This window comes from Bradyrhizobium sp. ERR14, assembly GCF_014198235.1.
Classification (GTDB): domain Bacteria; phylum Pseudomonadota; class Alphaproteobacteria; order Rhizobiales; family Xanthobacteraceae; genus Bradyrhizobium.
This window is the reverse complement of the sequence record NZ_JACIHD010000008.1, coordinates 55,039-111,614: the sequence shown is the minus strand read 5'-3', so window position 1 is coordinate 111,614 and position 56,576 is coordinate 55,039. Positions and strand designations below refer to the sequence as shown.

At 64.0% G+C, this 56,576-nt stretch carries 54 protein-coding genes and 2 pseudogenes (1 of these 56 running past the window's edge); 36 read left to right on the top strand and 20 right to left on the bottom strand.

Annotation, left to right across the window (positions count from 1 at the left end; genetic code table 11):
* Positions 1–21 precede the first annotated feature (21 nt).
* The 7 genes from GGD62_RS22895 (at position 22) to GGD62_RS22865 (ending at position 7,596) form a co-directional block, all read left to right on the top strand.
* Positions 22–1,164 (top strand): Mrp/NBP35 family ATP-binding protein, encoded by a 1,143-nt coding sequence (locus tag GGD62_RS22895; RefSeq protein WP_183710333.1) that lies wholly within the window; start codon positions 22–24, stop codon positions 1,162–1,164.
* 220 nt (positions 1,165–1,384) lie between these two features.
* Positions 1,385–2,473, top strand: coding sequence for a TRAP transporter substrate-binding protein (locus GGD62_RS22890; protein ID WP_018319976.1), 1,089 nt, complete (start codon positions 1,385–1,387; stop codon positions 2,471–2,473).
* Between the two features lie 168 nt (positions 2,474–2,641).
* Positions 2,642–3,730, top strand: a complete 1,089-nt coding sequence (locus tag GGD62_RS22885) for a TRAP transporter substrate-binding protein (protein WP_183710332.1) — start codon at positions 2,642–2,644, stop codon at positions 3,728–3,730.
* Positions 3,731–3,915: 185 nt separating this feature from the next.
* A complete protein-coding gene (locus tag GGD62_RS22880) occupies positions 3,916–4,266 on the top strand; it encodes a hypothetical protein (RefSeq protein ID WP_183710331.1) in 351 nt (116 codons plus the stop codon).
* A 477-nt stretch (positions 4,267–4,743) separates the two neighbouring features.
* Positions 4,744–5,307 carry a MarR family winged helix-turn-helix transcriptional regulator gene (locus tag GGD62_RS22875; protein WP_183710329.1) on the top strand — a complete coding sequence of 188 codons (564 nt, stop codon included), beginning with the start codon at positions 4,744–4,746 and terminating at the stop codon, positions 5,305–5,307.
* A 194-nt stretch (positions 5,308–5,501) separates the two neighbouring features.
* Positions 5,502–6,176, top strand: coding sequence for a response regulator transcription factor (locus GGD62_RS22870; RefSeq protein WP_018319980.1), 675 nt, complete (start codon positions 5,502–5,504; stop codon positions 6,174–6,176).
* A gap of 1 nt (position 6,177) precedes the next feature.
* The gene (locus GGD62_RS22865) at positions 6,178–7,596 is read left to right on the top strand and encodes an ATP-binding protein (protein ID WP_183710327.1); all 1,419 of its coding nucleotides are present in this window, start codon (positions 6,178–6,180) and stop codon (positions 7,594–7,596) included.
* 205 nt (positions 7,597–7,801) lie between these two features.
* Here the strand turns inward: GGD62_RS22865 and GGD62_RS41685 are convergent.
* The 5 genes and pseudogenes from GGD62_RS41685 to GGD62_RS22840 form a co-directional block, all read right to left on the bottom strand.
* A pseudogene (locus GGD62_RS41685) lies at positions 7,802–9,086 on the bottom strand (M20/M25/M40 family metallo-hydrolase).
* A 123-nt stretch (positions 9,087–9,209) separates the two neighbouring features.
* Complete coding sequence (locus tag GGD62_RS22855) at positions 9,210–10,865, bottom strand: TRAP transporter large permease subunit (protein ID WP_183256560.1); 1,656 nt, start codon at positions 10,863–10,865, stop codon at positions 9,210–9,212.
* A gap of 26 nt (positions 10,866–10,891) precedes the next feature.
* Positions 10,892–11,473 (bottom strand): TRAP transporter small permease subunit, encoded by a 582-nt coding sequence (locus GGD62_RS22850; protein ID WP_092252375.1) that lies wholly within the window; start codon positions 11,471–11,473, stop codon positions 10,892–10,894.
* A gap of 171 nt (positions 11,474–11,644) precedes the next feature.
* Complete coding sequence (gene moaA, locus GGD62_RS22845; protein WP_018319985.1) at positions 11,645–12,664, bottom strand: GTP 3',8-cyclase MoaA; 1,020 nt, start codon at positions 12,662–12,664, stop codon at positions 11,645–11,647.
* Between the two features lie 350 nt (positions 12,665–13,014).
* On the bottom strand, positions 13,015–13,689 hold the full coding sequence (locus tag GGD62_RS22840) for an HAD family hydrolase (protein ID WP_091953975.1): 675 nt from the start codon (positions 13,687–13,689) through the stop codon (positions 13,015–13,017).
* A 169-nt stretch (positions 13,690–13,858) separates the two neighbouring features.
* Here GGD62_RS22840 and rpiA point away from each other — a divergent pair, with 169 nt between their 5' ends.
* The 3 genes from rpiA to gor are packed head-to-tail and all read left to right on the top strand — an operon-like array spanning position 13,859 to position 16,552.
* Positions 13,859–14,572 (top strand): ribose-5-phosphate isomerase RpiA, encoded by a 714-nt coding sequence (rpiA, locus tag GGD62_RS22835; RefSeq protein ID WP_092253038.1) that lies wholly within the window; start codon positions 13,859–13,861, stop codon positions 14,570–14,572.
* Between the two features lie 2 nt (positions 14,573–14,574).
* Positions 14,575–15,117 (top strand): DUF2059 domain-containing protein, encoded by a 543-nt coding sequence (locus tag GGD62_RS22830; RefSeq protein WP_018319988.1) that lies wholly within the window; start codon positions 14,575–14,577, stop codon positions 15,115–15,117.
* Positions 15,118–15,163: 46 nt separating this feature from the next.
* Entirely contained in the window at positions 15,164–16,552 is a 1,389-nt protein-coding gene (gene gor / locus GGD62_RS22825) for a glutathione-disulfide reductase (RefSeq protein ID WP_183710325.1), read from the top strand.
* Between the two features lie 8 nt (positions 16,553–16,560).
* On the opposite strand, the gene GGD62_RS22820 is transcribed toward gor, so the two are convergent.
* Complete coding sequence (locus GGD62_RS22820; protein ID WP_183710323.1) at positions 16,561–17,700, bottom strand: hypothetical protein; 1,140 nt, start codon at positions 17,698–17,700, stop codon at positions 16,561–16,563.
* A gap of 377 nt (positions 17,701–18,077) precedes the next feature.
* Here GGD62_RS22820 and GGD62_RS22815 point away from each other — a divergent pair, with 377 nt between their 5' ends.
* A complete protein-coding gene (locus GGD62_RS22815; protein WP_246800223.1) occupies positions 18,078–18,386 on the top strand; it encodes a hypothetical protein in 309 nt (102 codons plus the stop codon).
* 13 nt (positions 18,387–18,399) lie between these two features.
* Here the strand turns inward: GGD62_RS22815 and GGD62_RS22810 are convergent, their stop codons facing one another.
* From GGD62_RS22810 to GGD62_RS22800, 3 genes are all read right to left on the bottom strand, one after another.
* Positions 18,400–18,585: a hypothetical protein gene (locus GGD62_RS22810; protein ID WP_018319991.1), complete on the bottom strand. Its 186-nt coding sequence runs from the start codon at positions 18,583–18,585 to the stop codon at positions 18,400–18,402.
* A 63-nt stretch (positions 18,586–18,648) separates the two neighbouring features.
* Complete coding sequence (locus GGD62_RS22805) at positions 18,649–19,878, bottom strand: carboxylate-amine ligase (RefSeq protein ID WP_183710321.1); 1,230 nt, start codon at positions 19,876–19,878, stop codon at positions 18,649–18,651.
* Between the two features lie 19 nt (positions 19,879–19,897).
* Complete coding sequence (locus tag GGD62_RS22800; RefSeq protein ID WP_183710507.1) at positions 19,898–20,725, bottom strand: class II glutamine amidotransferase; 828 nt, start codon at positions 20,723–20,725, stop codon at positions 19,898–19,900.
* Between the two features lie 498 nt (positions 20,726–21,223).
* Here GGD62_RS22800 and GGD62_RS22795 point away from each other — a divergent pair, with 498 nt between their 5' ends.
* The 5 genes from GGD62_RS22795 to GGD62_RS22775 all read left to right on the top strand — a co-directional run bounded on the left by GGD62_RS22795 (position 21,224) and on the right by GGD62_RS22775 (position 23,777).
* Positions 21,224–21,697 carry a tellurite resistance TerB family protein gene (locus tag GGD62_RS22795; protein WP_018319994.1) on the top strand — a complete coding sequence of 158 codons (474 nt, stop codon included), beginning with the start codon at positions 21,224–21,226 and terminating at the stop codon, positions 21,695–21,697.
* A gap of 2 nt (positions 21,698–21,699) precedes the next feature.
* Positions 21,700–22,062 (top strand): hypothetical protein, encoded by a 363-nt coding sequence (locus GGD62_RS22790; protein ID WP_018319995.1) that lies wholly within the window; start codon positions 21,700–21,702, stop codon positions 22,060–22,062.
* On the top strand, positions 22,059–22,694 hold the full coding sequence (locus GGD62_RS22785; RefSeq protein ID WP_018319996.1) for a TerC family protein: 636 nt from the start codon (positions 22,059–22,061) through the stop codon (positions 22,692–22,694). Before GGD62_RS22790 ends, GGD62_RS22785 begins: the two co-directional genes overlap by 4 nt.
* A gap of 33 nt (positions 22,695–22,727) precedes the next feature.
* Positions 22,728–23,309, top strand: a complete 582-nt coding sequence (locus tag GGD62_RS22780; protein WP_018319997.1) for a TIGR00645 family protein — start codon at positions 22,728–22,730, stop codon at positions 23,307–23,309.
* Between the two features lie 204 nt (positions 23,310–23,513).
* Complete coding sequence (locus tag GGD62_RS22775) at positions 23,514–23,777, top strand: hypothetical protein (protein WP_026202291.1); 264 nt, start codon at positions 23,514–23,516, stop codon at positions 23,775–23,777.
* A gap of 164 nt (positions 23,778–23,941) precedes the next feature.
* On the opposite strand, the gene GGD62_RS22770 is transcribed toward GGD62_RS22775, so the two are convergent.
* Both GGD62_RS22770 and GGD62_RS22765 read right to left on the bottom strand, forming a co-directional pair.
* Positions 23,942–24,109 (bottom strand): hypothetical protein, encoded by a 168-nt coding sequence (locus GGD62_RS22770; RefSeq protein WP_018319998.1) that lies wholly within the window; start codon positions 24,107–24,109, stop codon positions 23,942–23,944.
* A gap of 1,442 nt (positions 24,110–25,551) precedes the next feature.
* Positions 25,552–26,448: an alpha/beta fold hydrolase gene (locus GGD62_RS22765; protein WP_183710319.1), complete on the bottom strand. Its 897-nt coding sequence runs from the start codon at positions 26,446–26,448 to the stop codon at positions 25,552–25,554.
* A gap of 180 nt (positions 26,449–26,628) precedes the next feature.
* Between GGD62_RS22765 and GGD62_RS22760 the strand changes: the two genes are divergently transcribed.
* From GGD62_RS22760 to GGD62_RS22745, 4 genes are all read left to right on the top strand, one after another.
* The gene (locus GGD62_RS22760; RefSeq protein WP_018320917.1) at positions 26,629–28,017 is read left to right on the top strand and encodes a class II 3-deoxy-7-phosphoheptulonate synthase; all 1,389 of its coding nucleotides are present in this window, start codon (positions 26,629–26,631) and stop codon (positions 28,015–28,017) included.
* A gap of 4 nt (positions 28,018–28,021) precedes the next feature.
* Positions 28,022–28,375 (top strand): diacylglycerol kinase, encoded by a 354-nt coding sequence (locus GGD62_RS22755; protein WP_018320918.1) that lies wholly within the window; start codon positions 28,022–28,024, stop codon positions 28,373–28,375.
* A 16-nt stretch (positions 28,376–28,391) separates the two neighbouring features.
* The gene (locus GGD62_RS22750; protein WP_183710317.1) at positions 28,392–30,149 is read left to right on the top strand and encodes an NAD+ synthase; all 1,758 of its coding nucleotides are present in this window, start codon (positions 28,392–28,394) and stop codon (positions 30,147–30,149) included.
* Positions 30,150–30,305: 156 nt separating this feature from the next.
* On the top strand, positions 30,306–30,839 hold the full coding sequence (locus GGD62_RS22745) for a putative immunity protein (protein ID WP_104461659.1): 534 nt from the start codon (positions 30,306–30,308) through the stop codon (positions 30,837–30,839).
* A 48-nt stretch (positions 30,840–30,887) separates the two neighbouring features.
* Here GGD62_RS22745 and GGD62_RS22740 read toward each other — a convergent pair whose 3' ends face one another.
* The 5 genes from GGD62_RS22740 to GGD62_RS22720 all read right to left on the bottom strand — a co-directional run bounded on the left by GGD62_RS22740 (position 30,888) and on the right by GGD62_RS22720 (position 35,419).
* A complete protein-coding gene (locus GGD62_RS22740; RefSeq protein WP_183710314.1) occupies positions 30,888–31,280 on the bottom strand; it encodes a cytochrome C oxidase subunit IV family protein in 393 nt (130 codons plus the stop codon).
* Between the two features lie 9 nt (positions 31,281–31,289).
* On the bottom strand, positions 31,290–32,012 hold the full coding sequence (locus tag GGD62_RS22735) for a heme-copper oxidase subunit III family protein (protein ID WP_179730973.1): 723 nt from the start codon (positions 32,010–32,012) through the stop codon (positions 31,290–31,292).
* A 14-nt stretch (positions 32,013–32,026) separates the two neighbouring features.
* On the bottom strand, positions 32,027–32,731 hold the full coding sequence (locus tag GGD62_RS22730) for a cytochrome c oxidase subunit 3 (RefSeq protein ID WP_183710313.1): 705 nt from the start codon (positions 32,729–32,731) through the stop codon (positions 32,027–32,029).
* Positions 32,728–34,506, bottom strand: coding sequence for a cbb3-type cytochrome c oxidase subunit I (locus tag GGD62_RS22725; RefSeq protein WP_018320923.1), 1,779 nt, complete (start codon positions 34,504–34,506; stop codon positions 32,728–32,730). Before GGD62_RS22725 ends, GGD62_RS22730 begins: the two co-directional genes overlap by 4 nt.
* Positions 34,507–34,585: 79 nt before the next feature.
* On the bottom strand, positions 34,586–35,419 hold the full coding sequence (locus GGD62_RS22720; protein ID WP_018320924.1) for a cytochrome c oxidase subunit II: 834 nt from the start codon (positions 35,417–35,419) through the stop codon (positions 34,586–34,588).
* A 532-nt stretch (positions 35,420–35,951) separates the two neighbouring features.
* Here GGD62_RS22720 and GGD62_RS22715 point away from each other — a divergent pair.
* Complete coding sequence (locus GGD62_RS22715) at positions 35,952–36,857, top strand: DUF2189 domain-containing protein (protein WP_179731431.1); 906 nt, start codon at positions 35,952–35,954, stop codon at positions 36,855–36,857.
* Positions 36,858–37,072: 215 nt separating this feature from the next.
* Here GGD62_RS22715 and GGD62_RS22710 read toward each other — a convergent pair whose 3' ends face one another.
* Positions 37,073–38,254 (bottom strand): DUF2865 domain-containing protein, encoded by a 1,182-nt coding sequence (locus tag GGD62_RS22710; RefSeq protein WP_183710312.1) that lies wholly within the window; start codon positions 38,252–38,254, stop codon positions 37,073–37,075.
* A 178-nt stretch (positions 38,255–38,432) separates the two neighbouring features.
* Entirely contained in the window at positions 38,433–38,738 is a 306-nt protein-coding gene (locus tag GGD62_RS22705; protein ID WP_018320927.1) for a hypothetical protein, read from the bottom strand.
* A gap of 292 nt (positions 38,739–39,030) precedes the next feature.
* Here GGD62_RS22705 and cysS point away from each other — a divergent pair, with 292 nt between their 5' ends.
* From cysS to GGD62_RS22685, 4 genes are all read left to right on the top strand, one after another.
* Positions 39,031–40,413: a cysteine--tRNA ligase gene (gene cysS, locus GGD62_RS22700; protein WP_018320928.1), complete on the top strand. Its 1,383-nt coding sequence runs from the start codon at positions 39,031–39,033 to the stop codon at positions 40,411–40,413.
* 115 nt (positions 40,414–40,528) lie between these two features.
* Positions 40,529–41,020, top strand: a complete 492-nt coding sequence (locus GGD62_RS22695; RefSeq protein WP_183710311.1) for a GNAT family N-acetyltransferase — start codon at positions 40,529–40,531, stop codon at positions 41,018–41,020.
* Positions 41,017–42,615 (top strand): citramalate synthase, encoded by a 1,599-nt coding sequence (gene cimA / locus GGD62_RS22690; RefSeq protein WP_183256574.1) that lies wholly within the window; start codon positions 41,017–41,019, stop codon positions 42,613–42,615. The genes GGD62_RS22695 and cimA overlap by 4 nt, the downstream gene beginning before the upstream one ends.
* A 136-nt stretch (positions 42,616–42,751) precedes the next feature.
* A complete protein-coding gene (locus GGD62_RS22685; RefSeq protein WP_018320932.1) occupies positions 42,752–43,129 on the top strand; it encodes a VOC family protein in 378 nt (125 codons plus the stop codon).
* A 4-nt stretch (positions 43,130–43,133) separates the two neighbouring features.
* Here GGD62_RS22685 and GGD62_RS22680 read toward each other — a convergent pair whose 3' ends face one another.
* Positions 43,134–43,739 carry a TIGR00730 family Rossman fold protein gene (locus tag GGD62_RS22680; RefSeq protein ID WP_026202462.1) on the bottom strand — a complete coding sequence of 202 codons (606 nt, stop codon included), beginning with the start codon at positions 43,737–43,739 and terminating at the stop codon, positions 43,134–43,136.
* A gap of 201 nt (positions 43,740–43,940) precedes the next feature.
* Between GGD62_RS22680 and GGD62_RS22675 the strand changes: the two genes are divergently transcribed.
* The 4 genes from GGD62_RS22675 (at position 43,941) to GGD62_RS22660 (ending at position 48,491) form a co-directional block, all read left to right on the top strand.
* Positions 43,941–45,899 carry an ABC transporter ATP-binding protein/permease gene (locus GGD62_RS22675; protein WP_183710310.1) on the top strand — a complete coding sequence of 653 codons (1,959 nt, stop codon included), beginning with the start codon at positions 43,941–43,943 and terminating at the stop codon, positions 45,897–45,899.
* Positions 45,900–45,948: 49 nt separating this feature from the next.
* The gene (locus GGD62_RS22670) at positions 45,949–46,677 is read left to right on the top strand and encodes a phosphatidylserine decarboxylase (RefSeq protein ID WP_312009894.1); all 729 of its coding nucleotides are present in this window, start codon (positions 45,949–45,951) and stop codon (positions 46,675–46,677) included.
* Between the two features lie 87 nt (positions 46,678–46,764).
* Positions 46,765–47,649 (top strand): phosphatidylcholine/phosphatidylserine synthase, encoded by an 885-nt coding sequence (locus tag GGD62_RS22665; protein ID WP_018320936.1) that lies wholly within the window; start codon positions 46,765–46,767, stop codon positions 47,647–47,649.
* Between the two features lie 122 nt (positions 47,650–47,771).
* Positions 47,772–48,491: an RraA family protein gene (locus tag GGD62_RS22660; protein WP_028145264.1), complete on the top strand. Its 720-nt coding sequence runs from the start codon at positions 47,772–47,774 to the stop codon at positions 48,489–48,491.
* A 15-nt stretch (positions 48,492–48,506) separates the two neighbouring features.
* Here the strand turns inward: GGD62_RS22660 and GGD62_RS22655 are convergent, their stop codons facing one another.
* The gene (locus GGD62_RS22655) at positions 48,507–48,800 is read right to left on the bottom strand and encodes a hypothetical protein (RefSeq protein WP_092252435.1); all 294 of its coding nucleotides are present in this window, start codon (positions 48,798–48,800) and stop codon (positions 48,507–48,509) included.
* Between the two features lie 99 nt (positions 48,801–48,899).
* Here GGD62_RS22655 and GGD62_RS22650 point away from each other — a divergent pair.
* The 7 genes and pseudogenes from GGD62_RS22650 to GGD62_RS22620 form a co-directional block, all read left to right on the top strand.
* Positions 48,900–49,722: pseudogene (locus GGD62_RS22650) on the top strand (SDR family NAD(P)-dependent oxidoreductase).
* 213 nt (positions 49,723–49,935) lie between these two features.
* A complete protein-coding gene (locus GGD62_RS22645; RefSeq protein ID WP_018320941.1) occupies positions 49,936–50,709 on the top strand; it encodes a motility protein A in 774 nt (257 codons plus the stop codon).
* A 24-nt stretch (positions 50,710–50,733) separates the two neighbouring features.
* Positions 50,734–51,564, top strand: coding sequence for a flagellar motor protein MotB (locus GGD62_RS22640; RefSeq protein WP_018320942.1), 831 nt, complete (start codon positions 50,734–50,736; stop codon positions 51,562–51,564).
* A gap of 173 nt (positions 51,565–51,737) precedes the next feature.
* Positions 51,738–53,636 (top strand): potassium transporter Kup, encoded by a 1,899-nt coding sequence (locus GGD62_RS22635; protein ID WP_018320943.1) that lies wholly within the window; start codon positions 51,738–51,740, stop codon positions 53,634–53,636.
* A 139-nt stretch (positions 53,637–53,775) separates the two neighbouring features.
* A complete protein-coding gene (locus tag GGD62_RS22630) occupies positions 53,776–55,704 on the top strand; it encodes a potassium transporter Kup (RefSeq protein ID WP_183710309.1) in 1,929 nt (642 codons plus the stop codon).
* Positions 55,705–55,862: 158 nt separating this feature from the next.
* Complete coding sequence (locus tag GGD62_RS22625; RefSeq protein WP_008139644.1) at positions 55,863–56,189, top strand: rhodanese-like domain-containing protein; 327 nt, start codon at positions 55,863–55,865, stop codon at positions 56,187–56,189.
* Positions 56,190–56,196: 7 nt separating this feature from the next.
* Positions 56,197–56,576, top strand: the 5' portion of a protein-coding gene (locus GGD62_RS22620; protein WP_183710506.1) for an aminotransferase. 802 nt of this gene lie beyond the right edge of the window; only the first 380 of its 1,182 coding nucleotides appear in the window; its start codon is at positions 56,197–56,199; its stop codon lies beyond the right edge, outside the window.

Here is a 56,576-nt window from a genome sequence, read left to right as displayed (position 1 = left end):
GCTCCGTTCAGGAGATGCGCTTTGAGCGTGACGCAGCAACAGGTTCTCGACAGCCTCGCCCGGATCAAATCCCCCCGCGGGGTCGCGCTCACCAATGCCAATGTGCTGAGCGCGATCAGCGCGTCCGACGGCAAGGTGTTCTTCTCGATCAATGTCGATGCCGCCGAGGCGAGGGCCTGGGAGTCCATCCGGGCCGAAGCAGAGGCCGCTGTGCGCACCATTCCCGGCGTCACCACCGTCATGGTGGCGCTGACCGCCGAGCGCAAGCCGGGCTCCGCGCCGCCGCCACCCCCGCAGCCCAGCCGCGGCGCGCCGGGCGTGCAGCCCGTCCATGCCCACAAGCCGCCGCCGCAGGGTGGCGCCCAATCGCCGATGGCGCGGCAGTCGGAAATCCCCGGCGTTGCCGCCGTGATCGCGGTCGCCTCCGGCAAGGGCGGCGTCGGCAAGTCGACCACCGCGCTGAACTTGGCGCTGGGCCTGCGCGACCTCGGCCTCAGGGTCGGGCTGCTCGATGCCGACATCTACGGCCCCTCGGTGCCGCGGCTGACCGGCCTGCACGACAAGCCGGAGCTGAACGACGAGCGAAAAATGATTCCGCTTCGGCGCTTCGGTCTCGCCATCATGTCGATCGGCTTCCTGGTCGAGGAAGAGACCGCGATGATCTGGCGCGGTCCCATGGTGATGTCGGCGGTGACGCAGATGCTGCGCGACGTCGAATGGGGCAAGCTCGACGTGCTGGTCGTCGACATGCCGCCGGGCACCGGCGATGCCCAGCTCACGCTGGCGCAGAACGTGCCGCTGAAGGGCGCCGTGATCGTCTCGACCCCGCAGGATCTGTCCCTGATCGACGCGCGGCGGGGGCTTGCCATGTTCAAGAAGGTCAACGTGCCCGTGCTCGGCATCGTCGAGAACATGAGCTACTTCCAGTGCCCGCATTGCGGCACGCGGTCGGACATTTTCGGCCATGGCGGGGCGCGGCACGAGGCCGAGAAGCTCAAGGTACCCTTCCTCGGCGAGATCCCGCTGCACATCGCGATTCGGGCCAGCTCGGATGCCGGCAATCCCGTCGTCGACAGCGAGCCGGACGGTCCTCATGCGGCGATCTACCGCGCCATTGCAGGGCAGGTGCGCGACCAGCTCAAGGGCGTCATCGCGGCCGCCTGAGCCGGCCGCCCCGCGGCAAGCCTTCTCGTCCTTTTGGGGGACATGCGACTTTCGTAGAGCCCCGTCATGCCATTGTCGCGTTCCGCAAGCGGGGCTTCCGTGGTAAAGGCCCACGGCAGTCAAGCCCCTTCGGTTCGACGCGGCCCTAACGCGTCGCCGGAATGAGCGGCGGCAAGAAGAGAAGTTAAGGGGAAACGCCCCAGCAAGGAGAGACCTGAAGATGAAGCGTCGTGATTTTCTGAAAGTGTCGGCAGCAGGCGCGGCGGCAACCGCGGTGGCCTCGCCGGCGATCGCGCAGTCCTCGCCCGAGGTGAAGTGGCGCTTGACTTCGAGCTTCCCGAAGTCGCTCGATACCATCTATGGCGGTGCCGAGCAGTTGGCGAAGTACGTCGCCGAGATGACCGACAACAAATTCCAGATCCAGGTGTTCGCCGCCGGTGAACTCGTTCCCGGCCTGCAGGCGCTCGATGCGACCTCCAGCGGCACCGTCGAGATGTGCCACACGGTGTCCTATTACTACGTCGGCAAGGATCCGACCTTCGCGATCTTCGCCTCGGTGCCGTTCGGCCTCAACGCGCGCCAGCAGAATTCGTGGCTCTATCAGGGCGGTGGCAACGAGCTCGCCAACGAGTTCTTCAAGAAGTCGAACGTCGTCGGCTTCCCGTGCGGCAACACCGGCACCCAGATGGGCGGCTGGTTCCGCAAGGAGATCAAGACCGTTGCCGACCTCTCCGGCCTCAAGATGCGCATCGGCGGCATTGCCGGCCAGGTGCTCCAGAAAGTCGGCGTGGTGCCGCAGCAGCTCGCCGGCGGCGACATCTATCCGGCGCTGGAGAAGGGCACCATCGACGCCGCCGAGTGGGTCGGGCCTTACGATGACGAGAAGCTCGGCTTCGCCAAGGTCGCCAAGTACTATTATTACCCCGGCTTCTGGGAAGGTGGTCCGACCGTCCACGCCTTCACCAACCTGGATAAGTGGAATTCGCTGCCGAAAAACTATCAGGCGATCCTCACCAACGCGACGGCCAACGCCAACGCCTGGATGGCCGCACGCTACGACATGCAGAACCCGGCGGCGCTGAAGCGCCTGGTTGCCGGCGGCACCCAGCTTCGTCCCTTCACCAACGAAGTGCTGGAAGCCTGCCTCAAGGCGACCAACGAGCTCTGGGCGGAGATCTCGGCCAAGAACCCCGATTTCAAGAAGTCGATCGACGCCATGCAGGCCTACCGCTCCGACGAATATCTGTGGTGGCAGGTTGCCGAATATACCTACGACAGCTTCATGATCCGCTCGCGCACGCGCGGCTGATCGCCTAGGCCTAAAGTCGCAAGACCGGAAAGCCCGGCCTCCAGTGGAGGCCGGGCTTTTTCTTTGCCGCAGTGCGATCGGGATGGAATTAGGCGGCGGCTTGCGTCATGGTGGTGCCAAGCCTCGGCAAGAAGGCCCACAATCACTGGTACATCAGGGCAGGAAATCATGAAGAGAAGAGACTTCATCAAGGTCACAGGACTTGGCGCGGCCGGCGCCGCCACGCTCGCGGCTCCCGCGATCGCGCAGTCGATGCCGGAAATCAAATGGCGCATGCCGACGAGCTGGCCGAAGTCGCTCGACACGCTGTTTGGCGGCGCCGAGATGATGTGCAAGATGGTCGCCGAGGCGACCGACAACAAATTCCAGATCCAGATCTTCGCGGCCGGCGAGATCGTGCCGGGCCTCCAGGTGCTCGACGCCGTCCAGAACGGCACCTGCGAAATCGGTCATACCGCGTCCTACTATTATTTCGGCAAGGATCCGACCTTCACCTTCGGTTCGGCCGTGCCGTTCGGCCCCAACATGCGCATCAACCAGGCCTGGTACATGCAGGGCGGCGGGCGCGATGTCCTCAACGAGTTCTACAAGAGCTACAACGTCACCTCGCTGCTCGCGGGCAACACCGGCTGCCAGATGGGCGGCTGGTTCAGGAAGGAGGTCAACACGCCCGACGATCTCAAGGGCATGAAATTCCGCATCGGCGGCTTCACCGGCCGCGTGCTCCAGAAGCTCGGCGTGGTGCCGCAGCAGCTCGCCGGCGGCGACATCTATCCCGCGCTGGAGAAAGGCACCATCGATGCGGCCGAATGGGTCGGCCCCTATGACGACGAGAAGCTCGGCTTCTACAAGATCGCGCCGCACTACTACTATCCCGGCTGGTGGGAGGGCGGGCCGATGCTGCTGGCCTTCGTCAACCTCGACAAGTGGAACGCGCTGCCGAAATATTACCAGAGCGTGCTGGAGCAGGCCGGCCACTACGCCAACAACTACATGATGACGCGCTACGACACCGCCAATCCGCTGGCGCTGAAGAAGCTGCTCGCGGGCGGCACCAAGCTGCACGCCTTCTCGCCGTCGATCATGGATGCCTGCTACAAGGCCGCCAAGGAGCTGCATGCCGAAGTCGGCGCGACCAACGCCAATTTCAAGAAGGTGCACGACTCCCTCGCCAAGTTCACGAGCGACGGCTACGCCTGGTTCCAGGTCGCAGAGGTCGGCTACGACATCTTCATGGCGCGGCGCTCGCAGAGCTGAGCTCAACACCGTTGGATGCAGCGCCCCGGAGCGAAAGCTCCGGGGCGTTTTCTTGTGCGTCCTGGCCGGCGCCGGACGCAAAATTTGAAAAACAACCCCATGCACAGTAGCCAGCGGCTTGAAGCAGTGGCAAAATGTAAAAATCGAATAAACCGAAATATAGTCGGCAGCCATTGGACGTGACGATGAGTTTCGATCCCGAGCCCGTTCAAAGCGCGCTGCTCAAGGCGTGGTCGCGGTCGACCGCGAGCCAATGGACGGCTGACAATCCGGCCGCAGGACAATGCAACGTCACGTCGCTGCTCGTTCATGAACTCTTCGGCGGCGACCTGCTGAAGACGCCACTGCCGGCCGGCGACCATTTTTACAATCGGATCGAAGGCAAGAGGTACGACTTCACGGCGAGCCAGTTCGACCAGCCGATCGCTTATGCGGACTTGCCTGCAGATGGGGCCGACGCGTTGCTGGGAGTAACGAGCGATCAATTAACCGAACTCAGGGCAGCATTTCAGCAGAGCCATACCAAGTCAGGCTAGCGCCACCAGGTGGAAGACGAATGCGAGTCTGACAACGTGCATGCGTTGCTTTCCGTTGAGATTTGCCGGAGGTAACTGTTCGGAGCGTTCAATCCATAAGGCGGTTCTTCGCTGCGCTCTCTCCATCCTTCACGCTGAAGCGCGATTGCTTACACGAACCTGACAAGCGCGCCCTTCTCTGATGCTTGCTCACCAGCGGTGCGTCGGGAGCGACCATCGCGTTCGGACGCGAGAGATTTCGTGTCATTCAACGCCCACGCGCTGCGTAGTTTTTCGGTGTTCCTTTTACGGAACGGTCGAGTTATCGGAATCCGGCAATCGGGCTGAAGTCGCGGCGTGTCATCACGCCGGTCGCGCTTCACGGTACGGTATACCGGACTCAACCAGTCCCGACGGGAATGCAGCATTTACCGAATACGGCGGTTCTCGATCGTTGATCGAGATGCAAGGGCGGCCGTTTCCCGTGGGACTTCTCAAATGAAACTGGCAATTGAAATTCTACAGCTCCTGGTCCAGTCGGCCGACAGCTGGCTTTTTGAAGGGAGCCTTGCGGGGCTGAGCGATCGGGAATGGATGGCCTTGCGCTTTCTCGCCCGCGCTAACAGGTTCTCGCGGACGCCCACGGCTCTTGCCAGCTTTCTGGGCACGACCCGCAGCGTCGTATCGCAGATCGCCGCCGTGCTCGAGAGCAAGGGGTTGATGGTTCGCAAGCCATCTGCAGAAGACAAGCGCTCGATTGCACTCTGCATCACGGGCGAAGGCGAGAAGTTCCTCGAGCGCGATCCAATTAACGTCCTTCGAGATCAGCTCGTGACACTTGAGCTCCCCGATCGATCTCAGCTGCGCGATACGCTTCGCCGCGTTCTCGATGGGCTCGATGTTGCCAAGCGCCGTCACAACGCCGACGTCTGCGGCAGATGCATGTTCCTGATCGAGAGCGGAGAGGGGAAGGATCGTCACTTCAAGTGCCGCCTGTTCCGGAAATCCTTAGCTCCAAAGGATACGACCCTGCTTTGCGCCTATTTCGAGGGACGAGGCTAGGATAGCTGCTACGAACGTCCGCAGGCCCCTGCCTTTGGGTCACCTTTGGGGGCACACCTGGTCGGCTTACACAAACCTGACAAACGACTGGTTCGGCCGGACGCTTTTTCGCTGGCCGAGGCGTCCGGAATGATGGAAGACAGCGAAGATGCCGCGCGAGGCGTGCGGTGACCTGAGTATCCGGCGGATATGCGATGCGTCTTCTGATCGTCGAGGACAATGCCGAGCTGTCGCGCCTCGTCGCTGGCGGGCTGGCGGCGGCCGGCTACCAGAGCGACATCGTGGGCAGCGCGGCCGAGGCGCGCGAGGCGGTGAGCAGCGTCAGCTATGCCGCGATGATCCTCGATCTCGGGCTGCCCGACGGCGACGGCCTGTCGGTGCTGCGCGAGTTGCGCATCAAGATGGAACCGCTCCCCGTGCTGGTGCTGACCGCCCGCGGCGGCCTGCAGGACCGCGTCAGCGGCCTGCGCAGCGGCGCCGACGACTATCTCGCCAAGCCGTTCGCGATGGAGGAACTGGTGGCACGGCTGGAGGCGATCCTGCGCCGGCCGGGCCAGCTGCTCGGCCGCTCGCTCAGTCTCGCCAACCTCGTCTACGACACCGAGAGCCGCCAGATCTTCGTCGACGACCAGCCGCGGATCATCTCCGCGCGCGAGACCTCGGTGCTGGAGATTTTGCTGCGCCGGCAGGGGCGGGTGGTGCCGAAGAAGAACGTCGAGGACCACATCTTCGGGCTGGACGGCGAGGTCGCCTCCAACGCGGTCGAGGTCTATGTCTCGCGGCTGCGCAAGCAGCTCGCCGAACACGGCGCCAAGGTCGTGATCCATACCATCCGCGGCGTCGGCTATCTCATGGATGTGGAGAAATAGCGTGGCCCAGCCCGGATCCAACGTCGGATCCTATGCCGGGTCCTATGGCAGGTCTCCGACGTTCAAATCGCTGATCTGGCGCATCGTGTTCCTGCACATCCTGGCGGTCGCGGTGGTCGCGATCTTCCTGCCGCTGGTGCTGTTCTGGCTGCTCAATTCCGAGATCGACCAGCTGCATCGCGATGCCATGCGCGCCCAGGCCGAGGTGCTGGCGGAGCGCATCGTTGTTCAGCCGGGCGGCCTGCTGACGTTCAATCTGCCGGACAGTCTCAAGGGCCTCTATTCTGAAGCGTATGGCCGCTATCAGTACGACATTCGCGATGCCGAGGGCCGGCTGCTGTTCTCCTCGCATCGGCGCTCTGCCGCCACCGCGGCACCGCGCTCGTCGGAGAGCATTTCCGGCGCCGCCGTCACCCGCGACCTCGACGGCAAGACGGTGCGCATCCAGGTCGCCGAGGACCTCGCACACCGAGACGTCATCATCGACGACATCGTGTCGAATTTCTTCCGGCGCGTGGGATGGATCACCATCCCGATTCTGCTGGTCCTGCTCGCCACCGACATCATCATCTTCCGCCGCGCGATCGCGCCGCTGTGGAAGGCCTCCGAGGAGGCCAGCAATATCGGGCCGGCGCGCACCGACATCCGCCTGCCGACGGAGCAGATCCCGCGCGAGATCTTGCCGCTCGTCACCGCCGTCAACCAGGCGCTCGACCGCCTCGAAGGCGGCTTTCGGGTGCAGCGGCAGTTCACGGCGGATGCCGCGCATCAATTGCGCACGCCGCTCGCGATCCTGCGCACGCGGATCGAGACGCTCGACGATCGCGCGGCACGGCAGGCGCTGCATGCCGATATCGAAACCATGAGCCGCCTCGTCGCGCAATTGCTGGAGATCGCCGAGCTCGACACCTTGGTGCTCGATCCCGGCGAGACTGCGGATTTGCGCGCCGTCTGCGCCGAAATGGTCGCCTCGATTGCCCCGTTCGCGATCGCGCAGCACAAGGACATCGCGCTCCGGGGTACCGACGCGCCTGTCAGGATCCACGGCAATTCGGAGATGCTGCAGCGCGCTGTCTTCAACCTCGCGGAAAACGCCATCAAGTTCACGGCCAAGGACACCACCGTCGACGTCGAGGTGCGCGAGGACGGTTCGGTGCGCGTGCGCGATAGCGGCCCGGGGATCGCAGAGGCCGAGCGCGAGCTGATCTTCCAGCGCTTCTGGCGCGCCGACCGCCGGCGCAGCGACGGCGCGGGACTGGGGCTTTCCATCGTGCGCGCGGTGGCGGACGACCACGCGGCCACGGTCGCGGTGGAGAATCTTCCGCGAGGTGGGGCCGAGTTCACGCTGCGGTTTCGGCTGGCGCAGGAGGCTGCTTCTTTCCCCTCTCCCGTTGTGGGAGAGGGTGGCTCGCCGCGATAAGCGGCGAGACGGGTGAGGGGTTCTCTCCACGAATCCCACTCTCAATCGAGCGCATGGAGAGAACCTCTCATCCGGCACCGTAGCCGACGCTGCGCGTCGGCGTATGCTTAAGACGGCGGCCGTAGGCCGCCTATGCCACCTTATCCCACATCCGCCTTCGCCAAGGCTTCGGCGGACATGAGGGGAGAAGGAAGAAAGGCCGCCCCTATTTCAGCTTGCCGGTGGACAGATCCATGATCATGCGTGTGGCCAGATACAACCGCGGCACGATGCTGCCCACCTGCACATATTCGGCGTCGTTGGAGTGCGCACCGAAGCCCGACAGGCCCATGCCCTCCACTACGGCTCCGCTGGTCTTCAGCGCGGCAAATGCCGCGTCGGTGCCGCCGCCGGTCGCCTTCTCGTCGACCTTGAGGGACATGCCGATCTCCCCATAGATCGTCTTGCCGTAGGCCGCCACGCGGCGCGAGGCCTCATTCGCCTCTAACGGCGGGCGACGCACCTCGAACTTGAGGGCGACCTTGGAGTCCGGCAGCAGGCGATTCTTGATCTTGTCCTGCAGCGCCTTCTCCAACTCGTCGAAGTCGGACACCTTGAGCGCACGCGCATCGGCCTGGGCGGTGGCGTCGGCAGGGATCACGTTGCGGTTGGTGCCTGATTTGGAGACCGTCCAGTTCAGCTTCAGGCCCTGCTCCGGCTTGGAAAGGTCCTTCATCTGCAGAACCTGGTGCGAGAGCTCGTACAGCGCATTCACGCCGCCCTCGGGCCTTGCGCCGGCATGTGACGCCTTGCACGCTGAGATAGGCCGAGCCGATGCCGCTGGTGGCGAGGCGCAGCGTGCCATCCATTCCGCCGCCTTCGAACGAGAATACCGCGTCCTGATCCGAGGCGAATTTGGTGATGGTGCTGCGCCAGCCGGGCGAAGAGATCTCCTCGTCGCCGTTCGTGAGCACCGTGAGCGTGCAGTAATCACGGAAGCTCAGCTTTTGCAGTAGCGCCACGGTATGGAGAATGAGCGCGACGCCCTGCTTGTCGTCGGCGATGCCGAGGCCGTAGGCCTTGTCGCCGTCGATGCGGAACGGCTGATCCTTCAGCATGCCCTTCAGGTACACCGTGTCCATATGGGCGATCAGCATGATCTTTTTAGTTCCCGTACCCTTGAATGTGGCGTGCACGGCTGGTCCGATCTTCTCGGGCGTGTCGTCGAGCCTATAGATGTCAGTGGGTTGCAGGATCTCCACCGTGCCGCCGAGCTGCTTGAGCTGACCGGCAACTTGCTCGGCGATCTGGTTCAGGCCTTCGATGTCCTTGCTGCCGGATTCGATGGCGACGAGATCACGCAGCGTATCGAGCAGCGGCTGCTGCTCTTTCTGCGCCAGCGCGTGAACATCGGTGACCGGCTCGGCCCGCACCATCGTTGCGGCACAGGTCAGCCAGAGTGAGGCGATCAACGGGCCAACGACAGAGGGAGCAGGGTGCAATCGGGGCATGAGCGGCCATCCATCCATAGGCTGAGGATGGCCCGGTATGCCTCCGTTTCCGGTGCTTGTCACGCGCGCCGTCGCGCGTCATGCGCCGCTTGAGCGGAGCACGACGGCGAGGGGCGTCCGCCGCTACTTCGACGGCGGTCCGAGATCCAGCGGCGGCAGCTCGATCTGCGGCACCTCGATCTTGATGGTGCTGGGATCGATGTTGGTCTGCACGCCCTTGTAATGCATGACCATCGACGGGAACGCGATCACCAGGCCGACCATGATCATCTGGATGACGACGAATGGCACCGCGCCCCAATAGATCTGGCCCGTGGTGACCGGTTCCATCCGCTTGCCGGTGACGCGATCGGTGTATCGCTCCTTCGGCGCGACCGAGCGGAGATAGAACAGCGCAAAGCCGAACGGCGGATGCATGAACGAGGTCTGCATGTTGACGCCGAGAATGACGCCGAACCAGATCAGGTCGATGCCGAGATGCTCGGCCGCAGGTCCGAGCAGCGGAATCACGATGAAGGCCAGCTCGAAGAAGTCGAGGAAGAAGGCCAGCACGAACACGAAGACGTTGACGAAGATCAGGAAGCCGACCTGGCCGCCGGGCAGCGACGTGAGCAGATGCTCGACCCAGACGTGGCCGTTGACGCCGTAAAAGGTCAGCGAGAACACGCGGGCGCCGACCAGGATGAACACGACGAAGGCCGACAGCTTGGCGGTCGATTCCGTGGCCTGCCGGATCAGGTCCCAGCTCAGCCGCCGCTTCGCGGCACCGAGGATGAGGGCGCCGGCGGCACCCATCGCGCCGCCTTCGGTCGGCGTCGCGATGCCGATGAAGATCGTGCCGAGCACCAGGAAGATCAGGAACAACGGCGGCACCATGACGAAGGTGGTCTGCTGCGCCATCTTCGAGAGGAAACGGAAGCCGGTGAGCTTGTCGATGACCCAGTTCACCACGGCCACGACGAAGGCGAAGATGATGCCGCAGAACATGCTGAGCACGACGTAATCGGCGCCATGCACGGTCGAATTGCGCATCATGAACCAGCCGAACACGCAGCTCGCGAGGAACAGCATACCGAGCGAGACCAGGCCGCGGCTGCCACTCTCCTCGCGGAAGCCGATGGCTTCCTTCGGCAGGCCCGGGGTGGCCTTCGGGAAGAACATGCTGACGAGGAAGGCGTAACCGGCGTAGAGGCCGGCGAGCACGAGACCGGGGATGAAGGCACCTTCGTACATGTCGCCGACGGACTTGCCGAGCTGGTCGGCCATCACGATCAGAACGAGCGAGGGCGGAATGATCTGCGCGAGCGTGCCGGACGCGGCGATGACGCCGGCGGCCACGCGGCGGTCATAGCCATAGCGCAGCATGATCGGCAGCGAGATCAGACCCATCGAGATCACGGAGGCGGCGACCACGCCCGTCGTTGCGGCGAGCAGCGCGCCGACGAAGATCACTGCATAGGCAAGGCCGCCGCGGATGGTCCCGAACAATTGGCCGATGGTATCGAGCAGGTCCTCGGCCATGCCAGAACGTTCCAGCACAAGCCCCATGAAGGTGAAGAAGGGAATGGCGAGCAGCGTGTCGTTGTTCATCACGCCGTAGACGCGCTCCGGAAGAGCCTGCAGGAAGTCCGGGCGGAACTCGCCGAGCTCGATGCCGACGATGGCGTAGAACAGGCCGACGGCACCGAGCGAGAAGGCCGCGGGGTAGCCAAGCAAGAGCATGACGACCAGCGACGCGAACATGATGGGCGCCATATTGGCGATGATAAACGCGGTCATGATTTCCCCTAAACCGTCGCCAACGGCTACTTCTTCTCGATCGCTTCGACGAGATGCTCGACTTCCGCCTCCAGCGCCGACACCTGGGATTCATGCGGGTCCGGAATCATTCCGCGCATGACGGCAATTCGCTTGATCAGCTCGGAGATGGCTTGAACGAGCAGGAATGCGAACCCGATCATGATCAGGGATTTGGCGGGCCATTGCGGCAGACCGCCGGCGTTGCCGGATTGCTCGTTGATATGGAATGAGCGCTGGAAGAACGGCACGCCGGTGATGATCATGACGATGCACAGCGGGATGAGGAAGAACAGGTGACCGACCACGTCGATGAGGTTGCGGACTGTCTTCGGCAGTGTGTTGTTCACGATGTCGATGCGGATATGCTCGTTGTCGAGCAGCGTCCAGGGCGAGCACAGCAGGAACACGATACTGAACAGCACCCATTGCAGCTCCAGCCACGAATTGGAGGACGTGTCGAACGTCTTGCGGACGATCGCATTGACCGCCGAGATGATGACGGCGGCCACGATCAGCCACGCCAGGCGTTTGCCCGTCCAGCGTGTGAACGCGTCAATCCTTTGGCTCAGCTTCAGGAGCGCTTGCAACGATAGGTCCTCCCCGATGGTGTGCCCCGGCCGTCTTGACTGCGCCGAAGCGGGCGCGTGGCTTGTCTCGCCGCGCAGGCATGAGGCTGCCGCACCAAACCAGCGGCCGTGCCGCCAGTCAATCGGAAGTTTGTTGATAGTTAAGGGGAATAAGGCCGGAGTTGTACGGAGTTAGCCGCCGGTGACGCTCATGTGCCTGGAGACGCTGGGGCGATCGTGGCGGCGGTCGATGATGAAATCGTGGCCCTTGGGCTTCAGTCCGATGGCGCGGTCGATCGCATCCGCAAGCAGCATGTCGTCATCGGATGCACGCAGAGGTTTCCGCAGATCGGAGGCATCCTCGTGGCCGAGACAGGTGTGCAGCGTTCCCGTGCAGGTAATACGAACCCGGTTGCAGGATTCGCAGAAATTATGCGTCATCGGCGTGATGAAGCCGAGCTTGCCGCCGGTCTCGGTGACGCTGACATAGCGGGCCGGACCTCCGGTGCTCTCCGCTAAATCCGTCAGCGTGAATTGCTGGGCGAGGCGCGCGCGCACCAGCGAGAGCGGCAGATACTGGTCGATGCGGCCCGAGCCGATCTCGCCCATCGGCATGACCTCGATCAGCGTCAGGCCCATGCCCTTGCCGTGGGCCCAGCGCATCAGGTCGGGAAGCTCGTCCTCGTTGAGGTTCTTCAGCGCCACCGCGTTGATCTTCACGGCAAGTCCTGCGGCGCGCGCGGCCTCGATGCCTTCCAGCACCTTGTCGATCTCGCCCCAGCGGGTGATCTCGCGAAACTTCTTGGGATCGAGCGTATCGAGGGAGACGTTGATGCGGCGCACGCCACAATCGGCGAGCTCGCTTGCGTGTTTCGCCAGCTGGGTGCCGTTGGTGGTCAGCGTCAGCTCGTTCAGGGCGCCGCTCGACAGATGCCGCGACAGCGAGCGGACCAGCGTCATCACGTTGCGCCGGACCAGCGGCTCGCCACCGGTGAGCCGCAGCTTCTTGACGCCCTTGGCGATGAAGGCCGAGCAGAGCCGGTCGAGTTCCTCCAGCGTCAACAGGTTCGCTTTGGGCAGGAACGTCATGTCTTCCGACATGCAGTAGAAGCAGCGCAGGTCGCAGCGATCGGTGACGGAAACGCGCAAATAGCTGATGGTCCGCCCGAACGGATCGGTCATCGGGGTGGACAGCGCGGCGGATCCGTTCATGCGAGAGGCCTTGTCACTAACGGCGACGGGTGCACCTTGGCTTCAGCGGTGCTCGGCACCCAATCTAAGCATCGGACGCGACGAGGACAATCGGGTGGTATACGTAGATCAACGCCTGCCGGAGCAGCCACCAAGACTTGCCGCTCGCAATAGGCTGGCTCCGGCTAGCGCAACCGCGATGACACGACGCTTGAGCCATCCACTTCGTCTGCGACAAACCGCCACATAACCCCGGGCCGGACCTTAGGAGCGTCGTCTGGGGCAGGCAACCGGCGGGCTGCGCATAGATAATGGATGGTTAGGTGCGGGGTCTCGCGGAATACCGTAGAGATATCAGTATCTTGGTTTCGTCATGCCGTCATCAGGCTGCTGGCGGCGGCTGGCAGGTCACGCATGTGATGGATCAGCCGGTCCGGCTTCAGCTCGGCGATCGGCACGTCGGTATAGCCAAAACTGACGCCGATCACCGGCACCCCGGCCCGGCGGGCCACCCCGACATCGGTTCCGGCATCGCCGACCATGATGCTGGCTTTGACCGCTCCGCCGGCGCGCGCCACCGTTTCACGAAAGATGGTCGGGTCGGGCTTCTGGACGCCAAAGGTGTCCGCGCCGCAGATCGCCGCGAAGCGGCGGCTGAGGTCGAGCTGGTCCAGCAGCCGCTTCGACAGCCATTCCAGCTTGTTGGTGCAGACGGCGAGGCGATGGCCTTGCGCGGAAAAATGGTCCAGCGCGGCCTCGAGCCCCTCGAAGGGGCGGGATTCGACGGCGATGTGATCGGCGTAATAGGCGATGAAATCCGCGGTCATCCGGTCCATGTCGGCGGGGGTGACGGTGCGGCCCTCGGCCTCCAGCCCCCGCTCGATCAACTTGCGGGCGCCGGCGCCGATCATGTTGCGGGCCGAGGCCATCGGCACGGGCGGCAGCCCTTCGCGGTCGAGCACGTGATTCAGCGCGGTGATCAGGTCGGGCGCCGTATCCACAAGCGTGCCGTCGAGATCGAAGACGATGGTGTGAGGGGAGGTCATGGTCCAAGCGCTACCGGCCCGGTTAGGTCAGTGCAAGGGGCGGCGCCATAAGTTCAGCTTATAGCCTGGTTCCCCAGACCCTATTCTCCGGCGGAAAACGAGGCTACATAGGCCGCCGAAAGCGGCCACGATCGGCGGCATGTTCGAGACTTCAGAGGCGGGCGCAAACGTGAATATGGACCAGTTGAAGCGACAGGCCGCGGCGCGCGCGCTCGAGGAGGTGCGGGACGGCATGCAGCTCGGGCTCGGCACCGGCTCGACCGCCAAGCATTTCGTCGAGCTGCTCGGCGAGCGCGTCGCCGCCGGGCTCAAGGTGATCGGCGTGCCGACCTCGGAGGCGACTCGCCTCGATGCTGTGCGGTGCGGCGTGCCGCTGACCACGCTCGACGAGATCGACCATCTCGACATCACCATCGACGGCGCCGACGAAATCGATCCGGCGCTCAACCTGATCAAGGGCGGCGGCGGCGCGCTGCTGCGCGAGAAGATCGTGGCCGCGGCCTCGGATCGCATGATCGTGATTGCAGATGACACCAAATGGGTGCCGACGCTCGGCCGCTTTCCGCTGCCCGTCGAGGTCATCCCGTTCGGGCTCGGCGCGACGCGCCGGGCGATCGAGAAGGCATTTGCCGAATGCGGCGTTTCCGGGCAAATGGCGGTCCGCAAGGCCAAGGAAGGCCACGTTTTCGTCACCGACGGCGGCCACTGGATCGTCGATGCCCAGCTCGGACAGATCGGGGATCCTGCCGGCCTCGCCAGCGCGTTGAGCGCGATTCCCGGCGTGGTCGAGCATGGATTGTTCATCGGCTTGGCCAGCTCGGCTGTTCTGGCGGGCGGCGAGGGAATTCGCGTGATTGAACGGCGTAAGCCGAAAGGAGACTAGGAATGAAGAGCGTTTTGAGATTTTTGCCGGCTGCGACCCTCGCTGTGGGACTGGCCCTCGCGGTCGTCCCGGCCGCCGCGCAGCAGCCGGCGCCGAAGGCTGGCGCCGCACCCGCCCAGCCCAAGGCCTCGCCTGCGGCGATCGCGGCGGCGAGGGAGATCCTGCAGATCAAGAACGCCACCGCGATGTACGCGGGCGCCGTGCCTGGTCTGGTCGAGAAGACCAAGATCGCGCTGACCCAGCAGAACCTCAACTACCAGAAGGACCTCAACGAGGTCGCCCCGATCGTCGCCCAGCAGCTGCAAGGCCGCCAGAACGAGATCGGCGAAGGCATGGCGCAGATCTATGCCAGCGAGTTCACCGAGCAGGAGCTGAAGGATCTCGTCACCTTCTACAAGTCGCCGCTGGGCAAGAAGCTGATCGACGCCGAGCCGCGCGCCATCGGCCTGTCCATGGCCTTCATGAATTCCTGGGCCCAGAACTTCGCCGAGACCGTGATGGGAGCCTTCCGCGCCGAGATGCGCAAGCGTGGCAAGGAGATCTGACAGACACTATCTGATCAGGACTTCCTGACAGGGGTCGGAGTGGACAATGGCTGAATTCGACGTCGACCTCTTCGTCATCGGTGGCGGCTCGGGCGGCGTGCGTGCCGCCCGCATCGCGGCCGGCTACGGCGCCCGCGTGACGATCGCGGAAGAGTACCGCATGGGCGGGACCTGCGTGATCCGCGGCTGCGTGCCGAAGAAGCTGTTCGTGATCGGCTCGCATTTTCGCCACGAGCTCGAGGACGCCGCAGGTTTCGGCTGGACCGTTCCGCCCGCCAGCTTCGACTGGCCGACGCTGATCGCCAACAAGGACAAGGAGATCGCTCGGCTGGAGGCGGCCTACACCGCCAATGTCGAGAAGTCAGGCGCGCAGATCGTCAAGAGCCGCGCGGTGATCGAGGACAAGCACACCGTGCGTCTGCTCGAAAACGACCGCAAGATCACCGCAAGATACATCCTGATCGCCACCGGCAGCGCGCCCAACCACGGCGCGGCGATTCCCGGCATCGAGCACGTGATCTCCTCCAACGAGGCGTTCCACCTTGCGAGGCTGCCGAAGCGGATCGTGATCCAGGGCGGCGGCTACATCGCGCTGGAATTCGCCGGCATCTTCGCCGGCTTCGGCTCCGACGTCACCGTGATCTATCGCGGCGACAACATCCTCCGCGGTTTTGACGAGGATGTCCGGACCCACGTTCGTGCCGAGATGGAGAAGCAGGGCATCACCATTCTCACCGGCTGCACGGTGAGCAAGGTCGACCGCCACGGCGATGAATTCACCACGCATCTGTCGAACGGATCGAGCATCGCATCGGAGCAGGTGATGTTCGCCATCGGCCGCCATCCCGCGGTGGCCAATCTCGGGCTCGAGAACGCCGGCGTCGCCATTAATCCTGCGAATGGCGGCATCGCGGTCGACCATTTCTCCAGGAGCTCGGTCGACAGCATCTATGCGATCGGCGACGTCACCCATCGCTTCAACCTGACGCCGGTCGCGATCCGCGAAGGCCACGCCTTCGCCGACACCGTGTTCGGCAAGCGCGAGGTGAAGGTCGACCACGCCAATATCCCGACCGCGGTGTTCTCGCAGCCAGAGGTCGGCACCGTTGGTCTCACCGAGACTGAAGCGCGGGCGCAGTTCAGTCACGTCGACATCTACAAGACCTCGTTCCGCCCGATCAAGGCGACGATGTCCGGCCGCGACACCCGCGTGCTGATGAAGCTCGTGGTCGACGGCTCGACCGATCGCGTGCTCGGCTGCCACATCGTCGGCGATGCCGCGGCCGAGATCACGCAAGCCGTCGCGATCGCGGTGAAGATGAAGGCGACCAAGGCTGATTTCGACGCGACCATCGCGCTGCATCCGACCGCGGCCGAAGAGCTCGTCACCATGCGCACCCCGACCGCGCGCCACGTGCGCCAGGCCGCGGAGTAGGGCGTCTCCTAAGCGTAGAGATATCCGACAGGCTTGCCTTCGGTGCGCAGCGGACGAATGTCTTTCTGCGTGATGATCTGGCCGGCGAGACTGTCGATCTCGTCGCGCTGCGTCGGCGTCCAGCCGCGAAGGTCGTCGATACCCTTGAGAAGGCCGAGCCGCAGCACCTGCGTGTTCTCGCCGACCGCAATGAGGCTGATCGAGCTCTTGCCTGCGGTCACGACGTCGCCGGCCGCGAGCTCGAAGGCCTCACCCGCCTTGTTCCTGAATTCGGCCGTGCCGCGAATGACGCGATAGATCACGACCTCGCCCTTGGCGAACGAGGCGGCGTCCGCGGATGCCGATGTGCTCTTCGGCAGGAGCGACCGGCCGCGCGGATCTGTTGCGATGATGTGCCCGGTGACGAGCTGGCCGCTCGGCGCCTCGATGCCGATATCGCGCACGTAAACCGGCAGCCCCGATTTGATCGAGCCGTCGCCAAGCGGCTTGAACAGTGCATCCAGCGCCAGGGGATCCTGAAGCCAGAAGCCGGCATTGGCCGGGCGATCGTGCAGCGGATGGCTCCAGGCCACGCGCGGCGTTTCGGCTTCGTTGATCCGATCGGGACCGACGATGGTGGGATTCGGAAAGGTGGTGGGATCGGTGATGAAGGCTTCGAGGAATTTGCCCGAATAGCCCATCGAGACCGGATCCGGCACCACCGTCTGCGGCGTCTTCAAATTCTCTTCGGTTGGCAAACCCGACCAGGTGTAGAACAGCTGGCGATGCACGATCGCGCTTTGCAGCATCACCGCGCCGGGTCCGACATTGTAGAAGCGCCCGTCATAGTCGAAGGTGAAAGCGCCCGAGGTGACCAGCACGAGCTGAAAGCCGCCGGGCGGCAGATGCAGATGGAAGTCGGTGGGACCGGTGTCAGGACGGTAGATCGGCAGATTGGTCGCGACTTCGTGGAGCAGGAAGGTTTCGTTGTTGGCGTGAAAGCCTTCATTGGCGCGATTGTAGAGCGCTTGCGGGCGATACGTCGCCTCGAACTTCGCATTCCGATCGCGATCGATCGCGATGAAGTCCTGCGTGTTGAGGCGGAGCGGCGCGCCATTCGGATGGGTGAGGCCGGTCGTCTTGAGATCGCCCGCAGCATGCACGTTCATGACGTTCTCCGCTCTGCGCCGTTGCTTCGCTTGCACCGTCATTGCGAATTTTGGGCCAGTTGGTTTGCGAAGCAGCAAGCGGGCCTGGCGCCGCGATGCCGGCGTGCCCGTTCAGGAAAAATCCGGTGGTTGCACGGGAGGTTAGATCGACGGCTTGTTCTGCTGATCGGACGCGTGCCGGGGATGCGCGCGTCCGGCGCAGTGAGGGGACCTGTCTAATTTGTCGGCAGGGCGGGAGTGCGCGTGCAGCGGCGGCGGTGCCCGGATCGGTCCGATGGCGCCTTGGGGATTTAGCGAAAACGTCGCGACCGGGCAGGGCGGCGATTGACAGATTGTTCATGTTTTGTTCTTATGCTGCGACCGAGATGGAGGCAGCCATGGACAACCGTATCAGCGAAATTCGCAGAACCATCAGAGCGCTCCGCGTCAGCATGCGCGAAGCCGAAGCGATCATGCATGAGCAGATCAACCGCGACGAGGACTGCAGCTTCGTGGCGCAGGAAGTCATCAAGATGCGCTCGGTCATGAGCCTGCTCGCGAAGGAGCGGATCGCGCTCGGCGATCACGAGCCGATCCTCGTGAACAATTTCTTCATCCCGCGGCGCCGGCCGACGCGAAAGCCGGTCACGGCTCTTTCGCCGACCGCGGATTCCGTGTTCCGTCCGCGCGTGATGGCGCGGGTTTGACGCAGAGGGCGGCTCAATCAAAGGCGTGAGGCGCGGCCCGATCCGGCTTGCCGGCCGGGCTGTCAGCCCACTTTGCCATCTCCATGGTCCGGGCGTCGACGCCCTCGCACCAGAAGCAGCTTGGCCGCGCGCGGCCGTTCTCGGACAGGATCGGGACCAGGCTGTGGCCGCAACCGGCGCACCAGGCGATGTCAGTCATGCATTCCCCCACGGCGTAGCAAATTCAGAAATGACGTTCTCGTCCGGGAAGCTTGCGCGGGCGCTATGACGGCGCTGGAGCGCTGCGCCCGATCGGCGCGCTGGTTCCTGAGATCGTCGATGTAGCGATCCATCGTGACACGGCTGCGATGTCATCGCCGTTTTCGCGATAGGCGCGAAGCTGGAATTCGGCCGAGCTGCCGCGGTCTACAATGACCCGGCAATGCTCGATCTCGGCGGCGCAGCCCAGTGCGTCGGCGTCCTCGGTGGTGTCGTCGATGATTCGGGAGAGCATCTCCGAGATCGTGACCGGTCCGTCTCTGGAGGCGAAGATGCAATCGGTGCCGTAGCGCTGGGCGCGCCATTTATTCTCAACCGCAATTGCGCGTTCGACCGCGGTGACCCCCTTGGACAGATCCGGTCGCAGATAGAGGCGGCGCGTCAGGCAGCGATAGAGCGAGGCGATGGCGACGGCGTCGTCGACGAAGGTGCAGGTATCGGGCGCCCGAAGCTCGAGGGTGGGGTGCCGCATCGACGGGCGCATCGCCCACCAGATGTGGCTCTCGTCGGGAATGACGCCGGAGCGCTGCAGCGCGCCGACATAGTCGTCGTAGTCCTGCCGGCTCTCGAACAGTTCGGGCAGGCCGGTGCGCGGCAGCTCGGAATAGGCGGCGAGACGGTAGCCCTTCAGCCCGGTCTTGTGCGAATTCCAGAACGGGGAGGACGCGGACAGCGCGATGAACAGCGGCAGATGCGGCAGCATCGCCCGCATCACCGCCATGCGCTTCTCGGGATCGGGCAGCTGGACGTGCACATGCATGCCGCACATCATGTTGCGATGGCCGATGCTGCGCAGATCCTCGATCATCTCCTCATAGCGCGGTTTCGGGCTTGGCTGCGACATGCGCCAGACCGCGGTCGGGTGCGTGCCGCAGGCCATGATCACGAAACCATATTGCGCGGCGACGTTCGCGACTTCGCGCCGCAGGAAGCGAAGCTCTTCGCGGGCGTCGTTGACGTCGACGTGAACGTTGGTGGCGACCTCGAGCTGGGATTGCAGCATCTCCCGCATGGCCTGACCGCCGGTCGACCAATTCGCCGATTCGAACAGCTCGTTTGGAGTTTGAATGGCGACCTCGAAGCTGCGGCGGTCGGCCAGGAAGTACTCCTCCTCGATGCCGAAGGAATATTCAGCCGCCTTGGCCCCGCCGCCGGCAGAGCGAATGACCAGGTGCTGCCTGTCACCCGAGGAATCGAGGCGCAGCAGTTTCAAAACGCCTGAAGTACATGTCATTGGCCACCCGGCAAAGGCATTACCTGCGGGCGATAATCCGTCTGACGGGGGCGGGTTCCGCGTCGTACTCACCGGAAATTGCAACGTCGAACGGAACAATCTTCACGTTTTCGGACGCGCGCGCGATCAGCGCGTGATTTGGCGGCACTTCGGACCAATCCGATTCCTTGTCGAAGGGTTCGGACACGACGATGACCTGGCCGCCGTCCTCCCGGTAATACAGCGTGTTTGCGGCGTCGTTGACCGCAACGCGAAACGCATAGAGATCCCGGCCGTTCGCGATCGCACTGGTGAAGCGCAGCCGTTCGCGCAGCTGCCCCTCGTTGACGAGGCCGACGAGGGCGTGCAGCACGCGCCGCGTCGCTTGAAGCGGATCGCTGTCGAGCCCGGCACCCATCATCGCCAGGAACACAGCCTCCGAATCGGTCGTGCCCAGCCGCGATGGATAATAGGCATCGGGGATCAGCGCCTCGACCTTGCGCCGCAGCCGATTCCAGCTCCCGACGAATCCGTTGTGCATGAACATCCAGTGGCCGCAGGCAAAGGGATGGCAATTCTGTCGCGTCACCGCCGTGCCGGTGGCGGCGCGCACATGGGCAAAGAACAAGTGCGAGCGCAGATGCCGACAGAGGTAGCGCAGGTTTTCGTCCGACCAGGCTGGGCGGGTCTCGCGATAAAGGCCGGGCTCCGGATGCTCGCCGTACCAGCCGAGACCAAAGCCATCGCCATTCGAGCCCGCCGTGGATTGCAGCGAGCGGATGCTCTGCGCGACCAGCGAATGTTCGGGCTCGGTGACGTAAGGCTCAAACGAGGTGGTCTCGCCCCGGTATGCGATCCAGCGGCACATGGGAGTTCCTTGCGGCTTCCTGTCAGACAATGCGTGCTGAGTTGCACCAACACACCCGCCGAGGCGATGTTCCCGGCGCCGAGGGCTTGCCCCGGACGAGTGCAGCGCCTCTTGGCGGCGCACTGCTGAGCCCGGGCCCTTAAGGTTGGGTGCGCCATCTGGGTCCCGGCTCTGCGCAGCAGCGCTACGCGTTGCATCGCGTCCGGGACACGGAGCGCGACGTGCTTAACGAAATGCACGACCGCGGAACCGATGCGGCGGCTGGTCGCAGTCATCTCGCCTTGATTCCGACGGACCCACCTTTATCTCTGACACGAACAAGAATCCGGGCCCCTCTGGCGAGGACGCCGACGTTCGTCGGCAAACCTCGTGATGTCGGATGACCTGTCCCGCGCGAATGCGATGGATCGGCCGATCGTCGGGCCTCTGTACTCTCTCTCCGACCATTCGTCCCCATCGCAGCTCCGTGCGGCCATTTCGCAACATTGAGGAGCAACGATGACTGACGCCAAGCATTCAAATCCGATCGAAATCGAAATCACGGAACCGTCCAGCCTGAACGAGCAGGCCGCGGTCGCGCTGGTGATCGTGGGCGCGCTGGTTGCGGTTGCCGACCGGCGGGTTTCGCCGGTCGAGCGCGACGAGGTGATCCGTTTCATCAAGGATCGCAAGCTGGCGCCGCACATCTCGGACGAACGGCTCTATGCGATGTTCGATGAGCTCGCCGCACGGCTCGAGGAACCGGATTTTGCCAATGTCGTGATCGACACGCTGCGGCCGGTTTCGAACCTGCCGCTGTCGTCCCATTTGATTGAGCTGTCGGAGCGGGTGGCTGCGGCGGATGAGGACGTCCATCCCCACGAAGTGCAGGCGATCAAATTGTTGCGCTTGCTGACGCTGGTGCTGCCGCGCGCGAAGCCGGTCACGTCGGGTCAAGGGCGCACCGAACGGCAGATGGCCACAGAGGAGTAGGCATGAGCGCAGCATCGCACGAGCGTACGAGTGAAGCCGCAAGTCCCGCCAGCGAAATGGCCGGCGGCGACCCGCGCCTCGAAAAGCTCGTCGATCGGCTGCCGCCGCGTATGGGTGACACGGTCACCTATCTGCTCAAGCCGTCGAACCGCTGGGTCAGAATTCCATCGGGCGCGCTCCTCATTGTGGGCGGCGTGCTTTCCTTCCTTCCGATCCTCGGCGTCTGGATGCTGCCGCTCGGTCTCGCGCTGCTTGCCGAGGACGTGCCTGCGTTGCGCTCCTCACGTTCGAAGGTCCTGGATTGGGTCGAGCGGAAGAAGCCGCATTGGCTCGATCCATCCGCATCGAAAAATGATCAATCATGACTGAATTCATCACGCCCGAAGCGCTCACTGCGCTGCTTCAAGTCGTCCTGATCGACCTCGTTCTCGCCGGCGACAATGCCGTCGTCATCGGCCTCGCCGCAGCGGGACTTCCGGCCAAACAGCGCCGCCGCGCCATCATCGTCGGTATCGCTGCCGCCACGGTACTGCGCATCGTCTTCGCCGGCGTCGCGACCCAGCTGCTGCAGGTCATCGGCCTGTTGCTTGCCGGCGGCGTGCTGCTGCTCTGGGTGTGCTGGAAAATGTGGCGCGAGCTGCGCGAGCAGTCGCATGGGGGGCAGCTGGCGTTCAGCCATGGCGGCGGCGCGGACGGTGCGACCGTGCAGCGAAAGACCTTCGGTCAGGCTGCGGTGCAGATTGTCGCCGCCGACGTCTCGATGTCGCTCGACAACGTGCTCGCGGTCGCGGGCGCCGCGCGCGAGCATCCCTACATTCTCGTCTTCGGGCTGTTGCTGTCGGTGGCGATGATGGGTGTTGCCGCCGATCTGCTTGGTCGCGTGCTCCAGAAGCATCGCTGGGTCGCCTATGTCGGCCTCGCCATCATCATTTACGTCGCCTTCGAGATGATCTATCGGGGCTCGCTCGAGCTCGCGCCTGTCATCGCGAGTCTCTGAGGCGACAACTCTTTCCGCAATCCGGAGTAATTCATGACGTCCGAACCCAAAGCACCTTCGGCGCAAGGCGAGCCGCCGCGCCTAGGCCTGTTTGCGCAGCTCATCTTTGGCTCCCGTTGGCTGCAAGTGCCGCTCTATGTCGGCCTGATCGTCGCGCAGGCCGTCTATGTGCTGCTGTTCCTGAAGGAGCTCTGGCATCTGGTCGCGCACTCGTTCGACGCCAGCGAGCAGCAGATCATGCTGGTCGTGCTCGGGCTGATCGACGTCGTCATGATCTCGAACCTCCTGATCATGGTGATCGTCGGCGGCTACGAGACCTTCGTGTCCCGCCTGAACCTGACCGGCCATCCCGACGAGCCGGAATGGCTGAGCCATGTCAATGCCAGCGTGCTCAAGATCAAGCTCGCGATGGCGATCATCGGCATCTCCTCGATCTCGTTGCTCAGGACCTTCATCGAGGCCGGCAATCTCGGCACCACGCGCAGCAATTTCACCGAGACCGGCGTGATGTGGCAGGTGCTGATCCACATGACCTTCATCGTCTCGGCGATCGGAATCGCCTGGGTCGACCGCCTCAGCGACAACGGCCATCGCAAGGAGGCCGGCCACGGCTGAGCTCGCGTGGCCGTCTGATAACCTCCCGAGCGGCCAATCCTGAGCCCGCCTGATCGTCCGATCCGGCGGGCTCCTTTTTCAATCGATAAAATTGTCTGCAAACCGCTCAGCAGCAGCAAACCCTGCGGACAAGAAGCCTGGTGCCTTAAACCAGGCCTTTGGAACCGATCTGCATCCTGCTCGCAAAAGGGCAGGGCTATCGGCATGTCAATTCTAAGGGAGATCGTCGCATCGGTCGCGGGAGTCTACGCGCTCCTGCTCGTCTGTGACGCATTGTTCGGGGTCGGCGAGGCGCGCTTCGACGACGCCTATTATCGCGCCAGCTTCTACGCACCGCGGCCGAAGGAGTTTCGGTTTGCGACCGACACGCCGCCGGCGGTCCGCGTCAGCGACGCGTTCTCGCAGTTCGCGCCGGGCGAGGCCAAGCCCAACAGGCGCTACTCGTCCCTGACGACGATTATCCGTTAGGGCCTGTACTCATTAATCGGCTGTCCGCCTGACGTCCGGTTTACCGCCAGCCAGGGCGCTGGCAGTTCAACCGCTAATGAGCTTGTCGAATCCGACCAGTAGCCAGAATCCGACGGCGCGACCCGAGCTAGATGGACCATGGCTGGAAACTGCCGGCAACGTGATCAATGAATATTGAGCTTTTCCAGAGGCAATTGCAGTTCCGCCGCTCTCTCGGCACGATCCCTCTTGCGGAACTCGTTCTCTTTGCGTTCGAACTTGATCATCTCCTGCTGAGCTGCTTCGAGCAGGCGATTTCGCTTAGCGTCGTCGTATTGCGTATTGTCGGTCATGATCAGGTCCTCTCGCGGCCTTACTCCTAAGCAAATCGGGCGACAGCGCCAAGGTTCGATGCCTGAAAATTACGGATTTATGACGGCGCGAGAGCAGGGCAGCAGTTAAAAGAGGCGCGGCCGGGCTTGAAATATGCGTCCCGGCGGCGCCCTATTCTCTAACTGAGCACTGAAATCTCAGTTGACGCCAATGTGCAACGAACATGCCACAGGCTCGTGACATCACCTTGCTCCTGCATCACGGTCGTGGCCCTTTCTGTGCCAACTAGTGCCTAAGGCACGCCTTCAGAAACTCGATAGGTGAAATACCTTTCCTGCCGCGTATGTGCCGTTTCACATCTTTTACGTGAAGCAACGCTAAGATCTCCGGTGAACGCCTTTTACAAATGTCGGTAATTTTCAGCAGTTGCAGCTCTTGGAGCTCGTAATGAATAGTCGTGGTCGGATTTGCGACCGTATGATCATTTTGAATCAACGGGTCTGGTTGCTCAACTCTCAACTTGCAGAACTTCGGAACCTCCGCGCTCGGGTATTGAAGACCTGCGAGAGAAGCAGCCGCAAACGATCGAAAGTCCGAGTTATCTGGGCCAAGCGGCGGTAAATTTGTAGTTGTAGTGTCCGCTCTGGGTTACGAACAGTAGATCAAGGTGGCGACTTCCGCTTTACGGTGGTGAGCCGACATTTATGGGTTCACGCCCTAATTCAAGGCGGACGCCGGCGGTCCCACGGCCTTCAGCTCAGAGGCTTCCTCGTCGGTGAAGATGCGGCTGCGCGCCGGGAATCGCACGCCTTTCAGCGTTTCCACGGAAACGCTCGAGCCGCGGCCGCACGATATCCACAAGGCCTTGTGTTGCCCGACAGGCAAAACACGCGAGCCCTGGGTCAACGCGCGCTGCCAAAAATATTCCACTTTACCGAAATTCGGAAATCGCGTATGTGTCGCTGCATCCCGGCCCAACGAAGAGGGGCGTATCGCGATCGTCACGAACGCGGGCGGGGTGGCGGTGGACGTGGGTCACATCGGCGCTGAGGGTTTTGCAGGGCGGGCAACCGTGAGCGAAACACCTGGCGCACACGACCGGTGGGATCCGCGTACGGCAAAATCGTGTGGTCCTGGCGCCCGGGGTCTGTGCGCCAAGTCTTGCGGTGATGTGGCGGTCCAACCGGGCACGCGCATCAGTCATCCACAAGGCGACGGGGGCAATAGTGCAACGCTCCCCGGGGAGAGTACGACATAAGCCGTAAAGCCACTGCGCAGGGAAGGCCGGGATGCTCCGGTTGCCCTGTTACCCGCTATGCATGAAGCACACGCAATCTGCTCTTCGCATGGCGGTCGATGGGAGCCAACCGGCTCCCGGCCTTCCCTGCGCCCTCTTTCATGAGAGGGTGAGGTACTGGTCAAAGCTCGGGCGAGAAAAGCCGCGAGAACGCGAAGCTGTGTCTCAGTCCCCCTGAATCCATTCGGCGACGCCGCGCCACAGCGTGTCGCGATGCTCGGGGCGGAAAAAGCCGAAATGGCCTATTCCCTTGGCGCCGACGTCGGACGGCTTGACGTTGAGCACCTCCGGCTTGATCGCGGTGAACCCGCTCGCGAGCAGCTCGACAGCCGGCCGCGTCGCCCAGGGATCGTCGGAGAAGCACAGCGCCCGCAGTTCGCCCTTGAACTTCGCAAAATTCTCCAGCGCCGGCAGTTTGGAATCGAAGAGATAGCGGGGGCTCGAGACCCAATTGGCCCATTGCAGGAAGACCCCCTTGGGCAAATCCTCCCCGACGCCGGCCCAGCCCGGGGCGTAGCCGAGCGTGTGGGTGAGCGGGACGCCAATGAGGTTCATGAAGGCGAATACGCGGTATTTCTCCGGCGACGTCATCAGCCGCCACGTCGCGGCCTGCGAGGCCACGAACGCGGCGCGCGAGATTTCGCTGTTGTTGGCGATCAGCCCCAGCGCCTGACCGCCGAAGGAATGGCCGACATAGGCCAGCGGCAGGGTGTTGTAGCGCTCCCGCATCCAGCTGACCGCGGCGGTGACGTCGAGCGCGGCCCAATCCGACATCGAGGCCTTGAAGCCGACCAGCGATTTCGGCTGGTTGTAGCCGACCATCGCCGGCAGCCGGGAATCGCCGATGCCGCGATAATCGTAAGTGAGGACCGCGCAGCCGCGATGGGCGAGGTAGGAGGCAAAGCCCCGATAAATCTTGCGCGGCACGGCGGTGGCCGAATTGATCAGGACGGCATGGCGCTTGGTGCCGCGCGGCAGGAACAGGGTGCCTGCCAGGGCATACCCGTCGGTCGCCGGGAAGTTGATCTCGTCGATGAAAACGTCGTCCAGTGCCGCGTCCATGGCCGCAAGGTATCCTGCCAGTTTGCCTCGCCCTCCCAGCAAATGCGAATTTGGCTTTCCCCGCAAGGGTTTGCAGTGCCGACTGGATTTACAACTGGCGGGGCGGGGCCAGCCTGTGTATAAGGCGGCCCTCGCAACCCCTAGATCAGGTTGTGCTTTTTGCTTCACGGAGAGATTGCGATGTCCGAGCGGTGGACGCCCGAGTCCTGGCGCAGCAAGCCGGTGCTACAGGTGCCCGACTATCCCGACGCCAAGGCCCTGGCCGACGTGGAGGCGCAGCTCGCGACCTTTCCGCCGCTGGTGTTCGCGGGCGAGGCGCGCAACCTGAAGAAGGCGCTGGCCCGCGTTGCGGCCGGCGAGGCCTTCCTGCTCCAGGGCGGCGACTGCGCCGAGAGCTTTGCCGAGCACGGCGCCAACAACATCCGCGATTTCTTCCGCGTGCTGCTGCAGATGGCGGTGGTGCTGACCTACGCCGGCGCGGTGCCGGTGGTGAAGGTCGGCCGCATCGCCGGCCAGTTTGCAAAGCCGCGCTCGTCGCCGACCGAGAAGCTCAATGGCGTCGAGCTGCCGAGCTATCGCGGCGACATCGTCAACGACATCGCCTTCACCAGGGAAGCGCGCGTGCCGGATCCGCAGCGCCAGCTGATGGCCTATCGCCAGTCGGCCGCGACGCTGAACCTGCTGCGCGCGTTTGCGACCGGCGGCTACGCCAATCTCGGCAGCGTGCATGAGTGGATGCTCGGCTTCCTCAAGGATTCGCCGCAGTCCCGCCGCTACAAGGAATTGGCCGACCGCATCTCCGACGCGCTCAACTTCATGCGCGCCTGCGGCCTCGATCTCGAGAGCCATCCGGAGCTGCGCGCGACCGATTTCTACACCAGCCACGAGGCGCTGCTGCTCGGCTACGAGCAGGCCATGACCCGCGTCGATTCCACCACCGGCGACTGGTATGCGACCTCGGGCCACATGATCTGGATCGGCGACCGCACCCGCCAGCTCGATCACGGCCATATCGAATATTTCCGTGGCATCAAGAATCCGATCGGGCTGAAATGCGGCCCGTCGCTCAAGTCCGACGAGCTTTTGAAGCTGATCGACGTGCTCAATCCCGACAACGAGCCGGGACGGCTGACGCTGATCGGCCGCTTCGGCTCGGACAAGGTCGGCGAGCATCTGCCGAACATGATCCGCGCCGTGAAGCGCGAGGGCAAAGTGGTGGTCTGGTCGTGCGATCCCATGCACGGCAACACCATCACCTCGACCTCGGGCTACAAGACGCGCCCGTTCGACCGCGTCCTGTCGGAGGTGAAGTCTTTCTTCACGATCCATGCCGCCGAAGGCACCCATGCCGGCGGCGTGCATCTGGAGATGACCGGGCAGGACGTCACCGAGTGTATCGGCGGCGCCCGCGCGATCACGGACGAGGACCTCAACGACCGCTATCACACGGTCTGCGATCCCCGCCTCAATGCCGAGCAATCCATCGACATGGCTTTCCTGATCGCCGAGCTCCTCAAGCAGGAACGCGCGGGCAAGGCCACGCCGATGCCGGCCGCAGCGGGGCTCTAGGATCTTGCTGCGGATCTGGAAGGCCACGATCAATTCCCGTAACGGTCTGGCCTTTGCGTTCCGATCGGAGCAGGCCGTCCGCGAGGAGATTTTTGCGCTCCTGGTGTCGCTGCCGCTGGCCTGGTTGGTCGGCGCGACCGCGATGCGCGCGGTCGAGCTGGTCTGTTCGGTTGCGTTCGTGCTGACAGTCGAGCTGCTCAACACCGCGATCGAAAAGCTGGCCGACCGGCTGACGATGGATCACGACAAGCAGATCGGGCGGGTCAAGGACATGGGCTCGGCGGCCGTCGGCGTCGCGCTGCTGATGGCAGGCGCGTTCTGGATCATCGCCATCATCGAGCGACTGGGATTTATCTGATCGGAGCGCGGCGGCCATGACCGAACGTCTCAAAGCATTCGCGGTCACGCTCGCCCAGCTCAATCCGACCCTGGGCGACATCGAGGGCAACGCCGTCAAGGCGCGCAGTGCGCGCGCGAGAGCCATCGCCGACGGCGCCGATCTCGTGCTGTTTCCGGAATTGTTCATCGCCGGCTATCCGCCGGAAGACCTCGTGCAGAAGCCGGCCTTCCAGGCGGCCTGCCGCGCTGCGATCGAGGCACTGGCCCGCGAGACCGCCGATGGCGGGCCGGCCATGCTGGTCGGCACGCCCTGGGTCGAGGACGGCAAGCTCTACAATGCGTGCGCGCTGCTCGACGGCGGCCGCATCGCTGGCTTGCGTTTCAAATGCAATCTGCCGAATTACGGCGTGTTCGACGAGAAGCGGCTGTTTTCGCGCGGCCCTGCGGCGGGCCCTGTGACCGTGCGCGGCGTGCGCATCGGCGTTCCCATCTGCGAGGACATCTGGCTGGAAGAGTCCCAGGATTACGAGAACGTGGTCGAGACGCTGGCCGAGACCGGCGCCGAGATCATCCTGGTGCCGAACGGCTCGCCTTACGCCCGCGACAAGAACGACGTGCGCCTGTCGGTCGCGGTCGCCCGCGTCACCGAGAGCGGCCTGCCGCTGGTCTATCTCAACCAGGTCGGCGGCCAGGATGAGCTGGTGTTCGACGGCGCCTCCTTCGCGCTCAACGGCGATCTTTCGCTTGCGGCGCAATTGCCGGCGTTCGAGGAGAGCATCGTCACGCTGCGCTTTGTGAGAAATGGCGACGACTGGCGCTGCACGGGCCCGGTCGCCGAGCAACCCGAGGGCGACAAGGCCGATTACGCCGCCTGCGTGCTGGGCCTGCGCGACTACGTCACCAAGAACGGCTTTCCCGGCGTGCTGCTCGGCATTTCCGGCGGTATCGATTCGGCCCTCTGCGCGGCGATCGCGGTCGATGCGCTCGGCGCCGATCAGGTGCATGGCGTGATGCTGCCGTACCGCTACACTGCAGCACACTCGATCGCCGATGCGGGCGAGCTCGCCGGCCATCTCGGCATCCGCTATGAGGTGCTGCCGATCGCGGAGGCCGTGACCGGCTTCGAGACCATCCTCTCGGGCCTCTTCAAGAATCTGCCGCCCGATATCACCGAGGAAAACCTCCAGGCCCGCAGCCGCGGTACGCTTCTGATGGCGATCTCCAACAAGACCGGGTTGATGGTGGTGACGACAGGCAACAAGTCGGAAATGTCGGTCGGCTACGCCACGCTCTATGGCGACATGAACGGCGGCTTCAACCCGATCAAGGATATCTACAAGACCCAGGTGTTTCGGCTGGCAAGCCTGCGCAACGGCTGGAAGCCCGATGGCGCGCTCGGGCCGGCGGGCGAGGTGATCCCGCCCGACATCATCACGCGGCCGCCGAGCGCGGAGCTGCGCGAGAACCAGACCGACCAGGATTCGCTGCCGCCCTATGAGGTGCTCGATGCCATCCTGGAGCGTCTTGTCGAGCGCGAGCAGCCGCTGGATCAGATCATCGCCGCCGGTTTCGATCGCGAAACGGTCACCCGGATCGATCATCTGCTCAACGTCGCCGAATACAAGCGCCGCCAGGCCGCGCCCGGCGTGAAGGTGACGCCCAGGAATTTCGGCCGCGATCGCCGCTATCCCATCACCAACCGCTTTCGCGACAAGGGGGAGGGGCTGCCCGCCGTCGACGAAACGTTGGTCTCGCGCGGCAGCAAGGCGTCGATCGACGCGTTCGAGGGGTGAAGCTTTCGGTGTGAGGACGATAGCGCCCCATGGTTCGCTGTCATCATCCGCGGAGGCGGATGATCCAGTACTCCGCGGCGGATATTGAGACGACCGACTTCGGCCATAGCGCGTCAATAGGGATGGCCCCGCGCTGGTGTGTCGAGCAGGTGAGGCATGGCAGACGAGTTCATCCTAGATATTGAGGATCTCCGTGAGGTCGCTGCCTACGCGGCGGAAAATGCCGCGGACGTGCTGGAGATATTCGAGCAATCGTATCCCGCAGATTCCCGTCCGCGCGATGCGCTCGAAACCGCCCGGACGTTCGCAAGAGGAGGCAAGCGGGTGAAGGCCTTGCGCGATGCTGCCTGGGCCGCGCTGAAGGCAGCAAAGGAAGCCGAAAATGCAGCAGCCAGCCAAGCTGCGCGCGCCGCGATGTGTGCCTCATCCGCGGCCTATCTCCATCCCTTGGCTCGATCGACTCAGGTCAGGCACATTCTCGGCGCGCCCGCCCATGCAGCCCGGGCCACTGAACTTGCAGCGGGCGATGCTGCAGATGTTGGTGCCGACTATGTTGAGCGCGCCGTCCGGCGCGCGACGCCTGGGCTCGTCGAGGTTCTGCGCCGCTACCCGCTCGCACCGTCCGGTGGAGGGCGGGTTGGCGAACTGCTGCGCGCAATCGACCGCAGGCTTCGCAGCGAGCTGGCGTAACCAGATGCCCACCTCGCAAAGTAATGGCGGTGAGAACTCAGATTGCCGCTACGACGGGGTTGCGAAAAACAGCACCCGCAGGAAGTGCGTGTATTCGGATTCGAGCACCATGATCGACACAAAGACCAATACCGCGATCGGCGGCAGCAGGATGGCATAGGCCAAGGCCAGTCGCTCCCAGGCCATGTGCATGAAGACGGCGACGATCAGGCCGGCCTTCAACACCATGAACAGCAGGATCAGCGACCACCTCAGATAGCCATGCAGGCCAAAGTAGTCGACGAGGTAGGAGCACGTGCTGAGGACGAACAACCAGCCCCAGACCACGAGGTAGAGCTTGATCGGGTGCTGTTGACCCTTGGCGTGAACGGCTCCCGTTGCGACTGCGCCATGCGCCGGAGCGTGGAGCTGTCCTTCCATGTGTACCGCCGCGTTTGTCATGCGCCGACCTCACCAAAGATAGAAGAATGCAAAGATGAATACCCACACGAGATCGACGAAGTGCCAGTACAGGCCCGTGATCTCGACGATCTCGTAATACCCCTTGCGGCTCGTGAAGAAGCCACGCCTCTCGACGTCGAAGTCGCCGCGCAAGACCTTCCGCGCAATGGCGATCAGGAAGATCACGCCGATCGTCACGTGGGTGCCGTGGAAGCCCGTGATCATGAAGAAGCTCGCGCCGAACTGCGGTGCGCCCCACGGATTGCCCCAGGGCCGGACGCCCTCCATGATCAGCTTGGTCCATTCGAAGGCCTGCATGCCGACGAAGGTTGCGCCGAACGCCGCTGTGGCCAGCATCAAGGCTGCGGTTCTGACGCGATCGCGGCGGTAGCCGAAATTGACGGCCATCGCCATCGTTCCGCTGCTGCTGATCAGCACGAAGGTCATGATGGCGATCAGGATCAGGGGGATGTGGTTGCCGCCGATATTGAGGGCGAAGACTTCGCTGGGATTCGGCCACGGCACGGTCGTCGACATGCGCGCCGTCATGTAGGAGAGCAGGAAGCAGCTGAAGATGAAGGTGTCGCTGAGGAGGAAGATCCACATCATGGCCTTGCCCCAGGACACGTTCTTGAAGGCGCGCTGATCAGACGCCCAGTCGGCGGCGATGCCGCGCCAGCCCTCAAGCCGCGCAGTCGAATGGCCCGGATTTGTCAGCACGGTCTCTGCCATCTGGTCTCGCCTCCCTAGCTCAGCAATCGGCGACAGATGTTGACGAAATCGTCGGTCCAGCCCGTGAGAAGCCCGAGCAGCACAAGCCAGACCAGCAGCAGGAAATGCCAATAGATGGCGCACAGCTCCACGCTCAAGCGCATGTCGGCGATCCCGGCGCCGCGCCACATCTTGGTCGAGGTTCGGCCCAAAGCCACCAGACCGCCGGTCAGATGCAGCCCGTGCACTGCGGTCAACAGGTAGAAGAAGGAGTTCGCCGGATTGGACGCCACGAAATATCCGGCCGCGCCGAGCTGTTGCCAGGCCAGGAGCTGTCCGCCGAGGAAGATCACGGCAGCTGCGCCGCCCGCGAGCAGGCCGATCATGACGCCTTCAGCGTCGTCTCGGCGCGCGGCCACGTAGGACCATTGCAGCGCGACGCTGCTCAGGATCAGGACGCCCGTGTTGAACCACAGCAGCCGCGGCACGGGCAGCGTCCGCCAGTCCGCCACGTCCATGCGCATCGAGTAGGCGCTGATGAAGAGGACGAATAATGCGCTCGCGACGGCGAGAAACACCCCAAGTCCGACCTTCGCTGCCGGCCAGGTCATGGCATCGCCGCCGGGGAAGTCACCAACCGGGCCTTCCTCCAGCCAGGGCTTGGCCGTCAGCCGCTGCTGCGACAGCCACCACCCGGCGATCACCGCAAGCACAGCCAGGAAAAGGATGATGGCGCTCACGAAGCAGCTCCCTGAATGAGCTGCGTCGCGTGCGGCGGCTGGTTCTGCGGAATGAAGTCCTCCGCGGCGCCAGGCACACTGTAATCATAGGCCCAGCGGTACACGACCGGGAGCTCCTTGCCCCAGTTGCCGTGCCCCGGAGGCGTCTCCGGCGTCTGCCATTCCAGCGTCGTCGCCCGCCACGGATTGCCGCCTGAGGCCTCACCTTTGAACAGGCTCCAGGCAAGATTGAACAGGAACACCATCTGGCTGAAGCCGACGGTCAAGGCCACCACGGAGATGAAGGCGTTCAGTGAATGGGCCGAGGACGGGATGAACGACGTATCTCCGAGTTCGAAGTACCGGCGCGGAACCCCGAGCAGTCCAAGATAGTGCATGGGGAAGAAGATCAGGTAGGCGCCGAGGAAAGTGACCCAGAAGTGAAACTTGCCGAGTGCGTCATTGTACATTCGCCCCGTGACCTTGGGGTACCAGTGATAGATCGCGCCGAGCACGACCATGATCGGCGCCACGCCCATCACCATGTGGAAATGCGCGACCACGAACATGGTATCCGAGAGGGGCACGTCGACGACGACGTTGCCGAGGAAGAGGCCGGTGAGCCCGCCGTTCACGAAGGTGATGATGAAGCCGAGGGCGAACAGCATCGGCACCCTGAGATGAATGTCGCCGCGCCACAGGGTCAGCACCCAGTTGTAGACCTTGATCGCGGTGGGGATGGCGATGATGAGCGTCGTGGTGGCGAAGAAGTACCCGAATTGCGGGAACATGCCGCTCACATACATGTGGTGCGCCCATACGATGAAGCTGAGCGCGCCGATGGCCACGATCGCCCAGACCATCATGCGGTAACCGAAGATGTTCTTGCGTGCATGCGTGCTGATCAGATCGGAAACGATGCCGAAGGCGGGCAGGGCAACGATGTAGACCTCGGGGTGGCCGAAGAACCAGAACAGGTGCTGGAAGAGCAGCGGGCTGCCCCCGCCATATTTCGATAGCTGGCCCATCTCGACGAGGGAGGGCATGAAGAAACTGGTTCCCAGCAGGCGGTCGAGCAGCAGCATGACCGAGGCAACGAAAAGTGCAGGGAATGCCAGCAACGCCATCACGGTTGCCGTGAAAATGCCCCACACCGTCAGGGGCAGGCGCATCAACGTCATGCCGCGGGTGCGTGCCTGGAGCACCGTCACCACGTAATTCAGCCCGCCCATGGTGAAGCCGATGATGAACAGGATCAGGGACGACATCATGAGAATGATGCCCCAATCCTGCCCGGGCGTTCCGGAGAGGATTGCTTGCGGCGGGTACAGCGTCCAGCCGGCGCCGGTCGGGCCGCCGGGCACGAAGAATGTCGAGGCCAGCACGAGGACTGCGAGCAGGTAGACCCAATAGCTCAGCATGTTCACATAGGGGAAGACCATGTCCCGGGCGCCGACCATCAGCGGGATCAGGTAGTTGCCGAAGCCGCCCAGGAACAATGCGGTGAGCAGGTAGATCACCATGATCATGCCGTGCATGGTGATGAACTGAAGGTACTGGTTGGCATCGATGAAGGAGAAGGTGCCGGGGAATCCCAGCTGCAGTCGCATCAGCCACGAGAGCACCAGGGCCACCAGCCCGATGGCCGAGGCCGTCAGCGAGTACTGAATGGCGATCACCTTGGCGTCCTGCGAGAAGACATACCGTGTCCACCAGCTCCTCGGATGATAGAGCTCGACATCAGGTACTTCGGCAGGCGGAGTGCCTGCGATCCCTTCATATGGAATATCGACCATAGAAAACCTCCTCGGTCGTTTCCATCGGGGGCGATGAGTTGGTCTCACGCACCCGATCCATCTTCGCGGCGGCGCCTTGCTACTTGCCGCCGGATTGATATGTCGCCTTCACGACGGTGCTTGCAGGCGGCAATCCTGCAAACGTTTTCTGTTGCTCCAGCCAGGCGTGATATTCACGCTCTTCGTCGACGATGACCTTGGCCCGCATCTGATAGTGAGCCGCGCCACAAAGCTCCGCACAGAGAACGTCGAACGTTCCGGTTCGGATCGGCGTGATCCAGAAATAAGTCACCATGCCCGGAACCATGTCCATCTTGGCCCGGAATTCGGGCACGTAGAAATCGTGCAGGACATCAACCGAGCGGAGCAGAACCTTGACCGGCTTTCCCAGTTGAAGGTGCAGGTCGCCGTTCTCGATCACGACGTCGTCCTGCGCATGCGGATCATCGCGATTGAGCCCCATCGGATTTTCGGACGCGATGTTGCGGACATCGGATGTGCCCAACCGCCCATCCTTGCCCGGAAGGCGGAAGCTCCATTGCCATTGCTGGCCCATCACCTCGACCTCGGTGGCATCCGCAGGCACCGTCACGAACTGGTGCCAGACCACGAGGCCAGGGGCGAGCATCGCCGCGACGCCGATTCCGGTTCCCACGCTCAGCCACCATTCGAGCTTTTTGTTTTCAGGATTGTAGTCAGCCCGTCTTCCCTCCTTGTGGTGAAAGCGGAAGACGCAATAGGCCATGAAGGCGATGACCGCGACGAAAACGAAGCCCGTGATCCAGAACGTGATGTTGATGGTGTGATCGATATAGGCCCAGTTCGTGGCGATCGGCGTCCACCACCATGGGCTGTAGAGGTGAAACAGCACCGAGCCGATCGCGACCAGAAGCAGTATCAGTGCGACAGCCATCCTGATCCATCCTTGCCATCGAAGGCTACGGATACGAATCCAGGGCGGAGCTCATGTCTGTCGCGATGGCTGGCCTTTTTCGGTTGGCACTTATGCCATCGCCGGCCTCTTGCCTCGCCCATTCCACTGGCCGCGAAATCAAGAGAATATTCGCGACCATCAACTCTAAGGGCGTCTGCGTCTAAAATGATACCAGCCCAACCCGGCGTCAATAGCGCAATGTAGGTGCCCCGACGTGGTTGATCGCCGTGCTGGCAAAGCCGACAGAGCATCAGGCGCGCAGGTTGGGTCTGGGTGATGCAACGCACAAATCCGTGCTAGTGCACAATTCACCCAACCGTGAGTGCAGCCTTGCGCCGCAAGCGCTAGACTTTGCGAGGCAGGTCGCGACGGGTTCCGTCCGGCCAGGCTCGTTCGTTGAACCTGGGTTGCCGTACTCGACCCATCGCGTTTCCTGCTCATCAGGCGGACACGCGTGGCTGGAAAGCGCGTGTTATCGAAACCGCGATTTTCAGCACGGGAGGGTCCGTTCATGGCCACTCTGTACTCCCACGACATCATCAGGCGGCACGTATTCGGCGAAGCGGCCTCCTATCCCGTTCGCAAGATCAGCCTGTCCGATCTGACCGAGGCCCTGCGCCTGGGTTGGGAGGATTTCCAGGCGATGCCGAGTCACGCGATCGTCGTGTGCGTGATTTATCCCGTTCTCGGTCTCGTCCTGTTCAGGATGGTTCTCGGCTATTCGGTGCTGCCGCTACTATTTCCACTGGCCGCCGGCTTTGCCTTGATTGGCCCGTTTGCCGCGATCGGTCTCTACGAACTCAGCCGGCGTCGTGAGCGCGGCGAGGAGGTCGATGCATGGGATGCGGTCAAGGTGCTGCGCGCACCGTCGTTGGGCGCCATGGTCGAACTCGGCGTGCTCCTGCTGGTCCTGTTCGGGGCCTGGATCGGTGTCGCGAACGCAATCTATGTCTCAATCTTCGGTCATGCGGCGGCCGCAAGCATTCCCGACTTCGCAACGCGCGTGCTGACGACACCGGAAGGCTGGTCGCTCATCATCGTCGGTTGCGGTGTCGGCTTCCTGTTTGCGGTTGTGGCTTTGTGTGTCAGCGTCGTGTCGTTTCCGTTGATGCTCGACCGGCATGCGACTGCGATAGACGCGATCCGCACCTCGCTCCGAGCAGTAGCGGCGAACCCGGTTGCGATGGCCGGATGGGGCGTCATCGTCGCGGTGCTGCTCGTGATCGGCTCGTTACCGCTCTTCGTCGGTCTCGCTGTCGTTCTGCCGGTGCTTGGCCATGCCACCTGGCACCTCTATCGGCGGGTGGTCGAGCCGAATCCGAATCCACCGGACGCGCCGCCGCCGCCCAGGAAGGGAAGGCGCTACGCGGCGGACTTTCCGGCCAATCTCTTCCCGTGGAGCCGCGAGGGTGAGTGAGACGGGCGATCGCGCCCCATTGATTGTTGGCATCATCCGCGAAAGCGGATGATCCAATAATCCGCGGCGCTGCCGGTGCGCGCCAACTGTCGACACGGAGTACTGGATGCCCCGCTTGCCGCCTACGCTGAAGCTTCGGCGAGCCAAGACCTTAAACCCCGGCGAAGCCTTGGCGTAGCCGGGTCGCGGGGCATGACAGTTGAGCAAAAGGTGATTTACTTCTGCTGCTGCGGCAGGAAGGTCGGCCCGACCGACCGGATCGGCTTGTTCTCGGAGCTCGCAGGGGGGGCGGTATCTGCCGGCGGCGTCGCGGCTGGTGAATTCGCCGTGGTCGGCGCGGGAGCTGCGCCCTTCTTGGCATTCGCAGGCGCACCCTTGTTGAGCCGCTGCTGCTGCATCTTCTTGGCGCTCTCCTCGGTGACGATGATGTCGCCCTGCTGCTCGGCTGCCGCCTTGTCATCGGCCGATTTCAATGCGTCCGCCCAGGTCTGTCCTGCGGCCTTGCAGGAGCAGGAAGGGTTGAACTCGCTGCGGAATTTGAAAGCGGTCGGCAGCGCCGTGTAGGGTTGGCCACTGACGGAGACCGCGGAGTTCATGTCTTCGCCGGGATTGCGATGGGTGTAGAGCACGGCTTCCGCGGCCGGGCAGAGTGCCTTGCAGGTCTTCTCGTCGTCGGGGAAGCGCGCCGGCACCGTCGCAAACGAGACCGGGAAATAGGCGCCGTCGCAGGTGCGCACGCACACGGTGCGATAGGTGCCGGATTGCGGGCCGAGATCGGAGGGCGGCACGCCTTGCGGATTGCCCGCGTTGTTGCCGCCGAACAAATTGCTCAGGAAGTTGCCGCCGCCCTGCGACTGCGCGGCATTGGCATATTGCGGGCCGCAATTGTTCTGCGCCAGCGCAACCAGCACCGAGCGGCGCTGACTGTCGCGTTCCGCGCTGAAGCCGCCACCGCCGCGCAAACGCTCGAGATTGCCGGTGATCTGGTCCAGATTGGCGCGCATCTGCTGGATCTGGGTGTTGACCGGTCCGCATTGGGCCGACTGTCCGTTGAACAGCGAGAAGAAGCCGGAGGAATCGCAGCCCATGCGCTTGGCCTGCATGGTGACGCGGTCCAGCTCGGCCTGCTGCTTGGCCTGGGAATCCTGGTAACGGCGGATCTGGTCTTCGCGCGCGGGGTCACCACCGCCGCCGCGGTCCAGCGCCGCGAGCTGGCCTTCCAACCGCACGCACATCGGATTGGGCCCAAGTCCGTTCTGGCCGGGCTGAGGCGGCGGTCCGGGCGGACCGGCCTGCGCGAGGGCGCCGGTGACGAGCACGGCCGTGCTCATGAGCACGGTGCAGGCAAGAAGCAAGCGAGCACGAGAGAGGGACAAGAATTCAGGCATATCCGCCATTCTAGCGAGGTCATGGCCCAATGCCACTTGGACTGAAGCGACTTGGACTGAGGCGACTTGGACGCCGAAGCGATTTGGGCGCCGAAGCGCGCCCTCCCAATAGCCGCTTCCTGCGGCATCGTCACGTCGTTTTGGGGGCCAATGGACCGGGCCTAAGCTGCGCCAGCTCCGAGCGAATTCAGCGCTGGCAAGTGATTGCGACATATTCGTCGCAATGGCCATGGGAGCAGTTTGCGCCGGATTTGGGGACAGAGCCGGTAATTTCGTCGGGATCGACCCGGCGATAGCTTGATGCCTGGGCAAAATCTCGCGACTGGCAGTAGGTGCGGGCGACGGAGGCGCCGCATTTCTCGCCCTTGGCCAGGCACTGATCGACGCCGTAGCCGTCAGCCTGGTTGGCGATGATGAAGACGCGGGTCTCGGCGCGGGCACCGGATGCCGCGAGGATCGAGGCGCTGAAAATGAGCGCGAGCAAGGATCGCATGAAAATACCGGGAGGCAAAAAAGGGAACAATCTGGTTCCAGAATGGGCTCAAATAGTTAAGGATCACGAACCACCCCGGCGGGCTGCGCGCTTTGCGGACATAAAACGGCATTTCCGCGGCTCCCTTGACGCGGGGCCGCCTCATAGCCCATATGTGGCCGCATGAACGGTCTCCTCGCCATTTGCGCCATTTGCCGCGAGATTATGAGCTAGCGATTCGCTGGCTGGAGCCGTCTTTTCTCAAAAACATTGAGAGCCTTGGACGCCCGGCCAACAGCCGACGGGTATCCATATGGAATTGCGCCTTTACGATACGCTGACGAAGGAAAAACGCATCTTCGCGCCGCTCGATGCGAAAGACGTCCGCATGTATGTCTGCGGGCCGACCGTCTATGACTTCGCCCATATCGGCAATGCACGGCCGGTGATCGTGTTCGACGTGCTGTTTCGGCTGCTGCGCCATCTCTATGGCGAGGCGCACGTCAAATATGTCCGTAACATCACCGACGTCGACGACAAGATCAACGACCGCGCCGCGCGCGATTTCCCGGGCCTGCCGCTGAACGAGGCCATTCGCAAGGTCACCGAGCAGACCGGCAAGCAGTTTCACGCCGACGTCGATGCGCTTCGAGCGCTTCGGCCGAGCGTCGAGCCGCGCGCGACCGAGCATATCGGCGAGATGCGCGAGATCATCGAGCGGCTGATCAAGGGCGGCTTTGCCTATGCCGCCGAGGACCATGTTCTGTTCTCGCCGCAGGCGATGAACGCAGCAAATTCCTCGCTGCCCCGCTACGGTGCGCTGTCGAAGCGATCGCTCGACGAGATGATCGCCGGCGCCCGCGTCGATGTCGCGCCCTACAAGCGCGATGCCACCGATTTCGTGCTGTGGAAGCCGTCCAAGCCGGGCGAGCCGTCATGGCCGTCACCGGCCGGCATCAAGGCCGAGGGGCGTCCCGGCTGGCACATCGAGTGCTCGGCCATGGCCTGGAAGCATCTCGGCGAGCATTTCGACATCCATGGCGGCGGCATCGATCTCGTCTTTCCGCATCACGAGAACGAGGTCGCACAGACCTGCTGCGCCTTCCACCGAGAGCGCATGGCGAATTATTGGATGCACAACGGCTTCCTGCAGGTCGAGAGTGAGAAGATGTCGAAGAGCCTCGGCAACTTCATCACGATCCATGAGCTGCTCGCGGATTGGCCCGGCGAGGTACTGCGCTTGAACATGCTCAAGACGCACTACCGCTCGCCGATCGACTGGACCATGAAGTCGCTGGAGGAGAGCGCCAAGACGCTCGACGACTGGTATCGCGTTGCCGCCGACGTCGCGCCCGGCGAGCCGGCTGCGTCCGTGGTAGAGCCGCTGCTCGACGATCTCAACACGCCGCTGGCGATCGCGGCGTTGCATGGCCTGCGTGGAGGTGACGTGGGTGCTCTGGCGGGCTCGTTGCGCCTGCTCGGCTTCTTGTCCGAGAGCGCAGCGCAGTGGGAAGGACGCAAGCAGCAGGCGAGCGGCGTCGATGCCGGGGAAGTCGAGCGCCTGATCGCGGAGCGGACGGCGGCCCGTAGCCGCAAAGACTTCAAGGAATCCGATCGCATTCGCGATCTGCTCGCTGCAATGGGCGTCGCGATCAAGGACTCCAAGGAAGGAACGACGTGGGAGGTCGCGCGATGAAACGGCCCGACACGCCTTTCCCGCGGCACTGGCTCTATTACATCGCGCTGAAGATCGCGCTGCTCGGGGGTGCCGTGGCGCTGGTTCTCAAGCTCTATGGGATGTGGTGAGGACGATGGGACAGACTTTGCCAAAGCCCGGCTTGCGGCCGTTCCTGCCGGCGGACGTGCCAATTCTTGCTGCGATCTTCACCTCCAGCATCGAGGAGCTGACTGGCGACGACTATAGCGAGGCGCAGCAGCAGGCCTGGATGGAGGTGGCGGACAGCGAAGAGTTCGGCAAGCACCTCGCGTCAGACCTGACGCTGATCGCGACGCTCGATGGCTCGCCGGTTGGCTTTGCCTCGCTGCGCGGCAATGACCACATCCGCATGCTCTATGTGCATCCGGCCGTCAGCGGGCAGGGCATCGCCTCCATGCTGGTCGATGCGCTGGAAAAGCTTGCCGGCGGCCGCGGCGCGCAAAGCCTCAACGTCGATGCCAGCGACACCGCGCAGGGCTTTTTCGCCAAGCGCGGCTACACTGCCCAGCAGCGCAATAGCGTCACCATCAATGACGAATGGCTTGCCAACACCACCATGAAGAAGACGCTCGGAGCGGGGCAATGAGCAAGGAGCGCCTTTATCTGTTCGACACCACGCTGCGCGATGGCGCGCAGACCAACGGCGTCGATTTCACGCTCACCGACAAGCAGGTCATCGCCGTGATGCTCGATGACCTCGGCATCGATTATGTCGAAGGCGGCTATCCCGGCGCCAATCCGCTCGATACCGAGTTCTTCGGCAGCAAGCCCAAGCTCGCCCATGCGCGCTTCACGGCGTTCGGCATGACGCGACGGGCCGGGCGCTCGGTCTCGAACGATCCGGGTGTGGCCGGGCTTTTGGCAGCGAAGGCCGACGCGATCTGCTTCGTCGCGAAGGCATCCGCCTATCAGGTGCGCGTCGCGCTGGAGACGACGAAGGAGGAAAACCTCGCCTCGATCCGCGACAGCGTCGCGGCCGCGAAGGCCGCCGGTCGCGAGGTCATGCTCGACTGCGAGCATTTCTTCGACGGCTACAAGGAAGATGCGAGCTTCGCGCTCGCCTGCGCCAAGGCCGCCTTCGAGGCCGGCGCGCGCTGGGTGGTGCTGTGCGACACCAATGGCGGCACCATGCCGCACGAGGTCGAGGCCATCGTCACCGAAGTTACCAAGCACGTCCCCGGCGACCACGTCGGCATCCACGCCCATAACGACACCGAGCAGGCGGTGGCCAATTCACTCGCCGCGGTGCGTGCCGGCGCGCGGCAGATCCAGGGCACGCTGAACGGCCTTGGCGAGCGCTGTGGCAACGCCAATCTCTGCTCGCTGATCCCCACGCTGAAGCTGAAGCCGGAGTTTTCGGACGCCTTCGAGATCGGCGTCACGGCCGAGAAGCTGGCAACTCTGGTCAAGGTCTCGCGCACGCTCGACGACATGCTCAACCGGGTGCCGAACCGGCATGCTCCTTACGTCGGCGAGAGCGCCTTCGTCACCAAGACCGGCATCCATGCGTCCGCGGTGCTGAAGGACCCGCAGACATACGAGCACGTACTGCCGGAGACGGTCGGCAATCACCGCAAGGTCCTGGTCTCGGACCAGGCCGGACGATCCAACGTCATCGCCGAGCTCGACCGTGCCGGCATTCCCTACGAGAAGAGCGATCCGAAGCTGACGCGCCTCGTCGAGGAATTGAAGGAGCGCGAGGCGGCCGGCTACGCCTATGAATCCGCCAACGCCTCGTTCGAGCTGCTGGCGCGCCGCACGCTCGGCAAGGTGCCGCATTATTTCGAGGTCGAGCAGTTCGACGTCAATGTCGAGCAGCGCTACAATTCGCATGGCGAACGTGTCACCGTCGCTTTGGCCGTGGTGAAGGTCGACGTCGCCGGCGAGCACCTGATCTCGGCTGCCGAAGGCAACGGTCCCGTCAACGCGCTCGACGTTGCCCTGCGCAAGGACCTCGGCAAGTACCAGAAATACATCGAGGGGCTGAAGCTGATCGACTACCGCGTCCGTATCCTCAACGGCGGCACCGGCGCGGTCACGCGCGTCCTGATCGAGAGCGAGGACGAGAACGGCGACAGCTGGACCACGGTCGGCGTCTCCCCCAACATCATCGACGCCTCGTTCCAGGCGCTGATGGATTCGGTGATCTACAAGCTCGTGAAGTCGGGCGCGCCGGCGTAGTCCCTCGATGACTGTCATACCCCGCGAAGGCGGGGTATCCAGTACGCCGCGGCTTCTCGGTAGCTCTCGCGCGGCTCGGAGTACTGGATCGCCCGGTCAAGCCGGGCGATGACAGTGGGTGAGGAAAGGGCAGGGCATGATCGACCACATCTCCGTCGGCGTCAGCGATCTCGAGCGCGCCGCGAAATTCTACGAGGCAACGCTCGCCGCCCTCGGCCTTTCGCGCCTCGTCACGCGGCCGCGCACGGTCGGTTTCGGCAAGGCCTATCCGGAATTCTGGATCAATCTACGCGAGACCATGCCGCCCGTAGCCCCCGAAAGCGGCGTTCATATCTGCCTGCGGGCGAAGACGACAAGCGAGGTCGATGCGTTTCACGCCGCAGCGCTGTCCGCCGGCGGCGCCTCGGACGGTGCGCCCGGCATCCGTCCGCATGACCGCGTACGCTACTACGCGGCCTTCGTCACCGACCCCGATGGTAACCGGATCGAGGCGGTAACGTTTCCAAGCGAGTAGGACGTCAGAGCTTGCGCGCGACTTCCGGGGCGAGCTTCTTCTCGGCCTCGTCGATCTGGGCTGCGGCCGCCTTCAGCTTCGGCAGAATATCCTCGACCCGATCGGCCTTGAGGATGTCGACCGAAAGGCCGGCGCGGATGAACTCCGTCTGGCGCATGTGCGACAGCAGCGAGAACAGCGGCTCCCAGAAATTGTCGATGTTGGCCAGCAGGACCGGCTTGGCGTGACGGCCGAGCTGTTTCCAGGTCAATTGCTCGACCAGCTCTTCCAGCGTGCCGACGCCGCCGGGCAGCGCCACGAAGGCGTCGGAGCGTTCGAACATCAAGCGCTTGCGCTCGTGCATGTCGGGGGTGACGATCATCTCCTGCACGCGTGTCAGCGCGTTCTCGCGCATCCGCAGGAATTCCGGGATGATGCCGGTGACGGTGCCGCCGTGATCGAGCACGGAGGTCGCGACCGAGCCCATCAGGCCGAGCGAGCCGCCGCCATAGACGAGCCGAACGTTGTTCTCGGCGAGCGCCTTGCCGAACGCCTTGGCGCCTTCGGTGAAGCGGGGATTGGTTCCGGGGCCGGAGCCGCAATAGACACAGACGGTTTTAATAGTGCTCATTGGTGCCATGATGCATTGCAGCGAAGAGGCGTCAAGCCCAATCGGTGATTCGGATCACCCGGAAATCTACCGGTAAATGGCGGCAAACAATCGAAGATTCGCCATCTGGCGGGGTGCGCTGGCATCGGGAAGGCTCTATATGACGTGCGAAAATCGTTAATCGCAGCGACGCCCGCATCCGGCGGGCTTTCAGGCTTTTTGATGGACCAACCTCAATCGTTCGACGGCGCCGACGTTCCCGATACTCCTCCCGGCGGCGCACCGGAGCGGGCGACGCTGATGGGCACGCTGGCTCATCTGTGGCCCTATATCTGGCCGGGCGACCGCTTCGACCTGAAGATGCGTGTGGTGTGGTCGCTTGTGCTGCTGCTCGCTGCCAAGCTGATCACGCTGACGGTGCCGTTCAGCTTCAAATGGGCGACGGATGCGCTGACCGGCGCCAACACGGCGCCGGTGCAGGCGGACAATTGGCACCTCTGGGTGATCGCCTCGCCGCTGTTGCTGACCGTGAGCTACGGCGTGATGCGCATCTTGATGGCGCTGCTGACGCAATGGCGCGACGGCATCTTCGCGCGCGTCGCCATGCATGCGGTGCGCAAGCTCGCCACCATCACCTTCGTCCACATGCACGAGCTGTCGTTGCGCTTCCACCTCGAGCGCAAGACCGGCGGTCTGACGCGCGTGCTCGAGCGCGGGCGCGAGGGCATCGAGGTCATCGTGCGCATGGTGATCCTGCAGCTGATCCCGACCATCGTCGAGGTCTCGCTGCTGATGGCCGTGCTGCTCTGGCAGTTCGACTGGCGTTACGTGGTCGCCACCCTGATCACGGTCACGCTCTACATGTACTACACCTACATCGCGACCGAGTGGCGGATCGGCATCCGCCGCCGGATGAACGATTCCGACACCGAGGCGAACACCAAGGCGATCGACTCGCTGCTCAACTACGAAACCGTGAAGTATTTCGGCGCCGAGGCCCGCGAGGCGCAGCGCTACGACAAGTCGGTCGCGCGCTACGAGGAGGCGAGCGTCCACACCTACACCTCGCTCGCGGTGCTCAATACCGGCCAGGCCGTGATCTTCACGCTGGGGCTGACCGCGACGATGCTGATGTGTGCGATCGGCGTGCGCAACGGCACCAACACGGTCGGCGATTTCGTGCTGGTCAACGCCATGATGATCCAGCTCTACCAGCCCCTGAACTTCATGGGCATGGTCTATCGCGAGATCAAGCAGGCGATCATCGACATCGAGAAGATGTTCGGCGTGATCGGCCGCGAGGCCGAGATCAAGGACGCGCCCGATGCAACGCCTCTGGTCATCTCCGCCGGCACCGTGCGTTTCGAGGATGTGCGCTTTGCCTATGAGCCGACCCGCCCGATCCTCAAGGGCATCAGCTTCGAGGTCCCGGCCGGCAAGACCGTTGCCATCGTCGGACCGTCGGGCGCAGGCAAGTCGACCATCTCGCGGCTTCTGTTTCGCCTCTATGATGTCTCCGGCGGCAGGATCCTGATCGACGGCCAGGACATCCGCGCGGTGACGCAGGATTCGCTTCGGGCCTCGATCGGCATGGTGCCTCAGGACACCGTGCTGTTCAACGACACCATCCGCTACAACATCCGCTACGGTCGCTGGGACGCCGATGACGCTGAAGTCGAAGAGGCGGCGCAGCTGGCCCAGATCGACCATTTCATCCACATGGCGCCGATGGGCTACGAGACCCAGGTCGGCGAGCGCGGGCTCAAACTGTCCGGCGGCGAGAAGCAGCGCGTCGCGATCGCGCGCACCGTCCTGAAGGCGCCGCCGATCCTGGTGCTGGACGAGGCGACTTCGGCGCTCGATACCCATACCGAGCACGAGATCCAGGGCGCGCTCGACCGCGTGGCGAAGAACCGCACCTCGCTGGTGATCGCGCACCGGCTTTCGACCATCGTCGGGGCCGACGAGATCATCGTCCTGGATCAGGGCCGCATTGCCGAGCGGGGGACCCATGGCCAGTTGCTCGCGCATGGCGGTCTCTATGCCAGCATGTGGAACAGGCAGCGTGAGGCCGAGGCGGCACGCGAGAAGCTGGCCAAGATGGCCGATACCAGCGAGGCACCCAACCGGGAGCCGCCACCGGTCAACGACGCCCTGACGGCGCCCGCGGCGGCGGAGTGACCTTGTCTCCGGTCCCAACTCTGGCCTAAACAAGCCCGCGCGACGACCCGTGCCATTAACCCCCGAGCGGCAGATACCGATGTCCATTCTCGATTCGATCCAGCGTCAGATCCCGCCGATCCACAAGGAGGGCTATCCCTTCATCGGCGGCTTTGCGCTGGCAAGCCTCGTCCTGTTCTGGCTGTGGTCGCCTTTGGGGTGGATCGGCACGATCCTGACCGTGTGGTGCGCGCTGTTCTTCCGCGACCCGGTGCGCGTGACGCCGGTGCGCGAGGGGCTTGTGGTGTCGCCGGCCGACGGCCGCGTCTCGATGATCACCATGGCGCTGCCGCCGGCCGAGCTCGGGCTCGGCGACCGGCCGCTGCCGCGCATCTCGGTGTTCATGAGCGTGTTCAACTGCCACGTGAACCGCGCTCCCGTAGCGGGCAGGGTGGACCGCATCGCCTACCGGCCCGGCCTTTTCATCAATGCCGAGCTCGACAAGGCCAGCGAGGACAATGAGCGCAACTCGCTGGTCATCTCGACAGCGACGGCGCGGATCGGCGTGGTGCAGATCGCAGGGCTCGTCGCCAAGCGCATCGTCTGCTTCGTCAGGGAGGGCCAGGCGATCGGCGCCGGCGAGCGCTTCGGCCTGATCCGCTTCGGCTCCCGGCTCGATGTCTATCTGCCTGTGGGGAGCAAAGCGCTGGTCTCGGAAGGGCAGACCGCGATCGCCGGCGAGACGATTTTGGCCGACCTTTCCGGAGACGACCCCAGCCGCGCCTTCCGCGCCAATTAACCAATAAGTCGGTCTGTGGGGGCCTTCCGCCGCAATGGCGGAGGGGGACGCGGCTTGCTATATCTCGCCTTGAGGTGAGGACCCGCGATGACGCCCTATGACTTCAAATACCCCGATACGCGCCGCCGGCGGTTCCGCCCGATTCCGGTGCGGATGCTGGTGCCCAACGTCATCACGCTGCTGGCGATCTGCGCCGGCCTGACCTCAATCCGGCTGTCGATCGAGGGGCGGATGTCGCTCGCGGTCTATGCCATCGTGTTCGCGGCCGCGCTCGACGGCATCGACGGCCGCATCGCGCGCATGATCAAGGGCCAGTCCAAGTTCGGCGCCGAGCTCGACAGCCTCGCCGACTTCGTCAATTTCGGCGTCGCGCCAGGGCTGATGCTGTATTTCTGGCAGCTGCACGAGCTCGGCAATGCCGGCTGGATCGCCGCCATGGTGTTCGCAATTTCCGGCGGCCTGCGCCTGGCGCGCTTCAATGCCACCATGGACGACCCGAACAAGCCGGCCTTCGCTGCCAATTTCTTCACCGGCGTGCCGGCGCCGGCCGGCGCGATCACCGTGCTGCTGCCGATCTATGTCGCGTTCCTCGATCTCGGCCGCTGGCCCGCAGGGTTGACCGCCGCCTACACACTGCTGATCGCCTTCCTGATGGTGTCGCGCCTGCCGGTGTTCTCCGGCAAGACCAAGCGCATGCGCGTGCCGCCGGAGCTGGTGCTACCGGCGTTCGTCGCGGTGATCGTCTTCATCGCGCTGCTGATCGCCTATCCCTGGCACGTGCTATCGATTGGCACGGTGCTGTATCTTCTCGCTTTGCCGCTCGGCTACAAATCCTATCGCGACCAGGCCCGCGCGATGGACGCCACCGCGCCGTCGGGAGGCGAGGTCACCTCGCCGCCGTCGGCGCCGACGCTGGCGAATTTGTCGGAGCCGCCCAACGACGACGACGATCGGCCCGGACGGCTGCACTGAGCGGCCACACGCGGATATCTGCCATGAGGCCCCCCGAGTTGGGTTGAGGCCTGATCTCGGCTATATCGCCCTGTGCCGGCGGCATCGCGCCAACAGCGACCGCCAATCTGGGAGAGAACGCCGTGACTGATAAAGCGACCGGGCCGCTGCCCGCTTCCGTCCTCGAAGCGCTGGGCCGCTACGACACGCCGACGATCTGCAATGCCATGGAGATCGTGGCGCCCGAGCGCCGGCTGATCGGCTACACCACCAAGCAACTGGTCTGCCCGTTTCCCGACCTGCCGCCGATCGTCGGCTATGCCCGCACGGTCGCGATCCGCTCGGTGCTGAAATCCTCGCTTCCGGCCGAAGAGCAGTCCAGGCGCCGCATCGAATATTACGAATATGTCGGCACCGGCCATGGTCCGCGCATCTCGGTGATCCAGGACATCGACGGTCCCGACGTCGGCTACGGCGCGTTCTGGGGCGAGGTGCAGAGCAACGTGCACAAGGCGCTCGGTTGTCTCGGCGTCATCACCGACGGCTCGATCCGCGACATCCCGCAATGGGCGCCGGGCTTCCAGGCGCTGGCCGGCTCGATCGGCCCGTCGCATGCCTGGGTGCATGCGGAGAGCTTTGGCGGCGAGGTTCGCGTTGCCGGCATGACCGTGAAGTCCGACGACCTGATCCATGCCGACCAGCACGGTGCGATCGTGATCCCGCTCGACATCGCCGCAAAGCTGCCGGAGGCCGCCGAGCTCTGCGGCCGCCGCGAGACGCCGATCCTGGAGATCGCCCGCAGTCCCGACTTCTCGCTCGAGAAGCTGAAGGCCGCGCTGAAGCGCTCGGCGGAGATTCACTGAGGGGTGATGGGCCGCTTAAGGCTGCGACACCGGCCGTGGGCCCCCCTGTTCCGTCAGAAACAGGGCGGCCTGATCCGGCTCGCCGAACACTGCAGCGGCGCACCCGATCAGGGTGAAGCCGCCTGCAAGGTCCCACAGCGTGATGTCCTCCGTATTGTCTGGAAGGTGGATCAAGCGCGCTGCGATCACCGCGAAGGCGGCCTCGGCAAAGAGCACGAGGCTGAAGGCCGGTAGAACGAGTTCCGGCTCGAGCAGGTGGAGCGCCAACACCGCAGGCAGCGCGGTGAGAAGACTGAACAGCGTCAACATTGCAAAACGGCTCCCGCGATGGAGCATGCTGCGGGGTTAGAATAGCAGTCATCCCTGGTTCCGCCCCCGTGGCGCAGGGCCGCAGCCGGAGGACGCACGATGAAGATGAATGGCAAGACGATCCTGGTAACCGGCTCGACCGACGGCGTCGGCCGCTACGTCGCGCGCCGGCTGGCCGAAGACGGTGCAAGGTCCTGATCCATGGCCGCGATGCGGCGCGTGCGAAGGTGTTGAGCGACGAGATCGCGAAAGCCGGCGGTGCCGCGCCGACCTTCTATCAGGCCGATCTGTCGTCGATGTCGGGTACGCGTGCGCTCGCCGAAGCGGTCATCCGCGATCACCAGCGTCTCGACGTCTTCGTCAGCAACGCCGGCATCGGTTCGCAGAACGACGGCCCGCAGCGGCAAGTTAGCGCCGACGGTCACGAGCTGCGTTTTGCCGTGAACTATCTCTCGGGTTTCTTGCTCGTCCATCTGTTGCTGCCGCTGCTGAGGTCCGCGGCGCCGTCGCGGATCGTCAACGTCGCCTCCCTCGGCCAGCATCCGATCGATTTCGATGACGTCATGATCACGCAGGGCTACAGCGGTTCGCGTGCCTATGCACAGAGCAAGCTCTCCCAGATCATGTTCACCATCGATCTCGCGGACGAACTGAAGGGCGCGGGCATCACCGTGAATGCGCTGCATCCGGCGACCTACATGAACACCACGATGGTGCGCGCCGGCGGCGTCACGCCGATCTCGACGGTGGAGCAGGGCGGCGCGGCGATCCTGCGCCTCGTCGAGGTGACGATGTCGCAGGCAAGAGCGGGCTGTTCTTCAACGGCATGAACGAGGCGCGTGCCAATCCGCAGGCCTACGATGCAGCTGCCCGCAAGCGCCTGCGCGAACTGAGCCTGAAGCTGACGGGCCTAGCACGCTAGCGCGCCGCAATCATGGTTAGCAAAGCGTTGAAATTCGTGTCGGCCATCGGCAAAGCCGGCCTCATCCCGATGCGCTGCGCCGGTCTGGCGTGCCGGCTCAACTTAACCTTTACGCGGCTTTAAGGGCGGCACTCTAGGGTTTCCGATGCGGTTCGGGGTTGGGCCGCGCCAGCGGCCAGGACGGCCGTTGTTGCGTACGCGTTGGAGTATCCCATGGATATCATGACGAGCGTCGGGCTCATTGCGGGCATCATCGTCATCACGATGATGATCTTCATGGGCGGCGACCTTCACATGTTCATCTCCGAACATGCCATGATCATCATCTTCGGCGGCTCGATCTCCGCCACCATGATCCGCTTTCCGCTTTCGGCGCTCCTGCACGGCCTTCCGCTCGGCGCCAAGTTCGCCTTCACCATGAGCCGCCTGTCGGCGCACGACCTCGTCGACGAGCTCGCCCGCATCGCCGAGATCGCCCGCAAGCAGGGCCCGGTGGGTCTGGAAAAGGTCGAGACCGACGAGCCCTTCCTCGCCAAGGGCATCCGCTACGTCGCCGACGGCTACGACCTCGACTTCATCCGCGACAATCTCGAGCGCGACCGCGACAACTTCCTGATGCACCTCGACGAGGGCAGCAAGATCTACCGCGCCATCGGCGACTGCGCTCCGGCCTTCGGCATGATCGGCACCCTGATCGGCATGGTGCAGATGTTCGCCAACATGACCGACCCTTCCAAGCTCGGCCCGTTCATGGCGACCGCGCTGCTCGCCACGCTCTACGGCGCGCTGGTCGCGAACCTGTTCTGTCTGCCGATCGCCGACAAGCTGCACGGCAAGCTGCTGGACGAGGAGACCAACCGCACGCTGATCATCGACGGCATCCTGATGATCCGCGACTCCAAGAGCCCGACCCTGGTGCGCGAAATGCTGCTGGCCTACCTGCCGGAGAAGCATCGCCACGCCGAGGGCGAGCCGGTGCCGGCGTAAAGTCCGCCCGCCGGGATTTGAGACATGGCCAAGAAGAAACGCGGCGATGCCCATGGAGGCGGTCACGGCTGGTTCGTGACCTTCGCCGACCTCATGGGCCTGATGATGAGCTTCTTCGTGATGCTCGTGGCGTTCTCGACGCAGGACGCCAACAAGCTGAAGATCGTCGCGGGATCGATGCGCGACGCCTTCGGCGTGCAGAGCGAAGCGCGCTATGCCGGTATCGTCGAGTCCGACGGTTTGCCGACCCGCCCGCGGCTGAAGAACGTCGACCATATCCAGCCCGAGGATGCCTCCAACACGCCGACGCCGGACCAGGAGGATCGCGACCGCACGTCGGGCGCGAAGATCAAGGTCGACCGCAATTTCGCGCTCGCCGCAGCCTCGCTGCGCCAGGCGTTGCAGGACATGCCGGAGCTGACCGAGATGTCCAAGCACATCATGTTCGAGGAGACCAAGCAGGGTCTCAATCTGGAGATTGTCGACCAGGACGGCCGTTCGATGTTCGCCGACGGCTCCAAGGTGCCCTATGATCGCACCCGCCGCCTGGTCGAGAAGCTCGCGATCCCGCTCAAGGCCACGCCGCTGCGCGTCTCCATCGCCGGCCATACCGCGGCCGGCTTCGTGCCGACCCGCAGCGACTACGGCGCCTTCGATCTGTCGGCCGATCGTGCCAATGCCGTGCGCCAGATCCTCGAACGCGAGGGCCTGCCGCCGTCGCACATCTTCGCCGTCTCCGGCAAGGCGGACACCCAGCCGCTGTTTCCGGACGATCCTTCGCTCGCGGCCAACCGGCGGGTGACCATCACCCTGATGCGCGAAGATCCGCCGCTGCCGCCGAATCTGAAGCCCTAACCCCCTTGCGCTACCATCTTACCTGAGGCATGTCGTCGCGCTGGCGATGAGCGTGGCTGCGGCGTCACAGCATCCAGCTCGGCGCCTGCTATGGTGGTGCGCCGATTGACAGGCGCGCCGGAAGCGTCAAAAGGCGCCGGATCAATTCCAGGGAAGAAGCGTTTTCCACCTTCATGACGGCGAGCATCACACAGGCCGAGACCCAGGACGGGCCGGTCACTTCAGGCTTTTGGTCCCTTACGCTCGGGAGCATCGGCGTCGTCTTCGGCGATATCGGCACTTCGCCGCTCTACGCATTCCACGAGGCTGTCAGGGGCGCCGCCCATGGCGAGCCGGTCTCGCGGGTCATGGTTCTCGGCGTGCTCTCCCTGATCCTGTGGGCGCTGCTGATCGTCGTCACCGCCAAATACGTGCTGCTGCTGCTGCGTGCCGACAACAACGGGGAGGGCGGCACGCTCTCGCTGATGGCGCTCGGCCAGCGCGCGCTCGGGCGGCGGAGCTGGTTCCTGCTGGCCCTCGGTGTGGTCGGCGCCTCCATGTTCATCGGCGATTCCATGATCACGCCGGCGATCTCAGTGCTATCGGCGGTCGAAGGCCTGAAGCTCGCAACCCCCGCGTTCGAGCATTACGTCGTGCCGCTCACGGTCCTTATTCTGGCGTTGCTGTTCGCGGTCCAAAGCAAGGGGACCGCGCTGGTCGCCTCGGCCTTCGGGCCGGTGATGGTGATCTGGTTCACCGTCATCGCCGTGATGGGAGCCGTCCACATCGCCGACGATCCGTCCGTGCTGGCGGCGATCAATCCCTATTACGCCGTGCAGTTCGTGCTGTCGCACGGCACGATTGGTCTTGTGACCCTCGGCGCAGTGTTCCTGGCGGTGACCGGGGGCGAGGCGCTCTATGCCGATCTCGGCCATTTCGGCCGCAAGCCGATCCAGTCGGCCTGGATGTTCTTCGTGCTGCCTGCGCTCTTGATCAATTATTTCGGGCAGGGCGCGCTGGTGCTGTCCGATCCCAGCGCGATCGAGCACTCGTTCTATCGCATGGTGCCCGAGAGCCTGGTGCTGCCGCTGGTCGGGCTTGCGACCGCCGCGACGGTGATCGCGAGCCAGGCGGTGATCACCGGCGCTTATTCGCTGGTCTATCAGGCGGTGCAGCTCGGCCTCTTGCCGCGCTTCGAGGTCCGCTACACCTCCGAGACTCACGCCGGCCAGATCTACCTGCCGCGGGTGAACCGGCTGCTGCTGATCGGCGTGATGCTGCTGGTGCTGCTGTTCCACACCCCCAGCAACCTGGCCTCGGCCTACGGCATCGCGGTCTCCACCACCATGGTCGCCGACGGCATCATGGGCTTCATCGTGATCTGGAAATTGTGGAACTGGCGCGCTGCCACGGCTGCGGCCGTGATCATGCCCTTCGTCATCGTCGATCTGAGCTTCTTCAGCGCCAATCTCCTGAAGCTGCTTGAGGGCGCCTGGGTGCCGCTGCTGTTCGGCGTGGCCATGGCGGGAACGATCTGGACCTGGCGGAAGGGCTCCGGAATCCTGATCCAGAAAACGCGCCGGATCGAGGTGCCGCTGGACGATCTGATCCGGAGCCTGGAGAAGCGGCCCCCGCACATCGTCAAGGGCACCGCGGTGTTCCTGACCAGCGATCCCTCCTTTGTGCCGACCGCGCTGCTGCACAATCTCAAGCACAACAAGGTGCTGCACGAGCACAACGTGATCCTGACCATCGAGACCGCGCATACGCCCCGGGTCGATCTGGCGGAGCGTTTCCGCATGGAGAAGATCAGCGACAAGTTCTCGAAAGTCCGCCTGCGCTTCGGCTACATGGAGCAGCCGAACGTGCCCAAGGCACTTGCGATCGCGCGCAAGCAGGGATGGCAGTTCGACATCATGTCGACGTCGTTCTTCGTGTCCCGCAGGTCGCTGAAGGCGTCGGCGCAGTCGGGCATGCCGCTGTGGCAGGACCATTTGTTCATTGCGCTGAGCCGGTCCGCCAACGACGCCACGGACTACTTCCAGATCCCCACGGGACGGGTGGTTGAAGTCGGAACTCAAGTCACCATCTAGAACGCAACTGCCTTAGTCATGCAAATTTGCATGGCTAAGCCCCGGAATCGGGCTAGGCTATGCCGGTAGCGCAGGACTATAAGCCGCGCGCTCTTCCGCCGTTGTGCAGTGAAGCATTTTAGAGGCCACTGGCTCTCCCATGACAAGCGATGTAGTGATTTCCGCCCCGGAAACGGCGGCGGCCAATGGCCATGGCGAGGCCCACACCACCGCCCGTTTCGGTGCGCTGACCCTCGGCAGCATCGGCGTCGTCTACGGCGACATCGGCACCAGCCCGCTCTACGCGTTCCGCGAGGCGGTGACGGCGGCCTCGGGCACCGAAGGGCTCGCGACGCCCGCGGCCGTGCTGGGCGTGCTCTCGCTGATCCTGTGGGCGCTCATCGTCGTGGTGACGCTCAAATATGTCGTGATCCTGCTCCGCGCCGACAACAACGGCGAGGGCGGCACGCTGGCGCTGATGGCGCTGGCTCAGCGCGCGGTCGGCACCGGCGGGGCGACCGTCGTCCTGCTCGGCATCATTTCCGGCGCGCTGTTCTACGGCGATGCCGTGATCACGCCTGCGCTGTCGGTGCTGTCGGCGATCGAGGGCATGAAGGACGTCACGCTGCGGTTCGAGCCTTACATCGTGCCGTTGACGGTGGTGATCCTGGTCTGCCTGTTCGCCGTGCAGTCGCGCGGAACCGCCCGCGTCGCCGCTTTCTTCGGCCCGATCATGTGCGTCTGGTTTGCGGTCCTCGCGGCGGCGGCGATCCATCCGATCATCCAGCATCCGCAAGTGCTGTATGCGCTGAACCCGCTCTACGCCGTGTCCTTCATGTTCCACCACGGCATCATCGGTTTCGTCACGCTGGGCGCCGTGTTCCTCGCGGTCACCGGGGCCGAGGCGCTCTATGCCGATCTCGGCCATTTCGGCAAGCGGCCGATCCAGACCGCGTGGCTGTTCATCGTGCTGCCGTCGCTGGCGCTGAACTATCTCGGGCAGGGCGCGCTCGTGCTCGGCGATCCCGGCGCGATCGTCAGCCCGTTTTTCCAGCTCTTCCCGCAAGGCTTTTTCCGCGGCTGCATGGTCGTGCTCGCCACCATGGCAACCGTCATCGCCAGCCAGGCGGTGATCACCGGCGCCTATTCCTTGACGCGCCAGGCGATCCAGCTGGGTTTGTTGCCGCGCTTCGAAATTCGCCATACGTCGGAAGCCCATTCCGGCCAGATCTTCATCCCGCGCATCAACCAGCTGCTGCTGGTCGCGGTGGTGCTGCTGGTGCTCCTGTTCCGCTCGTCCAGCGCGCTCGCCTCGGCCTACGGCATCTCCGTCACCGGGACCATGGTGGTCACGGCGATGATGGGCTTCGTCGTGATCTGGAAGGTCTGGCGCTGGTCGCCGCTCGCGGCCGGGGCGCTGATTGCGCCGTTCCTGTTCCTCGACCTCACGTTCCTGGCCGCCAACCTGCTCAAGGTGTTCGAGGGCGGCTGGGTGCCGCTGGCGCTCGGCGCGGTCATGATCATCCTGATGTACACGTGGCGGCGCGGCAGCCGGCTGCTGTTCGAGAAGTCGCGCAAGCTCGAGTTCCCGCTCGCCGATCTCGTGGCGATGCTGGAGAAGCGGCCGCCGCAGCGGGTGCCCGGCACCGCCGTGTTCCTGACCTCGGACCCGCTCAGCGCGCCGACCGCGCTGATGCATAGTCTGAAGCACTACAAAGTGCTGCATGAGAAGAACGTCATTCTCACCATCGAGACGGCGCAGACCCCCCGCATCGATCCGGCCGAGCGGGTCAAGCTGGAGCAGATCTCGCCGACCTTCTCCAAGGTGACGCTGAAGTTCGGCTTCATGGAATCGCCCAACGTGCCGAAGGCGCTGGCGATCGCCCGCAAGCTTGGCTGGCAGTTCGACATCATGTCGACCTCGTTCTTCCTGTCGCGCAGAGCGTTGAAGCCTGCCGTCCATTCCGGCATGCCGCGCTGGCAGGACCGGCTGTTCATCTCGCTCAGCCGCTCGGCCAACGACGCCACGGACTATTTCCAGATCCCCTCTGGCCGCGTGGTCGAGGTCGGAACGCAGGTGACGATCTAGGCGGCCGAACCAACGCCGCACTTCAAGTCGCTGCGATTTAGCTTTAACTTGCGCCGCGCGGCTCAAGCCTTTGTAGCGCTTGATTTTCGTGAGCCGAGAGGCGAGGTTGCCGCCGGCCGGGATAGGTCCGGCTGGCACGCGCGACGTTGGAGGATGATGTGGCAAACCAGGTGCAGGATCTGACCCCGGACGAGGTCTCCAAGGGTGTCGCGGAGGGGCGCTATCTCCTCGTCGACGTGCGCGAGCCGAACGAGGTCGAAGCCGAGGCCTATCCCTACGGCGTCGTGGTGCCGCTCTCGACCTTCGATCCCAAGGCGATCCCCGATCCCCAGGGCAAGGAGGTCGTGTTTGCCTGCCGCTCGGGCAAACGCTCGGTGACGGCCTCGCTCGCGGCGCAGGCGGCGGGCCTGCCTTACGACAAGCATCTGGCCGGCGGCATGCTCGGCTGGAAGGCGGCGGGGCTTCCCAGCAAGGTCGGTGGCTGACCTCGCGATGACGTCCAAGAGCTCTTCGCTGAACAAGGTCTTCGCCGACCTTCCCGTCACCATCTTTGAGGCGATGTCGCAGGCCGCGCGCGACAATGCTGCCATCAATCTCGGCCAGGGCTTTCCCGATGATCCCGGCCCCGAGGACATCCGCCGCGCCGCGGCCGAGGCCTCGCTGAACGGCTACAACCAGTACCCCTCGATGATGGGCCTGCCGGAACTGCGCCAGGCGATCGCGACCCATTACGGCCATTGGCACGGGCTCAAGCTCGATCCGATGAGCGAGGTGATGGTGACCTCCGGCGGCACCGAGGCGCTGACCTCGGCCATCCTCGCGGTGGTCCAGCCCGGCGACGAGGTGGTCTGCCTCCAGCCGGTCTACGATTC

Bases quoted from the DNA above. Each gene is read 5' to 3' on its own strand.
- GGD62_RS22890 (WP_018319976.1), top strand. From the start codon at position 1,385: ATGAAGCGTCGTGATTTTCTGAAAGTGTCGGCAGCAGGCGCGGCGGCA.
- GGD62_RS22885 (WP_183710332.1), top strand. From the start codon at position 2,642: ATGAAGAGAAGAGACTTCATCAAGGTCACAGGACTTGGCGCGGCCGGC.
- GGD62_RS22880 (WP_183710331.1), top strand. From the start codon at position 3,916: ATGAGTTTCGATCCCGAGCCCGTTCAAAGCGCGCTGCTCAAGGCGTGG.
- GGD62_RS22875 (WP_183710329.1), top strand. From the start codon at position 4,744: ATGAAACTGGCAATTGAAATTCTACAGCTCCTGGTCCAGTCGGCCGAC.
- GGD62_RS22870 (WP_018319980.1), top strand. From the start codon at position 5,502: ATGCGTCTTCTGATCGTCGAGGACAATGCCGAGCTGTCGCGCCTCGTC.
- GGD62_RS22855 (WP_183256560.1), bottom strand. From the start codon at position 10,865: ATGACCGCGTTTATCATCGCCAATATGGCGCCCATCATGTTCGCGTCG.
- moaA (WP_018319985.1), bottom strand. From the start codon at position 12,664: ATGAACGGATCCGCCGCGCTGTCCACCCCGATGACCGATCCGTTCGGG.
- GGD62_RS22840 (WP_091953975.1), bottom strand. From the start codon at position 13,689: ATGACCTCCCCTCACACCATCGTCTTCGATCTCGACGGCACGCTTGTG.
- GGD62_RS22830 (WP_018319988.1), top strand. From the start codon at position 14,575: ATGAAGAGCGTTTTGAGATTTTTGCCGGCTGCGACCCTCGCTGTGGGA.
- gor (WP_183710325.1), top strand. From the start codon at position 15,164: ATGGCTGAATTCGACGTCGACCTCTTCGTCATCGGTGGCGGCTCGGGC.
- GGD62_RS22820 (WP_183710323.1), bottom strand. From the start codon at position 17,700: ATGAACGTGCATGCTGCGGGCGATCTCAAGACGACCGGCCTCACCCAT.
- GGD62_RS22815 (WP_246800223.1), top strand. From the start codon at position 18,078: ATGGACAACCGTATCAGCGAAATTCGCAGAACCATCAGAGCGCTCCGC.
- GGD62_RS22810 (WP_018319991.1), bottom strand. From the start codon at position 18,585: ATGACTGACATCGCCTGGTGCGCCGGTTGCGGCCACAGCCTGGTCCCG.
- GGD62_RS22805 (WP_183710321.1), bottom strand. From the start codon at position 19,878: ATGACATGTACTTCAGGCGTTTTGAAACTGCTGCGCCTCGATTCCTCG.
- GGD62_RS22800 (WP_183710507.1), bottom strand. From the start codon at position 20,725: ATGTGCCGCTGGATCGCATACCGGGGCGAGACCACCTCGTTTGAGCCT.
- GGD62_RS22795 (WP_018319994.1), top strand. From the start codon at position 21,224: ATGACTGACGCCAAGCATTCAAATCCGATCGAAATCGAAATCACGGAA.
- GGD62_RS22790 (WP_018319995.1), top strand. From the start codon at position 21,700: ATGAGCGCAGCATCGCACGAGCGTACGAGTGAAGCCGCAAGTCCCGCC.
- GGD62_RS22785 (WP_018319996.1), top strand. From the start codon at position 22,059: ATGACTGAATTCATCACGCCCGAAGCGCTCACTGCGCTGCTTCAAGTC.
- GGD62_RS22780 (WP_018319997.1), top strand. From the start codon at position 22,728: ATGACGTCCGAACCCAAAGCACCTTCGGCGCAAGGCGAGCCGCCGCGC.
- GGD62_RS22775 (WP_026202291.1), top strand. From the start codon at position 23,514: ATGTCAATTCTAAGGGAGATCGTCGCATCGGTCGCGGGAGTCTACGCG.
- GGD62_RS22770 (WP_018319998.1), bottom strand. From the start codon at position 24,109: ATGACCGACAATACGCAATACGACGACGCTAAGCGAAATCGCCTGCTC.
- GGD62_RS22765 (WP_183710319.1), bottom strand. From the start codon at position 26,448: ATGGACGCGGCACTGGACGACGTTTTCATCGACGAGATCAACTTCCCG.
- GGD62_RS22760 (WP_018320917.1), top strand. From the start codon at position 26,629: ATGTCCGAGCGGTGGACGCCCGAGTCCTGGCGCAGCAAGCCGGTGCTA.
- GGD62_RS22750 (WP_183710317.1), top strand. From the start codon at position 28,392: ATGACCGAACGTCTCAAAGCATTCGCGGTCACGCTCGCCCAGCTCAAT.
- GGD62_RS22745 (WP_104461659.1), top strand. From the start codon at position 30,306: ATGGCAGACGAGTTCATCCTAGATATTGAGGATCTCCGTGAGGTCGCT.
- GGD62_RS22740 (WP_183710314.1), bottom strand. From the start codon at position 31,280: ATGACAAACGCGGCGGTACACATGGAAGGACAGCTCCACGCTCCGGCG.
- GGD62_RS22735 (WP_179730973.1), bottom strand. From the start codon at position 32,012: ATGGCAGAGACCGTGCTGACAAATCCGGGCCATTCGACTGCGCGGCTT.
- GGD62_RS22725 (WP_018320923.1), bottom strand. From the start codon at position 34,506: ATGGTCGATATTCCATATGAAGGGATCGCAGGCACTCCGCCTGCCGAA.
- GGD62_RS22720 (WP_018320924.1), bottom strand. From the start codon at position 35,419: ATGGCTGTCGCACTGATACTGCTTCTGGTCGCGATCGGCTCGGTGCTG.
- GGD62_RS22715 (WP_179731431.1), top strand. From the start codon at position 35,952: ATGGCCACTCTGTACTCCCACGACATCATCAGGCGGCACGTATTCGGC.
- GGD62_RS22710 (WP_183710312.1), bottom strand. From the start codon at position 38,254: ATGGCGGATATGCCTGAATTCTTGTCCCTCTCTCGTGCTCGCTTGCTT.
- GGD62_RS22705 (WP_018320927.1), bottom strand. From the start codon at position 38,738: ATGCGATCCTTGCTCGCGCTCATTTTCAGCGCCTCGATCCTCGCGGCA.
- cysS (WP_018320928.1), top strand. From the start codon at position 39,031: ATGGAATTGCGCCTTTACGATACGCTGACGAAGGAAAAACGCATCTTC.
- GGD62_RS22695 (WP_183710311.1), top strand. From the start codon at position 40,529: ATGGGACAGACTTTGCCAAAGCCCGGCTTGCGGCCGTTCCTGCCGGCG.
- cimA (WP_183256574.1), top strand. From the start codon at position 41,017: ATGAGCAAGGAGCGCCTTTATCTGTTCGACACCACGCTGCGCGATGGC.
- GGD62_RS22685 (WP_018320932.1), top strand. From the start codon at position 42,752: ATGATCGACCACATCTCCGTCGGCGTCAGCGATCTCGAGCGCGCCGCG.
- GGD62_RS22680 (WP_026202462.1), bottom strand. From the start codon at position 43,739: ATGAGCACTATTAAAACCGTCTGTGTCTATTGCGGCTCCGGCCCCGGA.
- GGD62_RS22675 (WP_183710310.1), top strand. From the start codon at position 43,941: ATGGACCAACCTCAATCGTTCGACGGCGCCGACGTTCCCGATACTCCT.
- GGD62_RS22665 (WP_018320936.1), top strand. From the start codon at position 46,765: ATGACGCCCTATGACTTCAAATACCCCGATACGCGCCGCCGGCGGTTC.
- GGD62_RS22655 (WP_092252435.1), bottom strand. From the start codon at position 48,800: ATGTTGACGCTGTTCAGTCTTCTCACCGCGCTGCCTGCGGTGTTGGCG.
- GGD62_RS22645 (WP_018320941.1), top strand. From the start codon at position 49,936: ATGGATATCATGACGAGCGTCGGGCTCATTGCGGGCATCATCGTCATC.
- GGD62_RS22640 (WP_018320942.1), top strand. From the start codon at position 50,734: ATGGCCAAGAAGAAACGCGGCGATGCCCATGGAGGCGGTCACGGCTGG.
- GGD62_RS22635 (WP_018320943.1), top strand. From the start codon at position 51,738: ATGACGGCGAGCATCACACAGGCCGAGACCCAGGACGGGCCGGTCACT.
- GGD62_RS22630 (WP_183710309.1), top strand. From the start codon at position 53,776: ATGACAAGCGATGTAGTGATTTCCGCCCCGGAAACGGCGGCGGCCAAT.